The organism is Roseibium sp., assembly GCF_050301095.1.
GTDB lineage: Bacteria > Pseudomonadota > Alphaproteobacteria > Rhizobiales > Stappiaceae > Roseibium.
In genome coordinates, this window is sequence record NZ_JBNKYW010000170.1 from 1 (window position 1) to 57,671 (window position 57,671).

Here is a 57,671-nt window from a genome sequence, read left to right on the forward strand (position 1 = left end):
CAGGCGTGCCATGATGCCGTCTGACCGTTTGAACTGGTGTAGTGAAGCAGGTCCGGCCTGCCTGATTGCGGCTTTCCGTTCGCGGTGGTCGGTTATGTTATGATGCCTGTGGTGCCTTCGGTGAGGTGAACTTTTCATAACCTCGAGGAGATATGTCGTGCTGTCCATGTTTCGCCGACTTCTGGGCAAAAGCCCGCCTGTGAGACCGGACGAGCAAACGCACAACGCATCCGGTGGTTCGGCACCATCCTCTTCTTCGGAAGACACCCCCAAAGAACTTGATCTGGACGAAATGGTAAAGGCCGTCTTGCGGGCGGACGACGGGAATGTGTTCGAGACGGTGATGGACCAGTTCGCCACCTTTGCTCTTGCTCGGCGCGAGCTGCCTGGCGGCACGGTGGACGATGTGCTTGGCGCCATGATCTCGGCCATCGACGCGCGGCTCTGCGCACAATTGAACGAAATCCTTCACCACCCTGGTTTTCAGGCACTGGAAGGCGCCTGGCGCGGTCTGGAGTATCTAATCGCCAACGTCGAATGGGACGCAAAGCTGAAGCTTCGGGTGATGAATTTCAGCCGGGACGAGCTGCAATCCACGCTGAAAACTGCTTCCAGGGGGGCCTCGCCGCACGGGCCTCTATCAAATGCACTTTTTGAGGAGGTCTATCGAACTTCGGAAGGTGAACCCTATGGCGTCATGGTGCTGGACCAGGGGATCGCGAACAGCGCAGAAGATGCCGAGCTCCTGACCAATCTCGGACGGATCTGCGCGCGTGCCCAGACCGTGCTTCTCGCCGGGCTGTCACCGGCTCTCTATACATCCAGGGATATTGCCGGTGCGCAGGGGGCGAGCGGAGAAGGCGACCGGCCTGAGCTCGATCATCCTGCCTGGACTGAATTGCGTCAGAACTTGACCAGCCGGTACATTGGCATGTGCTTGCCGAGAATACTCGGACGGTCGCCCTATCGCGGCAACGCCGATCCGGGCGAAGGCTTTGTCTTCAATGAGGATGTATCCCCCGGGACGGCATCCGGCTTCCTGTGGATCAATTCGGCCTATGCCATGGCCGCAAACATTGGTCGCTCAGCCAGGACGTATGGTTGGGCCGTCCGAATTCGGGGTGTCGAAGGCGGCGGCGAAGTCGATGGCCTGCCGGAGGTTGTCGTGCCGTCCGCAGGCGGGAGTTCGGAGGTGATGCCGCCTGTCGAAATCGTGCTCGACGAGCGCCGCGAGGCAGAACTGGCAAAAGCCGGTCTGATACCGCTCCTCCATCGAAAACGCACCGCAAGAGCCGTGTTTTTCAGCGCGCAATCCCTGAACCTGCCACGTGCGGGGGAGGTTCTTGACCCTGAGCAGAAGGCCCGTGATGCCGTGCTTCGCCGGCTCCCCTATACGCTTTGCGCGAGCCGTTACGCGCACTGCATCATGCGAATGGCTGCTGATTGGCGCGAACCTTTGGGTGAAACGTTCGAGCGGCACGTTCAGGCCTGGCTCGACCGGTCAGTTCATCCTCGGCCCTGGGAGCTGAACCCGGAGCAAAGGGCTTTGTTCCCGCTCCAGGAGGCAAGGTTTACCTTGACCGGGGAGGGCTCCGGACAGGCGGCAGTGCTTGAAGTCATTCCGGGCTTTCAATTCGAAGGCCTTGGCGTTTCGATCAGGCTGCAGCTGACGCTGCCGGCTTGATTTTGGGGCAATGTCTTTGAAAGCCTGCTGGCAGCGTCCGGCTTGCCCAGGTCTCGTTCGGCAAGCGAACCGAGTGTTGGAGGATCAGGTGCCGCAGAAGGTCCGGTACGGGCCAAAAGAGTCCGGTGCCGGCTGGGCATAGGCCTCACGATCCTGCTGCTCCGTGAAGGGGTGTTTCAGGACTTCGAGCAGGGACACAGCGGGGGCATAGTCACCGGCTTCCGCCGCTGCAAGAGCTTCTTCCACCTTGTGGTTTCTGGGAATGTAAAGCGGGTTGGCCGTGTCCATCTGTTCTTTGGCAAGGCGGGGAGAAAGGTCTTCAGCGGACAAGCGGTCCTGCCAGCGGGTCAGCCAAGGATCTAGAGAGGTCGGGTCGACAAAGAGCCTGCGCGCCTTTTCCGGATCGCCGATTGCCGCGTCGCCGAGATGGCGGAAGAGCAGGGTGTAGTCGACCTTTTGCTGCTGCATCAGGGAAAGCAGGTCTTCAAAAAGGTCCTGATCGCCGTCAACTTCCCTCGTCAGGCCCAGTTTGCCACGCATGCCATGCAGCCAGTGCTGGCGGTACAGATCCGGGAAGCGGCCAAGTTCCGTGCTCGCCAGGTCCACGGCCTTGTCGAGATTGTCCGGCTCGAACAGGGCAAGGAGCGCTTCGGCGAGGCGGCCGAGGTTCCATTGCATGATTGAGGGCTGGCGCCCGAAGGCGTAGCGGCCGCCATGGTCGATGGAGCTGAAAACCGTCGCCGGGTCGTAGGCATCAAGGAAGGCGCAGGGGCCGTAATCGATGGTTTCGCCGGAAATCGTGGTGTTGTCGGTATTCATGACGCCATGGATAAAGCCGGCGAGCATCCAGCTGGCCATCAGCTCTGCCTGCCGTTCGATCACTCGGCTGAACAGACCGAGATAGCGGCCGTCCTGTCCGGAAAGATCAGGGTCGTGGCGGAAGATCGCATAGTCCGCGAGCTGCCGGACCTTGTCGGTCTGGCCCCTTGCGGCGAAGAACTGGAAAGTGCCGACACGCAGATGGCTGGCCGCGACGCGGGTCAGAACCGCACCCGGCTTCGGTCCCTCCCGGTGGACCATCTCGCCGGTGGTTACGGCGGCGAGCGCCCTTGTGGTCGGGATTTTCAGCGCATGCATGGCTTCGCCGAGAATATATTCGCGCAGGACCGGACCGAGAACGGCCTTGCCGTCGCCGCCACGGGAAAACGGGGTTGGGCCGGAGCCTTTCAGATGAATGTCCCGCCGTTTGCCGTTCCGGTCGATCACTTCACCGACGAGCAGTGCGCGGCCGTCACCAAGCTGCGGGGAAAAGCCGCCAAACTGATGGCCTGCATAAACCTGGGCGAGGGGAGAGGCTCCATCGGGTTGCACGGCGCCGGCAAAGACCGCAGCGCCTTCGGCTGTCTGAAGAGCGTCTGCCTCCAGTCCAAGCTCTTCCGCCAGTTCGCGGTTGAACAGCACGAGTTCAGGCGCCGGAACCTTCGCGCCTTCCCAGGCAACGTAGAACCCCTGCAGGTCGCGGGCATAGCTGTTGTCGAACTGAAAAAGAGGCGGTTTGGCGGTCATTGCGTGCTCGTGTTCGGTGCGCGGACAAGTGTCCCGTCGCTCCGGAATTGTGGGCCTTCATTCACAATATAGGTGTGTTTGCGGCCGTGTCCGCAGTTGTTTGGCGCTTAGGTCAGCGGAATCAGGCGCCATAGGCTGCCAGGAACACCTTCACGGCCGCATCGATGTTCATCTTGATTTCGGCTTCGTCAGGCGCCGGCCCGGCATTGAGTAGCATGCGGCGCAGAACGCCGGCAACGCAGAGGTCGAAGAACTGGCCCGCGGCAAGCTCCACGTCGCATGGTTTCAGGTCGCCTTTTTCGATGCGTTCCTGAATGAACTTGCCGAGTTCCCTCCGGCCCTGGCAGGGACCTGCCTGATAGACGAGATTGCCGAACTGGGGGAATTTCTCCGCCGCGCCGATCACCATGCGGAGCGTCGACATCTTTTCCGGACGGCCCATTTTTTCAAGGTAAATCCGGCCGATACGGCGCAGATCGGTCGCGATGTCGGACTGGCTGGTCAGAACGCCTGCCATCAGCTCGGCCTGACCAAGCCTTTCTTCCAGGATCAGAGCCTCGAAAAGCGCTTCCTTGCTGTTGAAATAGACATAAAGGGTTCCCTTCGACACACCGGCTTCGCGCGCGATGACCTCCATGCTGGCGCCGTCAAAGCCCTTTGCCCGGAAGACCTTGCGTGCGCCTTCCAGAATCTGGCGGCGTTTGGCGTTGTCGGACTTGTGGCCCGGATCTTCCGCCAGCTCCGATCTTTCACGGGTCAGTGTCTTCATTTCTTCCCTACTGAGTTCTTTTCCATTTTCACTAGGAGGTCACACGGCCTCTGTCAAACACCGGCCGGAAACCGCGCAAACAAATGAAGCGCGTACTTGTTCAACAATTCTGCACCCACCTCTTGCATCCACCAAGCCTGTAAACATATAAATGTCATTGACCGAACCGTTCAGTCAATGATTGGACGATCCATTTTGGGGCAAAGGAAATCGACGTGGCATTAAGGGAAGGCCGTACGGATGGCGGCGCAATCGGTGGTGGCCCGCAGGCTTCAGGCCCTTCCGATCCGGACTTGAGGGGCGCGCAAGCCGAAGACGCGGATTTGCCAGCGTCCGGAACGGCGGTTTCGCTGGACAATGGCGCTGAAGGGCACAGCGGCACAACACCGGCAATCCGGCCTCAAGCCGTTGAGACTGCTGAACCGCCGAAGAAAAAGGCAGGCAAGGCAAAACGTATCTTCACGCTCGTTCTGCTCGCGGGCCTCGGCTACGGAGGTTACCAGGGCTATCACTGGTGGACCGAAGGCCGGTTCTTTGCCAGCACGGATGATGCTTATGTAACCACGGACATCACGGTCATCCTGTCCAAGGTTTCGGGCTATGTTTCGTCCGTCGAGGTCGGTGACAACCAGCGTGTGAGCGCCGGGGAAGTGCTCTTCCGCATTGACGATGGCGACTACAGGCTCGCGGTTCGCTCGGCGCATGACGCGATCGAAAGCGCCCGGGCGACTGTGAACCGCATCACCACGCAGATTGCAGCTGCACGGGCATCTGTCCTTCAGGCCGAGGCGGCGGTTGATGCCGCCAGGGCGCAGCGGGACGAAGCCTACGCCAATTTCGACCGGCAGAAGAAGCTCGCGGACAACAAATTCGCCAGCCAGGCAACCCTCGACACGGCCGAAGCCGGCCGCAAGCGCACTCAGGCCAATGTTGAAAGCGCAGAGGCTTCCGTCAAGCTGGCCAAGGCCAATATCGACGTGCTGAACAGCCAGAAAATGGAAGCCGAACAGGCTGTCGCAGCGGCGAAAACCGCTCTTGCGAAGGCTGAGCGGGACATGAACTTCACGATCGTTCGCGCGCCTGTCGACGGCATTGTCGGCAACAGGGCGGCGCAGGTCGGGTCGCTATTGCAGCCCGGCAGCAGGATAGCGGCCATCGTGCCGCTGGCCGATGCCCATATCGATGCCAATTTCAAGGAAACCCAATTGGAGGGCATTCGTCCGGGGGCGGAGGTCCTGGTTTCCGTCGATGCCTATCCGGACCAGCCGATCAAGGGAACGGTCGAGAGCATTGCGCCTGCGACCGGTTCCGTCTTCAGTCTGCTGCCGGCCGAAAACGCCACGGGCAATTTCACCAAGGTTGTCCAGCGCGTGCCGGTCAGGATCCGGGTGCCTGCCGAAGAATTCGCCAGCGGTCATCTGCGCGCAGGCATGTCCGTCATCGTCGATGTCGACACCAGAACAGGCGGCAAACCTTCGCCAGTCAGCGTTTCGGCACTTCATTGACGGTCTCGGTCGCTCCTCCGGCCGCCACTCCGACTGATTGACTTCCATTCCATCCCCGCGGCCTCCAACCGCGATTTCCTGCCGGTGTCCGCCTTGGCGGGCACCGGTACAAAGGCAATTCGACATGAGTGAAGCGGTTCAGAACGCCTCCATCGACGGACGCAAGCTGTTCACCTTTCTGTTCATGGTGTTCGGCATGTTCATGGCGATCCTGGATATCCAGATCGTCTCTGCTTCCCTGTCGGAAATTCAGGCAGGTTTGAGCGCCTCCCAGGACGACATCCCCTGGGTTCAGACCAGCTATCTTATTGCTGAAGTCATCATGATCCCGCTGTCGGGATATCTGTCGCGCATGTTGTCGACCCGCTGGATGTTTGCTTTTTCCGCCGCCGGTTTCACCATAATGAGCCTGATGTGCGCGACGGCCACGTCCATTGAGGAGATGATCGTCTACCGGGCGCTCCAGGGGTTCCTGGGCGGAGGCATGATCCCGACCGTCTTCGCCACCGCCTACCTGATCTTCCCGCGCGAGAAATTCAGCATCATTTCCCCGATCATCGGTCTGGTGGCAACCCTGGCACCAACCATCGGCCCGACGCTTGGCGGTTATCTGACCGAATACGGGTCCTGGCACTGGCTGTTCATGATCAATGTGGTTCCCGGCATCGTGGTAACGCTGGCCGCCATCACCCTGATCGACTTCGACGAACCGGATCTTTCCCTGCTGGACCATTTCGACTGGTGGGGCTTTGCCGCCATGGCGGTTTTTTTAGGCTCGCTTGAGTTCGTGCTGGAAGAAGGATCAGGCGAAGACTGGTTCCAGAGCCATGAAATCCTCTTTTTCACCCTGCTGACCGCTGTCGGAGGGCTGGTGTTCTTTTGGCGGGCGTTTACCGCGAAGGAACCGATCGTGGATCTCAGGGCCTTTGCCGACAAGAACTTCGCCATGGGCAGCATATTCAGCTTCACCATGGGGGTCGGGCTCTACGGGCTGACCTATCTTTATCCGGTCTATCTGAGCGGTGTGCGTGACTACACTTCGCTGCAGATCGGCGAGACGATGTTCGTCAGTGGTCTGGCGATGTTCCTGACCGCGCCGCTGGCCGGCCGTCTGATGAACGTGCTGGATCCAAGGGTGATGATGGCGATCGGCTTTGCCGGTTTTGCGATCGGAACCTGGATGGTTACCGGGATCACCCATGACTGGGACTTCTGGGAGCTGTTCGTGCCGCAGATCCTGCGTGGCTGCTCGCTGATGATCTGCATGGTGCCGATCAACAATATTGCGCTCGGCATGCTGCCGCCGCAGATGATCAAGAACGCCTCCGGCCTGTTCAACCTGACGCGAAACCTCGGCGGCGCCGTCGGACTTGCCGTGATCAACACGCTTTTGACCAACCGGCAGGACTTTCATTACGAGCGTCTTTCGGAAACGGTGAACTGGTCGCGCCCTGTCGTCAACGAGACGCTGACGACTATGTCGCACGCGTTTAAATCGCTTGGAGAAAACGCGGAGAGCGCAGCGATCAAGACCCTTTCCGGCATTATCTCGCGGGAGGCGTTTCTGATGTCGTTCTCTGACATCTTCCTGATCCTGACGGGGTTGTTCCTGGCACTTGTGGCCGCGCTCTATTTCGTCGACAAGCCAAAGCCCGCCGGCTCCGCCGCTGGCGGTCATTGAGGACAGCGTCCCGGGTGAAGTTTCCGCAAGAAGCAGTCCACCGCCGCTTGCCTGGTGATCACTCTCCCGTCGCTTACCGGGGCATGACTACGGCACCTTGCCGGAATGCTTGCCGGCGCCGTAACCCGTTTTCCAGGCAGGGGGTGAAGACACGGCAGACAGGTTTCGCTTATCTTTGGATCCTGGGCGCAGCTGCTGAAGCCGCCGAACTGGAACGGGACAGGACAGGCGATCCATCGGTTGGAAACAGATCGGGCGGAAATCTCTTGCAGGAACTCATCAACCAGATCCGGGAAGCCTTCGATGCGGTCCCTCAGCCATCGGACGAGGAACTTCTGCATCCGGATTGCATGGACGATTGCGATATCCTGCAATTCTACGGCGGTGTGCGCTGGCAGGATATGAGCGATGAGATGATCGTCTATAACTACGCCGCGCTGACGGCCTTCAGCCCGAAAGCCTTTCGCTACTACCTGCCGGCCTATCTTCTGTGGACCTTGAGAAACGCCGACAGCATCGAATACGTGGGGGAGGCGGCCTTGCGGGCGCTCGATCCGGGAGCACCAAGCGAAATGCTGCATGACTTCCGGAAATCGCACTATTCAGATCTGGATGCGGGGCAGATCGAGGCGGTCAAGGTCTTCCTGACACTTCTCGGCAACCATCCGGATCTCGGAGAATACGCCGATGAGGCTCTGTTGAACCATTGGCTTGAGGCCTGATGCGATTTCGTCAGGCCGCGGCGGCTTCCTCGGCCTTCTGCAATCCTTCGCGCAAATGCTCAAGGTTGCTCTCTTCCGCGTAATGCATCGTGGAAAGGAAGGTTTCGATGGTGAATTCCGGATCGAGGCGGATCGCCCGGTCGAGATGCGCGCCGGCAGCCATCTTGTCGCCGAGCCAGCTGTAGGTGGCCGCCACAAAGGCGTGCTGGACGGCATCCATGGTCGACAGATGCATGAAGGCTTCGATGGCTTCCTTGTACTGCCGGCTGGCAAAATGGGCTTTGCCGAGATGGCTCCAGAACCGCTCGGGATGATGCGGGTTGAGCCGCATTGCCTTGCGGATCCACTCGATGCCTTCCTGTGGCCGTCCGAGCCAGGTCAGCAGTTCGCCCTGCTGAACAACGACGAGGTCGTAATTGGGATTGAGTGCCAAAGCCCGTTCCTGGTGGTAGCGCGCCCGGGTCAGGTCGTTCCGGATCACGCTGATGGACGCCAGGATCCGGTGCACGTCGGCATCGTTGTCGTCCAGCGTCTGCGCCTTTTCCAGCGAACTCACGCAGGTCTCGAAAGCCTTGTCAGGATCTTCGTTCCAGCCGTAGACCCAGGACTGTCCCAGGATACAGCCGCGCCAGGCATAGGCGTGGGCGTAGTCCGGGTCGAGCTCAAGCGCCCGTGCGATCAGTTTCTGCGCCTCGGCGTTTTCTTCCCGGTTGGAGCGGTGGTGACGAACCTTGGCGGCCAGAACGCACTCGTAGGCGGCAAGGCTGGAGGGCTTCTTGCGGGCCAGCTGATCCTGCTGCGCTGCCTCGACCCGGCCGGGAAGCGTTGCGACGATGGAGCTTGTGACTTCGTCCTGGATGGCGAAGATGTCGTCGAGCGTGCGGTCGTATTTCTCCGCCCAGATATGGGAGTCCGTGGCGGTATCGATCAACTGGACGGTAACCCGCAAGCGGTCGCCGGCTTTCCGGACGCTGCCTTCAACCAGATACTGGGCGCCGAGTTTCTGGGAGACATCCCGCAGGTTCACCGCCTGTCCCTTGTAGACGAAGGTGGAGTTGCGGGAAATGACGAACAGCTCGTGACGGCGGGAGAGTTCCGTCAGAATGTCCTCGGTCAGGCCATCGACAAAAAACTCCTGTTCCGGATCGCCGCTCATGTTGGCGAAGGGGAGGACAGCAATCGTCGGCTTGACCACCGCCTTGCGCTCGGCGGGAGCGCCGCCGGCCTCGGCAGTGCGTGCTTCGTCGGCAGGCAACGCCTGCCAGACGCGTATGGGCCGGGCAATATTCTTCAGGGTCCGTTCGCCAAGGTCCTCGAAGGCGATGTCGAGCCGCTCGGAGACCTGGTCGTAAACGGCCTGACTGACGCAGATGCCGCCGACTTCGGCAAGCTGTTCCAGCCTTGCGGCGACATTGACGCCGTCTCCATAAATGTCATCGTCCTCGAAAATGATGTCGCCGAGATTGATGCCGATGCGGAACTCGATCCGCCGGTCGGCGGCAACGTCTGCATTGCGCCGGTGCATCCTGAGCTGGACTTCCGCCGCGCAGCGTACCGCATCGCAGACGGACTGGAACTCGACCAGCATGCCGTCACCGGTGGTCTTGATGATGTTGCCCTGGTTCTTGGCGATCGCCGGGTCGATCAGTTCGATCCTGTGGCTGCGCAGGCGCGCAAGCGTACCTTCCTCATCGGCTTCCATCAGCCGGGAATATCCCGCCATGTCGGCGGCAAGGACAGCGGCAAGCTTGCGTTTCATGCGGGGCCTCCAACCTGATTGTGAATCTAGCAGGTTGGCGGCGAAAGGAAAGCGTGATGGAGACTGAGGGAGGACGAATACATGTCCGGACGGCAAATGGTCTTTCTTCGCTGAAGAGGCGTTTATTTTCATTCACATCCAAACCAACACGTATGACGGGAAAGGAACCTGCAGCCCTCTCAAAAAGGTGCAATCCGTCAGACATGGCCCGTGCGAACGGGAGACACCAGCAGAACTCCTGTCCTGCCGGGCAACCTTTGCAAGAACGCCTGAACTGCGGGTGTTACGTGGTCCTGGCTTTAATGGTTTTCCGGCCGCCTTATGCTATTCTGCCGGGATCCCGGATGATCTGTATTACCGTCTGCCTACAGGCCCCGTTTGGGTCCGAAACGAACCCTGCGTTCCAGACGTCCTCCACCGACACGAGTGAGTGCGGGCTTTGGAGGAGGCGGGGCATCGTCGGCAGCTGCCTGTGCGTTGACGGCGACACGGTCGCCGCTCAGTCCCGCGGCCAGCCTTTCGGCGATCCAGCGGGCTGCCTGGGGCGCGGCGACGCTCGAACCACCGAGGGCAACCCGTGACCCGCTGCGCGAGCCGGCGCTCAAAATGCCGCCGAGAACCGGCGTATCGTCGCTGACCGCTGCCGCGTCAGGACCGGTCCGTGTCGGATTGAGGGCTCCGAAGGCCGTCGTGATCGGACCTGCGGCGGAATAGTCCGCCAGCCTGTTGCTGGTTTCGACATATCCCGCCAGCACCGAGGGACGTTCGCCACAGGCAAATCCGCTGAGTGTCCCGCTGCGTGTCACGAGGCAGCCGGAGCCTGACGGGTCAATTGGCAGGGACGCGCCGTAACTGTCAAAGCGCTGGTAACAATCGTTGTCGAAATAGGATTGGCGGCCGAAGGCCGGAAAACCGGGCAACGTTTCGTCACGCCGGATCCACACCTCCAGCCGGTCGGTTTCCGTCAAGGACACGTTCAGGATCTCGATCTTCCAGACGCCGGAGGGCGCGAGGCCGCTGGTGACGTCGTGATGAAAGGTCGGATGGGCGCATATGGTGATGCAGCCACGGTGTGTGGGATCATGAGGCGGCGCGTATACGATCCGTCCGACTTCCTCACCCTGAGCAGAGTGCAGGATGGCGAAAGAGCCGGTTGTCGTCGTGACGGGGTCGCTTTGGGGGCCGCCGGGCGGCGTTACGCGCACGCTTGCCAGATTGGACGTGTCGGTAAGCGGTGGCATCCAGATCTCTACATAGCTCGCCGTGCGGTCGTCGGGCTGTATCCGCCAGTCGAGCAAGGCAGGGTCTCCGTTCGCCGTCGCTTCGGCCGTGAACGTGATTTCCGCATGGGTCCTGGCCAGGTTGCCGTTCCCGGCCGGTAGGGTGACCTGGATCTGGTGCTGAGCGGTCGCCGCGAGTTCCGTGTCGATCTTGGCTTCTATGATGCCGGTTCCGTCATGTGGCCCGGCGAAATTTCCGAAACTGAAATTGACCACAAGGGGAACGATCCTGGTGTGGTCGTTAGTCTGCCGGAAGCGTTGCGCGTGTTTCTTGATGAAATCGATCGCGCGTCCGAGAGAGGGAAGGATCTGCGTGCCGCTGACGTCCATAGTGATGTCGGTTGGCAGCTGAACGCAGATGATCGGGCGCCTGTCGTCCATCGTTCCCGGTTCGTAACCTGCCGCGAGGCCCATTACATGGGTGCCGTGCGAGATACGCAAGGATGCGGGCTTGAAGCCCGGTCGATCAAAGTCGATCAACCCGCATTGCCTGTAGAAGCGGTCCTCGTTCAGCAGCTTGCCGGAAATGTTGGCCGCCAGGAAACCGTCGATCTGGTCCTGTGTCAAAGCCCGTCCCTGCGGGACGACGGGGCCTCCGGATTTGGGCTCTGCATCCATAATCCAGGCAAATGCAATCCGCGATTTCTTCAGATCAGATTTTCTGAAGAACTCATGCCCGAAGGCAATGCCGTTGTCGATCACAGCAATGACGACCGCCTGATCGTTGACCAGGATCTGTGAAAGATCTTCCGACATCGTCACCGCGCTGGTTGCAAGCTGACTTTCGGGAACGATGGTTCCCATTAGGAGGCGCCTGACGTGGAACGATTTGGGTTTCTCGTTGATGGCGCGTAGAAAACGCTCCTTCGCATAGAGCGCGGGGTACTGGATATCGGGCCTGGCCGAGCGCTCTTTCTCCGTGTAGCTGTCCGGAACGATCAGCGACCCCTTGAGGCCTTCGCTGCGCTCGACCATGTCGAGCAGTTCGTTCAGCGCGACGCCCTCAAGTTCCAGAAGAACATCCCACCAGGGATCGTCACGCCCGGATGAAAACTTCCGGGTCACCGCGAGGCGCCATTCCAATACGGGATCGAACAAGCCGTTCTTGTAGATATCGTCTGATGTGGTCATGGGGCCGAACCTCCAATGAAACTGCAAGCCGGTTACACGCCACCGTTTTCCGAGGCGTCGTCGCTGTCGCTGCCGCCTGCCGGCACTTCGTCACCAATGCCTCCCGAAGGCATCGCGCCACTTGCCGAGCCGCAGATGTTCCGGATGTCGAGCCATTCCCGTTTCGCCTGCCTCCAGAGCCAGGCCAGGGGAGCGGATTGGAGAGCGTTTGCATCCAGCGCGGTAGTCGTCTCATCGGCCCAGGCGCCGGGATCGAGTTGCGCATGGGTTTCCGGGTTGTAGAGTTGCGTCCAGTCGAAATCCCGTTCATCCGGGTACTGTTCGCCGTCAAAGGTCCAGCCCTTCAGTTCCGTTGCACCCAGGCACCGGCCCGCGAAATAGGCGCCAAGCGTCAGTCCGAGGATTGCACCGGCCTCGCTGTCGACTGGAAAATGCACGCCCGCCACGGTCCGGTTAATAGCGATCCGCGCAGCCTGACGCATGAACATCCGGCCCCAGATCGCATCGTCATAGGGCACGACGCCAGCGTCTCTCAGCAAGAGCCAGAGCACCCTCGCAAGGGTGAAGGATTCGGTGGCGTGGCCGCTCGGTAACGTGCCATGCGTCGGGGTCAGTATCATCGGCTGAATCTGGGGCGAAAACTCAATCGGCCGCTTGCACGCCAGGGCATATTTGACCCTCATCTCGGCCAGGTTGGCCAATCCCTGCGCCATCGAAAGAAGTTCGATCGTATAGGGTGTCCGGGAGGGGTTGATGAAGGCAATGGAGCGCAGGAACTCGATCGGCGTGCTGAGCTGGGCAATGACTTCTGCTGCCCGGTCCGGCCGCAGGTCGGCGTAGTTGGCAACCAGATCAAGCTGTTTCTTGAAAATGGCCATGGTCGGCCGAACCAACGTTGCCAGCATCTTGTAGGCGGCCGCGGGCGGATCCCCCTCGCTGGAGGCGGGTGTCACTTCCAGATGCCAGACCCGGGCCTGTCCCGAGCATTCCCCTTCTCTTTGAAAGGTGAAGCCAAGTCGCGAGGCCAGTTCGAAAACGAAAATGCTTCGCCGGACTTCAGGTGACAGGCGTGCGAGATAGTGCTCCTCTTCGGGGCAGTTTTCCACGATATCGGCGGTGACCTGCTGCCAGGTCCCGGCAATGCCATCGCGGTTTGTGATCAGGGCATTGACCACCAGGGGAGCATCAAAAGAGGGGATGCCGCCGAACCCTCCAAACCCGCCGAACCCTCCAAAACCGCCGAAGCCCCCAAACCCTCCGAAACCGCCAAAGCCGCCAAAGCCTCCAAAACCGCCGAAGCCCCCAAAGCCGCCTTCCTGAAGTGATGTTTCCTGAAACGTCATGGCTCAATCTCCTTGTTTCATAACTCCCGGCCCACGAGTGGGCTATCATGGCGGCAGTCCTGCCAGACTCAGGGTTTCGGCAAAGTCTTTTCCGATCTGGAAGGGCGCGCTGGGCGAATTCTTCAGCCAGTCGCTCACCGTCAGACCAGGCTGGCGTTCAAGAAGTTCCCTGACCGTTTTTTGGGCTTCGGAACTCTTTCCCAGCCGCATTTCTGCAACAGCCTTTGCGCGGAGCGTGGAAGTGTGTGCCCGGTTCGACCGCAGCGACCGGTCTGCAAGTTCGAGCGCGCGTTCATAGTTTTCCGCCGCAATACAGGCGGAAGCGGCAAGCGAGAGATAGAAATAGCGATAGGGATCGATCGGAGACAGGTGGAGGGCCAGTTCCGTATCTCTCATCGCTTCGTCACCCTGTCCCCTGAAGGCATAAAGTGTTCCGCGCAACAGCCGTCCCATCGGGTAATTCGGATTGTATTCAAGCGCCATGTTGTAGCGCCGTTCCGCCTTGTCGAGCTGATGGGCAAGGTTCGTGAGGGCAAAGCCTTCGGAAACCAGCGCGGTGACATTCGTCGGGTCGAGGTCGAGCGCCGTTTGCGTGCAGTTGAGGGCAAGCGCGGTCTCCCGCCCGGGCGAGGCGGTCCAGCCCTGCTGCACCGCCAAAACGTGCCACTTGGCCTTCCAGGCGAGCGCCGTGGCGGGTTGGCTCGAAGATCGGCTTATCAGTTCATCGAGCATTTGCGCTGCGTATTCGAAATGGCGACGCGACAGCCTGTAGATCAGTCCTATCGCGCTCATGAGCAGCGAATAGGCGTCAAGTGTCTGCATCGGCCGGGACAATGCCCGTTGCACTTCGCTTCTGATAATGGCTGCCTGACAGTTCTTGGCGAACTGGTAAATGGCGGATGTGTCACTCAGGAGGGCCGGGACCTCTTCGCTCAACCGGTCGGACCAGATTACCCGTCCGCTCCTGGCATCAGCAAGTTCCACGTCCAGGATGACGCGTTTCTCGTCGCCGCTGTATGCACCCGAAAGAACAAAGTCGGCCTTCAATGTCCTGGAAATTTCAGGCAGGGACGTGTTGCGGTGGCGGAAACCTGTTGTCGACAGGCGGGAAATGACACTCAGTTCCGTCGACCGCGACAAGGCGACTATCAATTCCTCGGCGAGCACTTCTCCGAGCGCATAGTGGTCCCGGGACCGGCTGCGCGGAGTAAAGGGAATGACCGCGATTGTCGGGAACAGGTCCTCGCTTCGCAGCATCGGTACGATATTAGGATGGGTGCCGACCGGATGAACCCGGAAGGCGCGAACCAGTTCGGCGACGTTCTTCAGATGACAATCGCCCATGTCTTCGAACTCGGCGTCCAGTTCGCTCGCCAGGGCGTCCCTGACACCGGCCGACGCGACGATTTCCCCAGGACGCGCAAGTGCCATGAGGCGGGCTGCGATGTTGACGTGACTGCCATAGAGATCGTCATCGCCGGTGGTTATCACGTCGCCCGTATCGATACCGATGCGGACCAGAAGCCTGTGGTCGGGCGGAAGATGGCTGTTGACCTGTTCGAGTTCGGAAGAAAGTCTCATCGCGAACCGGACCGCTTCGGTTGCGTCCGCGATTTCCGCGAGGATGCCGTCTCCCATTGTCTTGACCAATCGGCCCTGATGATCGGGAAGAAGCCTTTCTTTCAGGTATTCGACAAAGGACAACCAGGCACGAATAACCTCATCGTCGTCAGTCTTGAACAGCCGGGCTGATCCGACGACGTCCGCAAATAATATAACCTTTTGCCGACTCTCCCATTTTTCGAAAAGCCGGACATGCTTCCGATGATCAGGGGCTGCCTGCATGCAAATTCTCGCAATGACTTAGCCATGCCCCCCGAAAATGGCTAGATATGAAATATAGCCGTCTTTGGGTTGTGCGGCGAGTCCGGTGAACCAAATACGTTCGATCGGAAGGGCAGGGAAGTCGACACCCGCTATCGGACGAACGCCTGGGTTCAGGTTGTTTGCGGAGGGTCGCCGAGACAGTCCGGCGTCTTTCGGACAGGGCGGCGGCCGGGAAGATCCTTTGATATCACCTGCCCAGCTTGTCCGGCCGCGGAAGTTCAGGAGGCCTGTTCCTTCGGCCTCTCGTTCTGTCTGGTCTGCCCGTCGTTTGCGACGGGCAGACTTCCATGTCGGGCAATTGTCGTCGGCTTGAAAACAGCCGCGCGTTTCTAGATGCGCATGCGCGGCACGTCGTTGGGGTCGAGTTTGAGTTCGATCAGGAGCGGACGGTCGCGTGACTCGATTGCCCTGATCGCGGTGTCCAGATCCTCGTCAGACTGGACGCAAATGCCCTTGCCGCCGAGCGCGGTCGCCACTTCGGCGAAGCTGGGCCAGTCGAACTGCGACAGGCCGGGGTCCATTTTCCGGTCCAGGAACTGGATGTGCTCAGCGCCATAGGCGGAATCATTGCAGATGATGACGATCAGGTCCTGCTTCAGGCGGACGGCCGTGTTGAATTCGTTGATGCCACCCATCATGAAGCCGCCATCCCCGGTGAAGAGCACGACCGAGCGGTCCGGCGCAGCCAGGCCCGCTCCGATTGCCTCCTGCAACCCGAGGCCTATGGAGCCGAAATTGGCGGTGACAAGAAAGCTCTTGGGGTCGGGCGCGGAGATCCGGCACCAGACTTCCGTCATGAATCGGCCGCCGTCGGTCGTCAGAATGCGGTCCTTGGGCAGAACCTGCTCCAGCCGGTCGAGGGCATAGACATAGTTGATGAAACCGGGCTTGCCCTGTCCGGCCTTGCCGGGCGGATGATAGGTGAGGGAAGCGATGTCGAGTTCCTTGGTGAAGCCGCTGGCGGGAATTTCCGCTTCATCGAGCCAGTAGACGATGTTGTCGGCGGTCAGGCCCGCATCGGCCACCAGAGCCGCGTCTGCATGAAAATTCTTGCTGACCTCGGTCACCGTGTCGTTGATCTGCACGACACGCTTTCCCTTCATCAGCGCGCCCCTGTCGGTGGTGAAGTGATGCAGGCTGGTGCCGAAACAGACCACGCAGTCGCAACTGGCGATGACGTCATAGGCGGCCGGTGTGCTGAGCGTGCCGAAAATGTCCATGTTGTATGGATGGCCGTTGAACAGCCCCTTGGCCTTGAGGGACGTCGCCAGGGGCGCCTCCAGCCGGTCGGCCAGGCGGATCAGGTTTTCCCGGGCCCCGACTGCGCCACCGCCCGCAAGAATGATCGGGCGTTTTGCCGAGGCGATCATCCCGATGGCCTCGTCCAGGTCGTTGCCTTCCGGAACATAGGCGGGGGCCGTGAAGGCCCGGAACACCGTCTTCTTGTGCGCGACTTCCTGCCACATGAAGTCGGCGGGCATGTTCACGACGATCGGGCGTTTTTCGACACGGGCACGGAAAAAGGCATGGGCGATGTCATAGGCTGCGGTCTCCGGAGACCGCATTTGCTCGAAACCGGCGCCGGTGACCTTGACCAGCTCGCATTGGTCGATGTTCTGCAGGTTCTGCGGGTTCATCACCGGCGTGTCGCCGGCCAGCAGGACCATCGGCAGATGGGCACGGGCGCCTTCCGTCAGTGCCGTGACGCAGTTGGACAGGGCCGGTCCGTGAGTGACTGTCGCCACCCCCGTCTTGCCGGACACGTGCGAATAGGCGAGCGCCATCAGAACCGCGCTGCCCTCGAAGGCGACCGGAACGAAGGTGCCGCCGCAGGAGCGGACATAGTGGTCGACCATGAAGAGGTTGGCGTCTCCCATGAGGCCGAACATGGTGTCTATGTCGTGGTCGAGGACGGATCTGGCAATCGATTGATATGTGTATTTCTTTTCGTCGGTCATAACCTGTGCCCGCGTTGAAGTGCCCAAGCGCCAGACCGGTTCTGCGGAGGTTGCCGTCTCGCGGTCCCCCAGACCCGGTTGCCGATTGGTTCGTTTTCAGAAATCGCCGCGGTTATCACCGTCCCACGGGCGGCAGCGTTTCACCATCAAGTGCATAGAGCAACACCACAAACAAGAAAAGCCGCCTCGGTATCAAAGGCAGGCTTTGCGGATAGGGCCAGGAGGTGCGCTGTGGCCGAAGGGGGGCAGATCAGGTTGCAGACCCATGAAATAAAATGTTCGGGCCGTTCGGGAATGGGCTGTATCCAAGGCCAGAAAGAGCGGAAATCCCGGCTGGTTGCCAGACTTTCTTATCGCGGGAGGCAGTCCATTCCCGAGCGCACCGAAAGACGTCGATTAGGTTTTGAGCAGCAGCGTCGGAGCCTTTGCAGTCATGACCCCGATTGACGCCTGTCCGTACGGATTCGTGTGACCGCCCCCTGTTCAAACGCCAAAAGTCTTGGCAATGAGAAGGGCATTGTCTCGGGTCTTTTCCGAAACCGTTATCAATTCAAGTCTGTCCTGAGTCGTCACCCGTTCATGCAACTCCTGCTCGCTGCGAATGCGATATTGCGGCATTTCGCTTGCGAATGGCAGTAGCGCCGTGATGTGGAAAGTATCTGACGGTGTGACGGTTCGCCCCGGATGACGGCTTTTCATTCTGACGATCTGTCCGATCGTGAAACGGTGCGCCGCGCCGGGCGAACGGATCTCGTTTTGCTTTTTGGGTAGATGGGGACTGTTGGTCATTTTCTTGTGGTCCTTGTTGAGTTGTCGTTTGATGTGTGAATCGGGATTTGGTTCGCGATGCGACTTCCCGGGGTTTGGAACGGCTGCCGTGGCATTCCGGGTGACGATGTTTTGCCACACCGGCAATTCACCGGCTTACCAGCCTTAGTTGCTTGTTACCCATGACAGGCCGAGAGCGGTCAAACGATTGGATCAATGCGGTGATTTTGCCTGCCGGGCTGTTAATCCGCAGATGCAATTCGCCAGAGGAGAAACCTGCTCCGGTTGCCGTCCGTGCCTTCGGCATCGAACTTGCCTGATTTCGGAAGCAGTATGGGTGTCAGGAAAAATCACCTGTCGAATACAGATATTTTCCGATTGAACTTTCTTTTATTTAAAAAAATAAAGTCAACAACCAAATACTCATTCAATATAGGGTCTGTATAAAAAATAATCAATTAGAAAATAAGTATTTTATAACGCGTGATGGAAAATATTATTTTGTAACAATACCCGGCTTCTCGTCTGAAGACGATGTATTGGTTAAAAGAAGAATCGATGGCGCCCAAACAGGGCGCTGTCGGCCGGTGACAAAAAACTTCGCCCAACAACAGAGGGAGACATGTCTTTCAGTTTTCAGGCCATACGCAGTGACCAGGGCTTCGGCGGATCGGGTTTGGGCAAAGCAGGCTTATCGACATTGTTTCTGAACTTCGCGTTGGTTCCATACATCACCATCGAAGGGGACTTTTGGTAACCAACAAGCGAGCGTTCCGGCATCAAATGATCCATCATGCAAGCAGAACGCGGTAACAGTTGCTGGCCGTTGCAACGGGCATTGGCCGCTCATACGAAATCGCGGGGATCGTAGGGCTCTATCCCGATCTGAACGTCAACGTCCATGCCATGATAGATGGTTCCGGGGCGTTGATCGTATGTTCCGCTGATGGGAATGGCCTGGTAGGGCGTTCGGGTAACGGCGACGCGGATCAGGTTCGGACTGCCGATGATGCGGTTTGTCGGATCGAACTCAACCCAGCCCTCATCCGGCAGATACGCTTCCGCCCAGGCATGGGTTGAACCGCCGCCTGTCTGATTTTGCCCGTCTTCGCCGGCGTCATTCAGATAACCGGTAACAAATCTGGCCGCAAAACCGAAGTGGCGCGCTGCTTCCATGAACAGAAATGCGAAATCGCGGCAACTGCCGGTTCCCAATTCGATCGTGGCGGCGGCGGTTTGCGTACCTGACCGTTCACGGCGAATGTAGGTCAGCCCGTCGTTTATCGTTTCGGACAGAGAGCGAAGAAAGGCGAGTGTCTCATCAGATGAAGTGCCGAGTTCCCTGCTTAGCCAGGCCTCCAGCACGGGCCGGTCGTCAGGATTCTCAAGTCCGATGAACGGGGCGAGGTCTATCAGATCTTCGTCCGCGTAAGTGAACGGATAGACGCTCCTGCTTCGGCTGGGTGAAGCCAGATAGTCTTCATGAGAGAATCTGCGTATCAGCAGTTCGCTCTGAAATGACAGGACATCGGAAGGAGCGGAAAACTCGGCCGTAGCGACGGAGTTGCCGAAGGTATCGAAATGCCATCTCAGCCGGGATTCAGGCCAGATTGCGATTGCCGAGGAAAGCAGTCGCATGTCATGGCCGTCTCTCGGGCGCAGAAGAAGCCGGTGAGCGCCAAACTTTACCGGTTGGCTGTAGCTATATCGTGTAGTGTGCAGGATGCGTATCGCGGTCGTCATGGGAACCTTGCCGCCGCCACATGCAGTTGTTGATTGTTCTTCGCTTGGGAGGCGCTTCAGCTTGGACGCATTTCCACACGCACACAAGGATGATCACCGTGCTTATTCGACTTGGATTCGAAATAACCGTCACGTGCCCCGCTCCAGTCCCCATGTTGCTCGCACTGTCCGTTCACAGTGATTTTCGGGGCAGAATGATCGGCTCCGATTACGTTCGCAACGCAAGGGGCCTCGACATGAGTGAATACACCGACGCATACGGTAACCGCATAACGCGCGTGACGGCGCCTGCCGGAGTGTCCACCTTCTGGTCAGACGCTATCGTGGAAGTGGACGGGTTGCCGGACGTGGTGCAGCCTCAGGTGGGCCAAACCGCCCTGCAGGCACTTCCGAACGATACACTTACCTTTCTCCTGGCCAGCCGGTATTGCGAATCCGACCTGATGGGGGAATTCGCCTGGAACCGGTTCGGACAGACGGCCGAGGGGTGGCCGAGGGTGCAGGCGATCTGCGATTTCGTTCATCACCACGTTACCTTCGGCTACAATTTCGGCCGGCCCGACAAGACGGCCGGAAACGTGCTTTCGGAGGCGACCGGTGTTTGCCGGGATTTTGCTCATCTGGCGATAAGCCTGTGCCGGGCGATGGGAATACCTGCGCGTTACGCCAGCGGGTATCTGGGTGATATCGGCGTTCCCGATGCTGGTTTCGATGACTTCTGCGCCTGGTTTGAAGTGTTTCTGGACGGCAACTGGTACACCTTCGATGCCCGTTACAACGTGCCGAGGATTGGCCGCGTGCTGATGGTCCGCGGGCACGATGCCTCGGATGTTGCCATGATGACATCCTTCGGCGTCTACGAACTCACGGGATTCCGTGTCTGGAGCCATGAACTTGCGGACGAGGACGATGATGCTCTTTTGCTCCAGACCCTGGAAAAGAGACCGGATCCCCTGCAACGCGGCCTTGGCGGGCAGGTACATGCGGCGGCCTGGGGGCTTAACGCCTGAGCAACCCGGTTCCGGAAGTGATCCCGTTTTGGCGGGGATCCGCGAACTTGTTTTGGGTGGCCGAGGAGGAACTGCACCGCCCTGACGTGTTTCCGGTCTTCTCTGAAATTCAGGCGGCCTTCGTCCGTTGCGCGGAATGGCTGCCGCGGTTGTTCGGCTCCGCGCTGATCAATTCAAGACAACGCTCAATGGCTCCGGAACAGCCGACACCGGAGGCTTCGTCCCGACTGAAAAACAAATACCAAAGTGCGTCCAGAATGCGGGCAGGGAACGGACTTTCGCCGCAGTATGAGCGCAAGGATCCCGGTTCGACCGGCGTACCGTCGCGCGGCATCGAAAAACCAGGCACTTGATTCCCTGTGGCGGTGGGAGAGTTTTTTCCTTTCCCTACACCGAAAGCCACATGACGAGTCCGCCGAAGTATCTGGATACATACGTCCAACAGGCAGACAAAAAATTGACCTTCAAGATGCCTGTCTGTGCAGCCCGTCGACCCGAGTTGTCGGAGTTTGTTTTCATCATGTGGTCCGCGGCGGCGGTGGCGCTCATTCCTTGCATCCTGTCACCGCCGATTGTAGCCGGAACGCCGGTGAAGACATGATAGATCGTCCAGGAACCGTCAGTTTCGATACGTCTCCCATATTCGCTGTGCATTGAATCCTGCCTGGGTGCGCCCCCTTCATCGTCCCAGTTTTCATGTGCCCCGGTCATGAAGTCTCGTCGACTTGCCGAGCCATTGCGCACCGGTTTCGGTCTTGCGGCGGGCGGCGGGCCATCTGGTACCGGCCAGCAGCTGCCGAGAGGAGCAGCATCGGCCTCCTTGCCCAACGGCTCGGTATCCGCAACGGCGCGAGATCTCGGCGGAACGGCTTTGTGGCTTGCCGGGACGGTGTGTTTTCCGAGCGCATGTGTGGGCAGACGCTTAACTTTTTTCGGCATGTCAGAGCCCTTGTTCTTGCGCCGCTGGAAGTAGGGGTCGTCTCGGATCAGAAGACGCACGCGACGCGGTGCAGGTTCTGGATGTCCAGGCTTCGTACGCAGTAAAGGCTCGAATATCGGAGAAGGAAACCTGTTGGCCCCGGTAACCCAGGTGCTGCCTGAGGCCGGCTGCCCCTTGCCGCTCCCTGCAGATATTATAGCGCCGCAATTACGGTTTATCAGTGGCTCACGTGCGCGCAGGTGTCTGTAAAAGGTCTTTGAGACCGAAGGCTCTCCGCAGCCTCCAGCGCCCGACTGCAAAATCGCTCTCTGGTTCGAGCATGGGGCCCTCAACTGGCAATAATGTTTCGGTCAAACCGGAACAAACTCATGCCTTCAAACACAAAACCCGCCCTTTGTCTCGAAGGGCGGGTTTTTGATGTCTGGGTGCCGGGAGCCGCGCTGTGGCCGGGGTTAGCCGGCCTGGGCGAACTCCCGGCTGAGCTTTTAGCTGCAGCCGCTGGTGCTGCCGCAGGTGTCGCACTTCAGGCAGGTGCCGTTGCGGACCATGGTGAAGTTGCCGCATTCGGCGCAGCTTTCACCTTCATAGCCCTTCATGCGGGCCTGGGCGATCTGCTGGGCGGCCGTCTTGACCTGCGGGGCAGGGGCGGCGGTGACTTCCGTTGCCGGGGCTTCGGAGCCGCGGGCAAAGGCGGTCGCAACTGCCGAGGTCTGGGCGGCAATCGTGGTGCCGAGTTCGACCTTCACCGTTTCGGTGATCTCGCCGGTCGGCTCATTGCCGGAGACGAGGCGGAAGCGCTCGGTCTGGCCGCGCACGAGGCCGTGGGAGACGACGCCACCTGAGCTGCCTTTGTCCATGGTCTTGACGGCACCCGCGGTAACCGGGCCGTTGCCGAAGGCTTCCGGCGGAACGTGGGCGAGGTCGTGGCGGCCGAGATAGGACACCGCCAGTTCGCGGAAGACATAGTCGAGGATCGACGTTGCGTTCTTGATCGCATCGTTGCCCTGGACCATGCCGGCCGGCTCGAACTTGGTGAAGGTGAAGGCGTCGACATATTCCTCCAGCGGCACGCCATACTGCAGACCGAGCGACACGGAGATGGCGAAGTTGTTGATGAACGCCCTGAGGGCAGACCCTTCCTTGTTCATGTCGAGGAAGATCTCGCCGAGACGTCCGTCGTCATATTCACCGGTACGCAGGAAGATGGTGTGGCCGCCGATCTTCGCCTTCTGGGTATAACCCTTGCGGCGTGTCGGCAGTTTTTCCTGTTCGCGCACGACCCGTTCGACGATGCGTTCGACAATCCGCTCCGCCACAACCTCGGCCTTGGCCGCCAGCGGCTTGGCTGCCAGTTCCTCGATCGCGTCCTCCTGGTCGTCCTCGTCGTCGGCCAGCAGCTGGGAATTGAGCGGCTGGGACAATTTGGAGCCGTCGCGGTAGAGCGCGTTCGCCTTGAGGGCCAGCTTCCAGGAGAGCATGTAAGCTTCCTTGCAGTCCTCGACGGTCGCATCGTTCGGCATGTTGATCGTCTTGGAGATCGCGCCGGAGATGAACGGCTGGGCGGCGGCCATCATGCGAATATGGCTTTCCACCGACAGGAAGCGCTTGCCGATGCGGCCGCACGGGTTGGCGCAGTCGAACACCGGATAATGCTCTTCTTTCAGGAAGGGGGCACCTTCCAGGGTCATCGCACCGCAGACGTGGGTGTTGGCGGCTTCGATCTCGGACTTGGAGTAGCCGAGGAAGGACAGCAGGTCGAAGTCCCCGTCTTCCAGCTGTTCGTCAGAGACGCCGAGCGCCTTCATCTGTTCGTCGCCGAGGGTCCAGCGGTTGAATACGAACTTGATGTCGAATGCCGACTTCATGCCGTCCTTCAGCTTGGTGAGGCTTTCGTCAGTAAAGCCCTTGGCCTTCAGCGCGGACGGGTTGATGCCCGGTGCCTGGTCGATCGAGCCGTGGCCAACCGCGTAGGCTTCGATCTCGCCGATCTCGCTTTCCGAATAGCCGAGCACGCGCAGCGCTTCGGGAACGGCGCGGTTGATGATCTTGAAGTAGCCGCCGCCGGCCAGTTTCTTGAACTTCACCAGGGCGAAGTCCGGTTCGATGCCGGTGGTGTCGCAGTCCATGACCAGGCCGATGGTGCCGGTCGGGGCGATCACGGTCGACTGGGCGTTGCGGTAGCCGTTCTTTTGCCCAAGTTCCAGCGCGCGGTCCCAGGCCTTCCTGGCGCGTTCCACCAGAACAGGGTCCGGGCAGGAAGCGTGGTCGAGGGCGACCGGTGCGGTGTTCAGGTCCTCATAACCTTCGCTCTCGCCATGGGCGGCGCGGCGGTGGTTGCGGATGACGCGCAGCATGTGCTTGGCGTTTTTCTTGTAGCCCGGGAAGGAACCGAGTTCGCCGGCCATTTCGGCGGAGGTTGCATAGGCAACGCCGGTCATGACCGCGGTCAGCGCGCCGCAGAGCGCACGGCCTTCATCGCTGTCGTAAGAGATGCCGGAGGTCATCAGCAGGCCGCCGATGTTGGCGTAGCCGAGGCCGAGGGTGCGGAACTTGGAGTAGAGTTCCGCGATTTCCTTGGACGGGAACTGCGCCATCAGCACCGAGATTTCCAGAACGATGGTCCACAGGCGGACGGCATGCTCGTAGTTGTCGATGTCGAAGGAGCGGTCTTCCTTGCGGAACTGCATCAGGTTCAGCGACGCCAGGTTACAGGCCGTGTCGTCCAGGAACATGTATTCAGAGCAGGGGTTGGATGCGCGGATCTCCCCGTCGGCAAGGCAGGTGTGCCAGTCGTTGATGGTGGTGTGGTACTGCAGACCCGGGTCGGCGGAGGCCCAGGCGGCATAGCCGATCTGTTCCCAGAGATCCTTTGCCTTCACGGTCTTCAGAACGTCGCCCGAACGGCGGGCGGTCAGGTCCCAGGTGCTGTCGTCGACAACGGCGTTCAGGAATCCGTCGGTGACGCGCACGGAGTTGTTGGAGTTCTGGCCGGCCACCGTCAGGTAGGCTTCCGAATCCCAGTCCGTGTTGAAGGTCGGGAACTCGATCTTGGTGAAGCCCTGGCGGGCGAACTGGATGACGCGCTGAATGTAGTTTTCCGGCACCATCATCTTCTTGGCGGCGCGGATTTCACGCTTCAGGGCCGGGTTCTTGTTCGGGTCGAAGCAATCGCCGTTGTCGGCCTCGCAGTTGACGCAAGCGCGCATGATCGCGGAAAGGTGCTTCTGGCAGATCCTGGAGCCGGTGACGAGGGCAGCCACCTTCTGCTCTTCCTTGACCTTCCAGTTGACGTATTCCTCGATGTCCGGATGGTCGACATCGACCACGACCATCTTGGCCGCGCGGCGCGTGGTGCCGCCGGACTTGATGGCGCCGGCAGCCCGGTCGCCGATCTTCAGGAAGCTCATCAGGCCGGAGGACTTGCCGCCGCCGGACAGCCGTTCGCCTTCTGCACGCACATGCGAGAAGTTGGAGCCGGTGCCGGAGCCATATTTGAACAGGCGCGCTTCACCGACCCACAGGTCCATGATGCCGCCTTCATTGACCAGGTCGTCGCCGACGGACTGGATGAAGCAGGCATGCGGTTGCGGATGTTCGTAGGCGCTCTTGGACTTCACCAGCTTGCCGGTCTGGAAGTCGACATAGAAGTGGCCCTGGCCCGGACCGTCGATGCCATAGGCCCAGTGCAGGCCGGTGTTGAACCACTGCGGGGAGTTCGGCGCCACCTTCTGGGTCGCCAGCATGTAGCGCAGTTCGTCGTAGAATGCCTGGGCATCGGCTTCCTGATCGAAGTAGCCGCCTTTCCAGCCCCAGTAGGTCCAGGTGCCGGCCAGACGGTCGAAGACCTGGCGGCCGTCGATTTCCGAGCCGTAGCGGTCCTCCTCGGCAAGGTCTGCGAGGGCATCCTCGTCGGCTTCATGGCGCCACAGCCAAGACGGAACGGTGTTTTCCTCGACCGGCTTCAGTTTGGCGGGGACGCCGGCCTTGCGGAAATACTTCTGCGCCAGGATGTCGGAAGCAACCTGGGAGAACTGGGCCGGAACCTGAATGTTTTCCAGCCGGAAGACAATGGAGCCGTCCGGATTGCGGATCTCACTGGTTGCCGTCCGAAATTCAATGTTGGCGTAAGGCGATTGACCTTCCCTGGTATAGCGCCGCTCGATCCGCATTTCCTAAGTCCCCTTGTATCCCGCCGGTTCGCCCCGAACCGGGCAAAATCCGCATCTCATTCGGCTTGGCGTTTCCGCCGGCCTCACTTGCCGAATGCCGCCCCTGCTAGTCACTGACGTAAGTCTGTATGTAGCGTATCTTGTATTTTGATCCACTATATATAGTGGTCATCAACAGGTTTGTCACGACATGCGCCCGCAAATCGGCACGAAAAATCCCGTCTTCCGGCTTTGGTCAGAAAGACCGGAAGCGGTACTCGGTTACTGATCGGATTGGATGACCGGAGCGCCTGGAGAGGGCTCCGGTTACGCACATCGCAATGATTAGGAAACTAATGTAAATCTTTTCTTAAGGTCAAGGCTGGAGTGACAACAGGTAGTGCTCACATTATGGGCAAACGCAAAATATTGTGTGCCTGTGTGGATAATGGGGAGTGGAGCGGGGAGAGCGCTTTCCTCAAGAAATTAGCGCTTGCTTTCCCGGCGAAGGGCTGTGCCGAGGCCCCGTTCACGTAGCTGTGGATGACAATAGGCGCGATTTTATGAAAGTTTGAAGAAAATCGCGCCTAACCGGTTCAACCGGGTTTAAAGCGGATCTGGTTAACTGCGGGCAGGATTGGGAAAGGGGCCCGCATACATGAAGCATCACGCAGCCTACGGACTGACAATGGAGGAAATCGACGCGGTTGTCGTGGAAGACAGCAAGCCGATGCAGACGATTCTGCGGTCGATCCTCCTGAGTTTCAAGGTTGCCCGCGTGCGTGTTTTTGATTCGGTTGATGACGCGCTTGAGGCCTGCCTCGCCGAACCGCCCAATGTGATTCTCACAGACTGGCGCATGACGCCGACAACGGGATTTCAGTTCCTGCGCCTCGTCCGGCACCGCCATATGGAGCCGCTCTGCTATGTGCCGATTCTTTTCATCACGGCCCACGGCACGCGTAACCTGGTCGACAAGGCCCTCAGGGCCGGCGCCCACCATGTCCTGGTCAAACCCGTTTCCCCGTCCACGCTGTTCAAACGCCTGCAATGGCTTGTGAACGACGATCGCCCGATGATTCTGGAACATTCCGGCTTCTACAACATCTATGGCATCCACAAGGCCATGAACGAGCAGGCGGAGAAATTGCAATCGCTTGACGGCGCACGTCTCCATCACCGCATAGCGATCCAGAAGCGCAACAAGGTTGAAGACGCAGTTGAGGTGGCGCTGGACGAAGACCAGGCTGCAGAGGAGCAGGCGGCCGACGGCGGCGATGAGGTGATCTTCAAGGAAACGCCTTCGGCCGCGGTGAAACACATCCGCAACACCGAATTCGCAACGATCAAGGATGTGAAACTGCACTGACGCGGCATGCGGCGTCAGACCGATCCGTCCGGCTTCGGAAAAACTGCTCAATCCCTTCAATTTCTTTACCTCTGCGACGGTGCGCCACTAGACAGACGCTGTCGTTGAGGCCATAGTCCGCCAAAATTCCGGGGGCTGTAAAACGCCCCGGGAAACGAAGCTATTGAATCGAAGGACCTTCTGAGGGCCATGAAAACTCTGCTGCTAGAACTCTTCACCTGGTGGAACGGCCAGACCATGGGCACCCGCTTCTTCACGTGGCGCAAGGGTGAATTCGTCGGGGAAGACGAGTTCGGCAACAAGTACTACAAGGAACGGGCCGGCAAGAAGCGCTGGGTCATCTACAACGGTCTTGCCGAAGCTTCCACCATCCCTCCGGGCTGGCACGGCTGGATGCATCACCGCGTGGACACGCCTCCTTCAGAAGAGACCTATCACGCCAAGCACTGGCAGCAGCCGCATCAGGCGAACCGCACCGGCACGCCGGGCGCCTACCGTCCGCACGGCTCCATCCTGACGCCGGAAGCGCGACCGGAAGTCAGCGGCGATTATGAGGCCTGGACGCCGGGCAGCTAAGTGCCACGGCAGGCTTGAGAGATTTGAGGAGCCCCGCATTTGCGGGGCTTTTTTTGTTCAGCCGGGTTTGTTGCCGCTGGCGAGTACATTCAGAACATCCTCACCCGAGGCCTGCGGCGACAGTGCGTAAAAATCCGTTTCCAGTTGCAGTGCCTTGGCGAGCAGCTTGTTGTAGTCGGCCTGCGAAACCTCGACAGTGCCGAACTTGCTCAGGTGTTCGGTGACGAATTGCGTATCAAGCAGGGAATAGCCGCCGGCAATCAGCCGGGCGACCAGATGCGCCAGGCAGACCTTGGAGGCGTCCGTCCGGAACGCGAACATGCTTTCGCCGAAAAACGCGCCATTGAGGCTGACGCCATAAAGGCCGCCGACAAGTGCTCCATCCTGCCAGGCTTCGACCGTGTGGCAATAGCCCATGTCGAAGAGTTCGCCGTAGAGGCGGCGGATTTCCCGGTTGATCCAGGTCTTCTGGCGGCCGGGCATCGGTTCCGCGCAGCCGTCGATGACACCCTGGAAGTCGGTGCTGACCCTGATCTCGAACACATCGCTGCGGATGGTCCGCTTCAGGCGTTTCGGAATGTGGAAACTGTCGAGCGGCAGGATGCCGCGATGTTCCGGCTCCAGCCAGAACAGGCCCGGATCATCCGCGGATTCGGCCATGGGGAACAGGCCGCAGGCATAGGCTTTCAGAAGCACCTGCGGCGTGATTTCCATTACGATGTCGTCTTTGTAACCAGCCATGTGGCCTCGCTGTCCAGACGGGAAGGGGCCCTATCATTCAGGATCGATCAGCTTTTGGGCTTTCAGCCGTTTCCGGTTGATTGCCCGCTGATCGAGACCCCTTCACCGGAGACCGGTCAGCTCGACTTGTCGGCCAGGTATTTCTCCAGCCAGTGAATGTCGTACTGACCGTTCGCTATATCCTGATTGTCCACCAAATCGCGGAAAAGCGGAATAGTCGACTTGATTTCGTCAACGACAAATTCGTCCAGGCAACGGCGCAGGCGCATCATGCATTCCACGCGGTTTCGGCCGTGAACGATCAGCTTGCCGATCAGGCTGTCGTAGTAGGGCGGGATCTTGTAGCCCTGATAGACACCGCTGTCGACGCGCACACCCAGACCGCCCGGCGGGTGATAGTAGGTGATCGTGCCCGGAGAGGGCGTGAAGGTGACCGGATCTTCCGCGTTGATGCGGCACTCGATGGCATGGCCCTCGAAGGTGATGTCATCCTGTGTCATATCGAGTGAACCGCCGGCGGCGATGCGAATCTGTTCGTTGACCAGATCGATGCCGGTGATCATTTCGGTGACCGGGTGCTCCACCTGCAGGCGGGTATTCATCTCGATGAAGTAGAATTCGCCGTTTTCATAGAGGAACTCGACCGTGCCGACGCCGCGATATTTGAGCTTGCGCATGGCACTGGCAACGACTTCGCCGATCTCGCTGCGCTGGCTGTTGTTGAGACAGGGAGACGGTGCTTCTTCCAGGACCTTCTGGTGACGGCGCTGCAGGGAGCAGTCGCGCTCGCCGAGATGAACCGCGTTGCCCTTGCCGTCGCCGAGAACCTGAATCTCGATGTGGCGCGGCTGTCCGAGGTATTTTTCCATATAGAGGGCGTCGTCGCCGAAGGCGGCTTTCGCCTCGGAACGGGCGGTGGAGAGAGCGGTGTCGAGTTCCGCCTCGCTGCGGGCGACCTTCATGCCGCGGCCGCCGCCGCCGGCAGCCGCCTTGACCAGAACCGGGTATCCGATCTGGCGGGCAATCGCATGAGCGTCGTCATGAACTGTCACTTCGCCGTCGGATCCCGGGACCACGGGAATGCCGAGATCCTTGGCCGTCTGCTTTGCCTGGATCTTGTCACCCATGATGCGGATATGTTCCGCGGTCGGGCCGATAAACTCGATGTTATGGGCCTCCAGGATCTCGGCGAAACGGGCGTTCTCGGACAGAAAGCCGTAGCCGGGATGAACCGCGTCAGCCCCGGTGATTTCGCAGGCCGCCAGGAGCTGCGGAATGTTCAGATAGCTGTCGCGGGCAGCAGGAGGTCCGATACACACGCTTTCGTCCGCCAGGCGCACATGCATGGCATCCGCATCCGCCGTGGAATGGACCGCAACCGTCGAAATGCCGAGCTCTTTGCAGGCGCGCAGGATGCGCAGGGCGATTTCGCCTCGGTTGGCAATAAGAATCTTGGAGAACATAGCCGTACCGGCTCCTTATTCGACGATAATGAGCGGTTCGCCGAATTCCACCGGCTGAGCGTCTTCCACCAGGATCTGTTTGACGGTACCGGCCTTGGTGGACGGAATGTGGTTCATGGTCTTCATCGCCTCGACGATCAGAATCGTCTGGCCTTCGGTAACCTTGTCGCCGACCTGAACGAAGGGCGCTGAGCCCGGTTCAGCGGCAAGATAGGCGGTGCCGACCATGGGCGAGGTAACGGTTCCAGGGTGGGAGGCCGCGTCAGCGGCGGGGGCCGCTGCGGCGGCCTGTTCGGCGGCAGGGGCCGCTGCGGGGGCGGCCGGCGCGGGCGCCGCTGCCTGGGTCGCCATGCTGACGGGTGCCGTGATCGACATCTGGCGCGCGACGCGGATGCGCGTGTCGCCCTGTTCCAGCTCGATCTCGGTGAGATTTGTCTCATCCAGCAGAACCGCAAGGTCCCGGATCAGGGCCGTGTCGAATTTCTTGTTATCATTACGCATATCGTTTTGCTTTCGTACTCGGTCCGCAAGATGCGCCATGCAGGATCAGCCCGGCAGACCGCACCATCCGGTCGATGGGGTCTCAACCGCTGAACCGGTGCCGCGGAGTTTTTCCGTCAGAAACCGGCCTGCATCACGCACTTTGCTCCGCCGAAAATAAGCGGACAAAGGTTTGTGGCCCGCAACCGGTCCGGACACGAGCCACGCCTCTTATAGGCATTCAATCCGGACAGGAAAACCCCGATTTTTCATTGTAAACGCGGAAGCGGGGTTTCCGGCAGCCGGGACTGCGGCCCATGCGGCCCTCAGGCCCGAACCGCAGATAGATACCAGAGCAGGGCGGATCTTCTTTAGCAGGTCGCCTCGCTGCAGTTGCGGACGGCTTCGAGCTTCTTGTTCAGTTCGTCATAGCCAACAGCACCCATGACGACTTCGGTTCCCACCACATAGGACGGAGTGCCGGTGAGCCCGAGCCGGTTGGCAATCGAGTAGACTTCCTCGATTGTCTGGCCGGCTTCGTCCGTTGCCATCGCTGCCATCAGGCTGTCTTCGTCGATGCCGATCTCCCTGGCGGCAGCAAGTGCGCTCGCCCGGTTCGCCTGTCCACGGCTCAAGAGCAGCTTTTCGTGAAAGTCGTAGTACTTCTCCGGGGCGACGGTGTTGACGGCAACGGCCACCTGGGCAGCTTCAACCGAACCTTGTCCCAGAACCGGGAACTCCTTCAGAACGAATCTCAGGTCGGGGTTCTCGTTGATCAGCTTGACCATGTCGCCGTGGGCGCGCTTGCAGTAGCCGCAATTGTAGTCGAAGAATTCGACCAGGGTCGTCGAGCCTGCCGGATTGCCGAGAACAACCTGCCGGGCCGAATTGAAAAGCACGTCCGCACTGTCGGTCAGCACCTGCAGGCGGGCGGCTTCGGCGGCCGCCTGTTCGCGGCGGTTGAGTTCATTCAGGGCATCGGCGACCACTTCCGGATGTTCCAGAAGGTATTCCCGCACGATCTTCTCGATTTCGGCGCGATCAACGTCCTGGGCGGCCGCGGTTCCGGTCAAAAGGGCAAGAACCAGGGCACAGGCGGACAGGATCCGCAGGAGCGCAGGTGGGCACAGTTGCCGGGAGAAAATGGCGGATTGGGTCATTCAGGTCTCCTTGAGCGGCAGGTCCTCCTGACCCGTTCCGCCTTGAGTGTCTAGGAATTCAGCGGCCTTTCGGCAGATCTGGTGGTTTGTACGCTACTATGTCGTCGGCTTGAAGCCATGCTGGCGTTCCGCGCTTCAAACTTTTTTGAGCACGGGCGGCATAACGTTTCGCTGACTGAAAGTCTCCGATCACCATCAACCCCTTCGCCGTGGCAAGATCGGCCTCGGCGCGTTCGCCCTGACGGCCATGTGCGATGGCAAGCTGACTGTAGGCGACCCCGGAATTCGGGTCCCTCTGGATCGCCTGTTTCAGGACACGTTCAGCTTCAGGCAGATAGGCATTGTTGTTGGACGCCACAAGGGAATAGCCCAGCCACACAAGAAACTGGGGTTCCTGGGGCTTGAACGACAGCGCCTTGCGAAACGGAGCAATCGCCGATTTCGGGTCACCGCCCTCCAGAAGAGCCTGCCCCTTGAGCTCATAATAATAGGGATTGTTGGGCTGGGTCCGGATCAGGGCGTCGATCTCCTTCACCGCGCCTTTGCCCCGGCTCTTCATGGCGGCGATCGCACGCGCGTATTGCGCGGCCGGGCTCTTGTCGCTGCGCGGGTAGGCCCGTAACGTCGACGAGGGGTGATTGGAAAAGGCAAACAGCTTGGCCCGCACCTGGTCGTGCCGGTACTGCAGCACGTAGTCGTCCTGCTTGTTGAAATACTTCGACTTCTGCGCGTCATTGACCAGTGAGTTGTAGCGGTCCTGGGCCATTGGGTGGCTCTGGGCGTAGGGGTCGGCGTATTTGCGCGCGAAGAATTGCTGTTCGGACATGCGCTCGAAGGTCTTGAGCATGCCGCGGGCGCTTTGTCCGGTGGCATTGAGATACTTGAGCGCGGCCCGGTCCGCGGATGCCTCCTCGCTGCGTTGATAGGAGAGCAGAGAACGTTGGCCGACCGCCCCGGAGCCCAGAACGGCGGCCGCGCCGCCCGAAGCTGCCTGACCCGAACCGGCGGCCGCTCCTGCTGCTGCGGCGCCGGCACCGAGAATCATGCCGATGACCGCAATGATCTGGGCATTGGCGGCAGCCGAGCGCAGCCGTACGAGATGCCGGCCTGAGATGTGTCCCGTTTCATGGGCGATGACGCCAATGACTTCACTCGGCGTTTCAGCCTCCAGCAGGACACCGATATTGATGAACATGCGCCGTGAATCGGGGACGAAGGCATTGAAGGACTTGTTGTTGACAAGAATGATCTCAGGCTCGGAATTGGAAATACCCGCTGCCTTGAAGATCGGCTTGGCATAATCGCGCAGCAGCGCTTCGGTTTCCGCGTCTCTTACGAGCGGCAGACTGCGGCCCTGCGCCTGGACGGGAGCGGAAACGAACGGCAGCAGGATGGCCGCGGAACAAGCCAGGGAAACAGCCTTTCTGACCAGGTGGCTTGCCCGCGCACGGGGCTGTGCGGGAACGGGCTCGAGTTGATGCAAGTCGCAGATCTCCGGTCCGGAACATTGGGAGCACGTCTCACGTGCATGACTATTCACACACATGATTGTGTGGCGAAGGTATGGAGACGCAAGAGCCGGGTCAAGAAAGCCAGGATGACAAAACGGTAAGGTTTCCCGGATGTGCCTGGGCCGATGGGGCGGCGCCCGGTGCTCGCACGTTGCATCGAGCCGCAAAATCCGCAATACGAAGGCCAGAGTTTCAACCTCCAGCCTACAGGTTCCCATGACGTCCGATGCCTTTCAGCCGTCCCGCCGCAGCGATGTCGCGCCCTTCATTGCCATGGACGTTCTGTCCGAGGCAGCTTCTCTTGAGGCAAGCGGACGGAACATCATTCACATGGAAGTCGGGCAACCGTCCGCGCCGGCTCCCAAGGCGGCTCTGCGTGCCGCTGAAGATGCTTTGAAACACGGCCGCCTCGGCTATACGGAGGCCCTTGGTATCAAGCCACTGCGGGCCGCCCTGGCATCTCACTACAAGAAAACTTACGGCGTCGATGTCCCGGCCGAGCGGATCATGGCAACCACCGGTTCGTCCGCGGGGTTCAACCTTGCCTTTCTCGCGGCATTCGATCCCGGCGACAGGATTGTGCTGACCGCGCCGGGTTACCCGGCCTATCGCAATATCCTCAAGGCGCTCGGCCTCGTTCCGGTCGAAATCGAGGTGGGGGCGGAAACCCGCTGGAGCCTGACGCCTGAACACCTGAGAGAGGCCAGCCAAGGAGGGCCGGTCAGGGGTGTCCTCGTGGCCAGTCCGGCCAACCCGACCGGCACCATGATGTCGGCCGAGGCGCTGGAGGCACTCATCCTCTACTGCGAAGATGAGGGGATCTGGTTCATTTCCGATGAGATCTACCATGGTCTTGATTACGCGGGAGAACAGAAGACCGCACTCGAGACGTCGCAGAACGTCATCATCATCAACAGCTTCTCCAAGTACTACTGCATGACGGGCTGGCGGATCGGTTGGATGGTGCTGCCGGAACAGCTGGTCCGGCCCGTGGAGCGTATCGCCCAGAGCCTCTATATCTCGCCCCCGGAGCTTTCGCAGATCGCGGCAACGGCAGCTCTCGACGCCGTGCAGGAGCTGGAGGCGGTCAAGGACGGATATGCGGCCAACCGGGCTTTGCTGCTGAAGGGATTGCCGGAAATAGGGCTGGACAGGCTTTTGCCGGTGGATGGTGCCTTTTACATTTATGCGAACATCAGCCGGTTCAGCTCCGACAGTCTCGAATTCGCGAAACGCATGCTGCATGAAGCCGGTGTCGCCGCGACGCCGGGCGTCGATTTCGACCCCGTGCATGGTCATGAGTTCCTCCGCTTTTCGTTTGCAGGCTCTCACGGAGACATGAAGGAAGCTCTGGCAAGGCTTTCCGGTTTCCTGAAGTAGTCAGTCGGAAAAGACGCCTTCGCAGGTCAAATGGTCTGGGCGCAAGTGCAAAAAAAGGCGGCCGAATTGGCCGCCTTTTTCATGTCTGTTTCAAAAACCTTCAGAAGAAGGAACGCCCGCGCTGCCACCAGCCGACGCGTTTGGGCTTGTCTTCCTTGCCCTCTCCGGAGGTTTCGCTCGTGACGACCGGTTCGGCGGGGGCGGAGGGAACTTCCTCGGCCTGTTCCTCAGCCGCCTCGTTCGCAACCGGTTGTTCGGATGTCGGCGTCTCCACGATGATGGTGTCTTCGGGAGCCGCTTCCTCGTCCGAACCTTCTAGTTTCTCTTCCGGTTCGACAACTTCTTCTTCGGCAACCGGAGCATCGGCCGTTGTGGCGTCCGCTGCTTCTGCCCCGGCCAGTTCGGCTGCCTCTACAGGTGCGCCGTCAATCGCTGATGCGGTTTCGGATGCATCCGTTTCAGGTGCGATCTCCGCATCGGAGGTTCCTTCCGCGGACAGCTCTTCCGGAGCCGAAACATCCTGTGCGGCTTCAGCGGTTTCATCAGGCTCGTCGTCGGACGCAGCTTCCGCCTCTGTCTGGGCTTCGTTGCCTTCCATGTCCTCGGCACCGCGGCGCCCTCTGCGTCCGCCCCGGCGACCGCGCCGGCGCTTGCGGCGGGGTTCGTCGCCATTCTCCTCGTCGTCGGAGCGTGCTTCCTGCGGCTCATCGTCGTCGCCTTCGGACGCTTCGTCTGCTTCAAGCGGCTGGTGATTGTCACCACCTTCCTGCTGCCCTTCGGCACCACCGCGCCGGCGCTTGCGACGGCGTCTGCGGCGGCGGTCGCCGCCTTCCTCGTCCTGGGCCTGTTCCTCGACGTCCGGTTGTTCAGTTGTCTCGTCGATAAGGTCGATCGTGTCAGGCTGAATGATTGGAGAGGGAACCGGAATGCGATCCCTGTCCGCCGGCGCGCCCCGTTCGAGCACGTAGAGCTGGCCATTGACCATGTCGTCCGCGTGGACTTCAAGCTCGATCCCGAAGCGGGCCTCCAGATCGACAAGGTTTGCGCGCTTCTGATTGAGAATGTAGAGCGCAACCTGGGTCGTGGTGCGGATGATCAGGTTGTGGGACGCCCCCTTCAACAGGTTGTCCTCGACAGAACGCAGGACGTGCAGCGCGACGGACTCCACAGACCGGATCATTCCCGTTCCCTGGCAATGCGGGCAGGGCGTCGTGGAGCTTTCCAGAACACCGGTGCGGATACGCTGGCGCGACATCTCCAGAAGGCCGAAATGGGAAATCCGGCCGACCTGGATACGTGCGCGGTCGTTCTTCAGGCAATCCTTCAGCTTGCGTTCGACAGACCGGTTGTTCTTCGACTCCTCCATATCGATGAAGTCGATGACGATCAGGCCGGCCAGATCGCGCAGGCGCAATTGCCGCGTGACCTCTTCGGCCGCTTCCAGGTTCGTCTGCAGGGCCGTGTCTTCAATATTGTGCTCGCGGGTCGATTTGCCCGAGTTCACGTCGATCGACACCAGTGCCTCTGTCTGGTTGATGACGATGTATCCGCCCGATTTCAGCGTCACCTGAGGCGAGAACATCGCATCGAGCTGGGGCTCGACACCGTACCGGATGAAGAGCGGCGAGGGATCGCGGTAGGGCTGGACGTTCTTGGCATGGCTCGGCATGAGCATGCGCATGAAGTCCTTGGCTTCGCGATAGCCTTCATCGCCCGACACAAGGACTTCATTGATATCCTTGTTGTATAGGTCCCGGATCGACCGCTTCACCAGACTGCCTTCCTCGTAAACGAGGCTTGGCGCACTGGACTTCAGCGTCAGTTCGCGGACGTTCTCCCAAAGCCGCATCAGATACTCGAAGTCGCGTTTGATTTCGGCCTTGGTGCGGCTGGCGCCGGCTGTGCGCAGAATGACGCCCATGCCCTCCGGCACATCCAGCTCGGAGGCAATCTTCTTCAGGCGCTTGCGGTCGGTTGGCTGTGTGATCTTGCGGGAAATTCCGCCGCCACGGGCGGTGTTCGGCATCAGGACCGAGTAGCGGCCGGCAAGCGACAGATAGGTCGTCAGGGCTGCGCCCTTGTTGCCGCGTTCTTCCTTGACCACCTGAACCAGGATGATCTGACGGCGCTTGATGGCTTCCTGGATCTTGTACTGCTTGCGCAACGGGGGGCGGCGCTCGGGAACTTCTTCCATGGCGTCTTCGGCACCGACGGATTCAACGGCATCCTCATCGGAATCCGCGTCGTCGTCGTCCTCGGACTTGCGGCGGGACCTGCGGCGGCCGCGTGAGCGGACCGGTGCTTCTTCTTCCTCATCGGCCGCTTCGACGCCAGCGGAGGATTCTTCGCCGTCGTCATTATCGTTGTCCGGTTCGTTCTGTTCCTCGTCGGAACCTTCTTCGCCTGCCGCTTCAACGCTGCCGTCTGCCTTCGCTTCAACAGCATCGGCATCCTTTTCTGCGGAGGCTCCGCCGGCGTCTGAGTTGTCGGCTGAATCGTTTTCCTCGTCCGCGTCCACCTTCTCGCTGGCAACGGTTTCAGTCGCCTCGTTCTTGGCGGCACGGGACCGGCGGCGCCGTTTCGGCTTTTCCTCAGTCTCGTTTTCGTCGCGCTGCCGGTCGGCCGCTTCAGCGGCCAGCAGCGCTTCCCGGTCGGCGACAGGGATCTGGTAGTAGTCCGGATGAATTTCGCTGAAGGCAAGGAACCCGTGGCGGTTGCCGCCATACTCGACAAATGCCGCCTGCAGGGAAGGTTCGACCCGCGTAACTTTCGCTAAATAGATATTTCCGCGCAGCTGTTTCCGGTTTGCTGCTTCAAAGTCGAATTCTTCAACCCGATTTCCACGCACGACGACTACCCGGGTCTCTTCCGGGTGGCCCGCGTCGATCAGCATCTTGTTTGCCATTATTGAACGTCTCCACGGCAGCGCCTGGCGCGTGTCGATAACGCGCATCGCCCGAAAGGAGGAAGGCGGCCGTACTTGTTTTGCTAAGTGGGGGAAGGGCGTCTGCGCCCGGCGCGGTCGTATGATCAACGCAAGCGGCCGCAAAAGCGGCGCCTTGCTTTATGTCGATCATCATGTGCATCGCGCGGGTCCTTCGGGGCAACGCAGGCCCTTGGAGTTAAGTCGTTGTACCTTGTGCCGGTATGCAGCCAGGCTTCGCCGTATCGGCTGCATCCGTGTCCGGAATGGGTTCGCTCTTTCAGGGGCCACTTTAGGACGTCGCCGGGAGAATAGCCGTTTTCATTCAGGCGTGCCGCAGCGAATCCGGGTGGTTTCGAAGAGGGCCGATACCTGTTTCTCCACGATCCAGCCACTTCCAGTGTCGGCAGAACGGCCTCTGTTCTGTCGATAAAAGGCCTCGATCTTGATGACGTTGTGGATAGACACCCAGTTTCGTCACCTGGGAAGGTATCGGTTTCGAACCGAAATCCGTAAGGTACTTTTACGATCCGCCGCGCCGCATTGCAAGCAATGTGAAACGGGCAAAGCATTTTCCTTCCACGGAAGATCGCGTAAGAAGGAGCCCGAGGGGCTCAGCGCAGACAGTTTGCGAACGAAATGACCGGATATATTGAGTTGAAAATCGGGGCAATACCGCAGGTTGGCTGGTTTAACCGCGCAACCGGAGCGTCGTTCCGGCTGTCCGCTCTCATCATCTTGTTGTGCTCACTTGTTTTTTTCGGGCAGGCGGAAATTGCGGGCGCAGAGACCGGGAAACCGGTCGTAAGCGGCGCAAGGGTTGCCGGTGACGATAGCCGCACGCGATTCGTCCTCGATTTGGACAGGCAGGTCACGCCTGCCATCTCTGGCCTGGCAAATCCGTACCGTCTGATTATCGACATGCCCGAGGTTTCCTTCAACCTTCCCGAAAGGTCAGGGGAAGCGGGCAGGGGACTGGTTGCGGATTGGCGGTATGGCCTGTTTGCGGTCGGCAAGTCCCGGATCGTGATGGATCTGACGGGGCCGGTCCTTGTCGACAAGACTTTTTTTCTGCCTGCCGTCGATGATCAGCCGGCACGGCTCGTCATCGATCTTGTAAGGTCCACTCCAGACGAGTTTGCGGGTTTCGTAACGGCGTCCAGAACCGTTCGGCCCCGGGCCGAAAAGCAAAAGGCTGCCTCCAAAAGCGACAAGCTGACGGCGCCGAAGAGCCGCCTGAAGCCGCTGATCGTTCTCGACCCAGGCCATGGCGGCATCGACAACGGGGCAACAGGGGTTGCCGGCACGCTTGAAAAGGCAATCGTGCTGGATTTCGCCATGCTGCTGAAGGAGAGGCTCGACGAAACCGGGTTATACGATGTCCGGTTGACCCGGGAGGACGACACTTTCATTCCCCTCGGACGAAGGGTTGAAATCGGTCATGAACTGGCTGCGGACCTGTTCATTTCCATTCACGCCGATTCTGTTCGACGCGGTCAGAAATATGCGCGCGGTTCGACCGTCTACACGCTCTCCGACAAAGCGTCGGACCAGCTTGCCGAGGATCTGGCGGAATCGGAAAACATGTCGGATGTGATTGCGGGTGTCGATCTGGAAGTCGAGGCTCTGGAAGTCACGGACATCCTGCTGGACCTGGCTCGCAGGGAAACACGCTCGTTTTCCGCCTATTTCGCCAAGACGCTTGTGAACGAACTGAAGAGCTCCGTCCGCCTGATCAACAATCCCCACAGGTCCGCGGGCTTTCGTGTCTTGAAGGCACCAGACGTACCTTCCGTCCTGATTGAGCTCGGTTATCTTTCTAACAAGCATGACGAGAAACTGCTGGTGTCCGACGAATGGCGCGGTCGGATGGCCGGGGCCGTGACGGAGGCGGTGAACAGCTTTTTCCGTCCTCGGCTCGCGCGGCAGCAGCAGCCCCCCTCGCAGTAAAAAGCTTTGATTGCTTTCCGAAAATCAGGGTCCAGGCTGGCAATTGCCTCAGCATCGCCATATTGGTGCACGAGGAAGGCTGATAACAATGTATAACCTCCGGCGCGCTGGTGTCGGACGACTGCATCCATGTTACAAAGCCGGAAGCGCTTGACGACGGGGAAAGACGAGCCCGCAGTATGAAATTTTTGGTGAAATTATTTGGCTATCTGTTCGGGATTGGAACCGTCATCGGTCTCCTGATCGCAGCCGGCGTATGGATCTACCTGCAGCATCTCAATGACGGTCTGCCCGACTATACCGCGCTGAAAAACTACGAGCCGCCGGTTATGACCCGGGTTCATGCCTCCGACGGCAGCCTGATGGCCGAATACGCCATCCAGCGTCGCATGTTTCTGCCGATCCAGGCCATTCCGGACCGGTTGCAACACGCTTTTGTGGCTGCGGAAGACAAGAATTTCTACACCCACATCGGTGTCGATCCGGAAGGTATCGCCCGCGCAGCCGTACGATTTCTTCAGAACTACGGTTCCGGGCGCCGTCCCGAGGGGGCGTCGACAATTACGCAGCAGGTCGCAAAGAACTTCCTGTTGTCGGATCTCGTAAGCGAGGAAAAGAATCGCCGGTCGGCGGCCTACGAGCGCAAGGTCAAGGAAGCTATTCTGTCGCTCCGGATCGAACAGGCCTACACCAAGAACGAAATCCTCGAGTTGTATCTCAATGAAATCTACTTCGGTTTCGGAGCCTATGGGGTTGCGGCGGCATCGCTGATCTATTTCGACAAATCGGTGCATGAACTCAATCTTGAGGAAGCTGCCTATCTGGCGGCACTTCCGAAGGGCCCGAGCAACTATCATCCCTACAAAAAGACGGAAGCTGCGATCGCCCGGCGCAATTACGTGCTCGAGCGCATGATCGAGGATGGCTACGTCACCCGGGAAGAGGGCGAGGAAGCCAAGAAGAAGCCGCTGACGGTCAAGCCCCGGGAATCCGGTTCCAGGTTGTTTGCCGCGGAATATTTCACCGAGGAAGTCCGCCGCGAGGTCGCGGACATCTTTGGCGACAAGCGGCTTTATGAGGGTGGGCTCTCCGTCCGGTCCACGCTGGATCCTGAACTCCAGAAAATGGCCCGAAAGTCCCTTATGGACGGATTGATCAAATTCGACCATGAGCGTGGAAGCTGGGGCGGCCCTGTTGACCGGATCACCATCGGTGCCGACTGGGGCGTAGATCTTTCGAAGGTCGAAGCCTTGAGCGACATTCCGGAATGGAAACTGGCAGTTGTTCTTGAAAGCGGAAGCGGCGAAGCACGCGTCGGCCTGCAGCCCGAACGGCAGGTCAGCGGCCAGTTGTCCAAGGAGCGCAAGACCGGTCCGCTGTTCCTTGACACAATGAAGTGGGCTCGGGTGAACAGGGCGGCACCGAAAGCGGTTTCCGATGTGCTTGCTCCCGGCGACGTCGTCTATGTCGAGGAAAGCAAGGTTGCTCCGGGCACCTTTGAGCTTCGCCAGATACCTAAGGTCTCAGGTGCGATCGTCGCCATGGACCCCTACACGGGCCGTGTTCTTGCCCTGGTCGGCGGCTTCAGTTTTGCCCAGAGCGAGTTCAATCGTGCGACACAGGCCTATCGGCAGCCGGGATCTTCCTTCAAGCCGTTCCTTTATGCCGCGGCTCTCGACAACGGCTATACGCCGTCGTCCGTGATCATGGATGCGCCGCTGGAAATCAGCCAGGGGCCGGGACTCGGAACCTGGCGCCCGCAGAACTACGGCGGCAAGTTCTACGGTCCGTCGACATTGCGTACGGGGGTCGAATTGTCCCGTAACGTCATGACGGTCCGTCTGGCGCAGGACATGGGCATGCCTCTGGTGGCCGAATATGCCAAGAGGTTCGGCATTTACGACAATATGCTGCCTGTTCTCTCCATGTCTCTGGGGGCGGGTGAGACCACGGTTCTGCGTTTGACGACCGCTTATGCGACCATCGCGAATGGCGGCAAGAAGGTGCGTCCGACACTGATCGACCGCATCCAGGACCGCTATGGCCGGACCATCTACAAACATGACAGCCGCATCTGCGACGGCTGCACGCAGGACGACTGGGAAGGTCAGGACGAGCCGACGCTGATCGATGACCGCGTGCAGGTGCTCGATCCGATGACTGCCTATCAGATCACTTCCATGATGGAAGGTGTTGTTCAGCGCGGTACGGCAACCTCCGTCCGGGCGGTGGGCCGTCCGGTTGCCGGCAAGACCGGCACGACCAACGACGAGAAAGACGCCTGGTTCATGGGTTTCACGCCGGATCTCGCCGTGGGCGTGTTCGTCGGTTATGACACGCCGAAGCCGATGGGCCGCGGGGCGACCGGTGGGCATGTGGCGGCACCGATCTTCACCGATTTCGTGAAAAAGGCGCTTGCCGACAAGCCGCCGGTGGAATTCCGCGTACCTCGTGGCCTTCAGCTCATCCCGATCAACCGCCGCACCGGCATGCGCACGGCAGCAGGAGCACCTGGTTCGATCCTGGAAGCTTTCAAGCCGGGCATGGCTCCGCCGGACAGTTATTCCGTCATTGGTTTCGAGGAAACCATGGGCGTGCCGCATTCGGTTTCTCCGGAAGCGGCGGGCGCCGTGCTCAGCGGAACTGGCGGGCTTTACTGACCGGTTGGTCCGCTACAGCTTCTGGCCGGCAGCAACTGTGCTTCCGTGGTTTACAGCGGCGGGCGGCCCGGCTAAATTCCCGCTCCAATCTTAGCTGGACGTGCTACCGGCCCGGACTTCTTCAAGAAGCCGGGCCGTTTCATCCACACCATCACGCGGTTTGAAACCGCTTTACCGGTATCTACATTCGGTGGAACCGTTCAACGTTAGCGAGGTACCCGATGCGCGCCGAAATGGAAGCGATCGTCGACGAAATCAAGCAGGCCATAAGCCTGCTGAGGAGGCATCTTTGACTGGGATCAGGCTATTGTCCGGCTGGACGAACTGAACGCCCTTTCCGAGGACCCGGAGCTGTGGAACGACCCGTCCAAGGCCCAGAAACTGATGCGCGAGCGCCAACAGCTTGACGACGGCATCAATGGCGTCAAGGGGCTGGAGCGGGATCTGAACGACAACATCGAGCTGATCGAGCTTGGTGAAATGGAAGGTGACGCCTCGGTGGTTGCCGATGCGGAAGACGCGTTGCGCGGCCTGAAGGACAAGGTCAACGACCTGCAGCTCAAGTCTCTGCTGTCGGGCGAGGCGGATGCCAACGACACGTACCTGGAAATCAATTCCGGTGCGGGGGGCACGGAGAGTCAGGATTGGGCATCCATGCTTCTGCGCATGTATCGCCGATGGGCCGAGAAGCACGGCTTCAAGGTCGAGATCCTGGAGTATCACGACGGTGAAGAGGCGGGTATCAAGTCAGCGACGCTGCTGATCAAGGGCGAGAACGCCTATGGCTGGCTGAAGACAGAGTCGGGCGTGCACCGCCTCGTCCGGATTTCGCCCTATGACAGCAATGCCCGCCGGCACACGAGCTTCTCCAGTGCCTGGGTTTATCCGGTGATCGACGATTCGATCGAGATCGACATCAACGAAAGCGATTGCCGGATCGACACCTACCGTGCCTCCGGTGCGGGTGGACAGCACGTAAACACGACGGATTCGGCCGTGCGTATCACGCACCAGCCGACAGGGATCGTGGTGCAGTGCCAGTCGGAACGCTCGCAGCACAAGAACCGGGCGACAGCCTGGGGCATGCTGAAGGCGCGGCTTTACGAAGCCGAGCTGAAAAAGCGGGAAGAAGCGGCCAACGCGGAAGCTGCCTCCAAGACGGATATCGGCTGGGGACACCAGATCCGTTCTTACGTGCTGCAACCCTACCAGCTTGTGAAGGATCTTCGCACCGGCGTTGAAAGCACGTCACCCGGAGATGTTCTGGACGGTGATCTCGACAAGTTCATGGAAGCGGCACTGGCCCAGCGGGTCTTTGGTGGTGATCCTGTCGAAGTCGAGGACATCGAATAGGTCTGCAACTGCAGCAACCGTTAGAATCGTTCAAGCGGGGCCTTCGGGCCCCGTTTTTCATAGAGCGAGAGCTGACAGCTTGTCGCCTGCGGTCAGGAACGGCAACGGATTGGTCGGCTTGTCCGCCTTCCGGATTTCATAGTGCAGATGTGCGCCGGTCGACCGGCCTGTGGAGCCGACATTGCCAATCAGGTCGCCGGCCAGCACATGATCGCCTTCCGACACGTGGATGCGGCTCATGTGCGCATAGCGCGTGGTGAAACCATTGGCATGGCGGATCTCGACCATCTTGCCGTAGCCGCCTTTCCGGCCGGCACTGATCACGGTTCCGGGGGCCGTGGAATAAACGCGCGCACCATAGGGGGCCTTGAAGTCCGTACCAGTGTGCATTGCAAGGCGGCCGAGGAAAGGGTCCACGCGGGGGCCGAAACTGCTGGAAACAGCGGCCGCGTTAAGGGGGCGCTTTACCGGTAGCCGCAGGGCGGCGAACTTGACCCGGTGAAGCGCGCTCAACGCCTTGTTTGCCCGATCCAGTCTTTCCGGAAAATTGTCGTCCGTAACCGGAAGGAACGGGCCGCCGACCGCTGTTTTTTTGCGCAGGACCGTATTCAGGTGCGGGGTGATTTTGCGCGTAATGCCGAGGATGTCCTCGATGCGGGATTCGGTCGCGATGGTGATGGCGTCAACCGCAACGGTGCTCTCTTCATCCATCTCGAGGACTTGCGCTTTTACTGCGTCGAGAGCGGCCTGTTTTTCAGAGTTTTTTTTTAACTCGGCGGAAGTGTTGCCTTCGGCCGCGACGGGCTGCTGAAGAATGGCGAGCGGGTCGAAGGTCTTGCTTGACCCGTCCCGGAGACCAAGGGCCTTGACGGGTTCGTCAATCAGTTCGCTTTCACCGCCGATCGCGGATCTGTCTTCTTGCTGGGCCGACGCCAGAGTTCCGGCGTCGATGTCCGGCTTTTGCTGCGGTACGGGCTGGTCGTTGTTGAGGTAGATACCGACGCTTTCGGCGCGTGCAACCAGATCGGCGACGATTGCGTGGCGCTGGTTGAGATCCTGCTGACGGCGCAGCACATCCATCACCTTGATCTCCACGCTCTCGCGGTCGACCATCTGGCGGCTTGTAAGGATTTCGATTTCCGCCCTGAGCCGGTCGATGTGATCCTGATATTCCAGAACCAGCTCCGTGCGTTCCGCACTGGCCTCGGCCAGCAGGTCGCTGCGCATGAGGGCATAGCCCGCTGATCCGGCAACGGCCAGGGTCGCGGTTACACACGCGATCGCGCCACACACCAGATGCACAGGACGCACACTGTATGTGGTCGATTTCACACCCGGTTTTGGTGTCGGGTGATGGCGCGCTGTTCGGGGCGCTTGATAGGTCCGCGTCGTTTCCTGGCGCTGTTGCATGATCACTCAGTCACTGCCTGCATTCTGCAAAAGAACTGAGCCTGATTAGAGTTTGGTAAGGTTAATAATTCGTCTTCATGGTTGTGAAATTTACCCTACGAGAGAGGCAAGCGGCTTGTAAAAACCGGGGGTTAGGCCAGCTTCCGAGCGAGCCCGGTCATTGAAAGGCGGTTTCAATGCTCCCCTGAAGTGCTGCCGGACAAAGGCGTGGAAGGCCGGCTCCGGTCTGATTCCCTGCCGGTCGCAAAGGAACCGGAACCATTTTGCGCCAAAGGCGACATGATTCTTTTCATCCCTGTAGATCACCTCCAGGCACCTAGCTGTCTCGTCGTCACCGGCGGAGCGTGCCTTTTCGATCATGGGCGGTGTGATATCGAGCCCGCGCGCTTCCAGAACCAGCGGAATGATGGCAAGCCGTGCCGCCAGGTCATGACCGGTGTCCTGGGCTGCCTGCCAGAGACCGTCATGGGCGGGCATGTCGCCATAGGACGCGTCGAGTTTCGCAAGCCGGTCCTGAAGCATCGAGAAATGCTTGGCTTCCTCCAGCCCGACCCGGACCCAATCGTCATAGTAGGACCGGGGCAGGCGGATGTGTGCAAAGCGGCCGATCAGGTCCCAGGTCAGGTCGACCGCATTGAGCTCGATATGAGCCAGGGAGTGAAGCAGTGCCAGGCGTCCGGCTTTTCCCTTGAGGCTGCGTTTGGGCATGTCACGGGGAGGCAGCAACTGCGGCCGGCCGGGGCGACCGGGCCGGTCCGGCATGCGCCCGTCCCGCGACGGCGAGCCCAAGGCAAGCTCCCGCTGAAACCAGGCCCTTGAAACCGCATAGGCCAGACTGACCTTTTCCGAAGTGTCCGGTGCTGAAACAATGGCGCGGGCGCCTGCCACCAGGGTGGCAGGTATCTGACGGGAACTCTCGGTCATTCTTCTGACTATGTCTTCTGTGTTTGGGCCTGGAGGCTAAAGCGCCCTGGCGGCTTCCAGGACCTCGTCGGCATGACCTTGCACTTTCACCTTGCGCCAGATCTGGGCAATTTTGCCCTCGGAGTCCACAAGAAAAGTGGAACGATCGATGCCCATGTATTTCTTGCCGTACATGGATTTTTCAACCCAGACACCATAGGCCTGCGCAGCTACCGTTTCCGTATCCGCAGCGAGGCGAACGGTCAGATTGTGTTTCGCGATGAAATTGTCGTGTTTGCGTGCCGAATCCGGCGACAGGCCGACAATCGTAACGCCCAGCTTTTCGAATTCTTCCATTCTTGCAGAAAAATCGATGGCTTCCGTGGTGCAGCCCGGGGTGTTGTCCTTGGGATAAAAATACACCACCAGGGGTTTTCCTAATAAAGCCTTCAGTGAAATCCTGCCGCTACCATCGCTCTCAAGATCGAAATCCGGTGCTGCATCGCCAATGGCCAAGTCGCCCATCGTGCCTTCCTTCTGTCATAGTTCACGCGTTAATGCCGGAGGCCCGCTGCCGGGACACTGGTGCCGGTCGCTTTTTGTACCGCAATCGCGGTATCATAGTCTGCCCAGCGACTCGTTCAATGCTGCGCAGGCATACCTGTGCGCCGTCTTGCGCGAAACGAAAGTGCCTGAGGATGCCTGCAGGCGAAACACGGACTGAATTAGTTGGATCAAACCGGCGGAGCATCAGGATCGGCAGCAGCCAAATCGCAAAAAGGCAAACGTAAGTTTCTGCGTTTTGCTGTCCTTGCGGTAATAGTGTTTGCTCTTGCCGGTGTCGCGGCCCTGTTCGCGTCCGGACCCGTGCGAGTCCCGTTGCTGGGCAGCCTGCTTGCGATGCAGGGTACGCGTGGTCCGGTGACCTTGTCCGTCGATCGTGCACTTATCGACCTTACGGCGCCAGATGGCGTGGAGGTCGTTCTGGAAGGGGCCCTTGCGGAAATCGCGGGTCCGTCGCCGGTCAGCCTCAAACTGCCCAGATTGACCGCTCCGCTGAATGTCGATGCGCTTTTGTCGGGCAAAATCCATTTTTCCTCGCTTGTCCTGGACAAGCCGCGTCTGAAGGTCATGTTGAAAGGCGGTCCGGCAAAGGTGCCGGAAATGGGGCCGCTCATGGAGGCTGTCGACCGGATCAGCGATGTTGTCGATGACCAGTTCGCCCGCCGCGGGCTGGAGTTCGTACAGATCCGAGGCGCTGCCATTGATCTAACCGGGGCGCTGCCTCGGCATTTCGACGATATCGATGCGGATATTTTCCGGAACGAGAACCGGCAGATCCGCGCCTTTGCCAAAGTGTCCGGCAATGTTTCCAACTGGCGGCTGGAACTTGCACGCAGCGCCCCGGAAGGTGGTGCGGAGAAAAACATCGGAGTTGTTGTCAATGGCATCACGCTGGCAGAGCTGCTGGGGCCGAACGCTCCCATCAAGCCGGGGAAGGGCCTTCGCCTTCCGGCTTCCGCCAAGATCGAGGCCAGTCTGACGGGAGACGGCAAGTTCATTTCTTCCAACGCGGTTGCTCGGGTCCGCAACGGCTGGTTCCAGCTTGGCAAGACGCTGGTGGCATTCGACGACGCGGCGGTCTCGTTGCTTTTCCGGGCTGACAGCAGCTCGGTTGAAATCACAAAGTCCCACGTCATTCGGGGCAATACCCGGATCTTCTTTACGGGATCCATCGCACCCGATCCGAAAGGATCGTCTGACTGGCAGATCCGCCTCGACTCCAAATACCCGCAGTTCGGTTCGGTCGATGTTGTCGAAGAGATCCAGATGCTGGATGGAATACAGGTCCGGGCCCGTTTCGATCCGCACGCCAGTCTGCTGACTTTCGACCGGATCATAGCGCGTTCGGGCAAGGCGGTGCTGCACGGCGTCGGGACGTTGCAGGTAACCCCCAAAGGTCCGTATCTGGCGCTCGCCATGGACGCGGAGAAGATACCTGTCGCTCTTGCCAAACAGGTCTGGCCGATCACGCTCGTGCCGCCCGTGCGGCGCTGGGTGAACGAGCGGATCAAGGCGGGAACGATCGAAAACGCCTCCTTTACCGGAGCTATTCGTCCTCCGGGCTTCGATCACCGCGATCCGGATCCGGGCTGGTCCGGCAACGATATGCGGATCGACATGACTTTTTCCGGTGGGGCGGTGACACCGGTCGGCGACGTGCCCGAGATCAGGGGGATCAACGGGACGTTGACCGTCAAGGATGAAACGCTGACCGTCGAAGCGACCGATGGTATCACCACCGCCTCCGACGGGGGAGACGTGACGCTACCGTCCGGGATATTCAAGATCTTCAACCTCACCTTACGGGATGGAAAGACGGCCCGGATCAAAGCCAGGATGGAGGGAAAGGCTGCCGATCTCGGCTCGCTCGTGAACAGTGCCCCTTTTCGGGTTCTTGACCGCGCCCAATTGAAAAACGGCGGCGTCAGCGGGGCCGGCGTGCTGGATATCGATGCGCGTTTTCCCATGGCCAAACAGATCGACCTTGCCGACGTCGTCTGGCAGGCGACCGGTGAATTAAGGGACTTTACAGATACCAATCCAATCCTGGGCCACACCGTCGAGAGTGCCGATCTGAGGCTGGACGCCGACCGTGAGCAGGTCGCGATTACCGGCAGGGGGGTCCTGGACGGGCTGAAGGCCGATATCGATTTGATCGTGCCGCTCGGCGGTTCCGGCGTCGAGGGCCGGCAGGATGTCATCGTTTCTGTGACTGCGGATCAGCTCAAGAAGAAGGGGATCGACCTCACGGACTTTCTTCAAGGGGACATGACCTTGAGCGTCGCCAAGGCAAGCGACGGGCAGGAGTTTGCCATCGACCTGCAAAAGACGCTTGTTCGCCTGCAGGCGCTCGGATGGCAGAAGGCAAAGGGCGTACCGGCAACGGCCTCCTTCAAGCTGGTGGAAACGGAGGGGGAACGGCGGATCCGGAACTTCCGATTGAAGTCGGAAGGGGCGGACGTACGCGGCAGCATGAACCTGTCGCTCGAGGGCGATCTGATCAATGCTTCCTTCGACACGTTCAAACTTCGCCCAGGCGACGATGTCGAAGTTGACATCCAGCGCGGAGCAGGCGGGCGCTACGATATCATCTTTGCCGGCGCATCCTTTGATGGCCGAGGCCTGATCCGCAGCATCCTCAGCCCGGGCGGAAGCAAGGGCGAGGGAAATTTTGAAAGCGGCTCCAGGATCGCCGCCACGATTGATCGTGTGACCGGCTTCAACAAGCAGACGCTCGACGGGTTTACCGGGAAGATCGAAACGACCAGCAAAGGGCTCGCGTCCACGGACTTGCGCGGGCTCGTCAACGGCAGGGCGGAATTCGAGTTTACCGTTACCGAGGAGGGAGGATCACAGGTCGCCAACGGCCGGTTCGCCAATACCGGTGCAACTCTTCGCTTCCTGGACCTTTACGAACGCATGCGGGGCGGCAAGGGAACGCTCAACGTCGCGATGGCGGATGAAGACAGCTGGGTCGGGGAATTCAACGTGCGCAGCCTGCGCATCACGGAAGATCCGGCAATCAAGCGCATACGGGCTCAGGACCGGTCGCGCAACAATTCGAACGCCGCCTCCACCGTACTGAAGGACGTGGAAGGGTCTGCCAACTTCGACACGCTTGATGTCAATTTCACGCGGGAAGGGGATGTTCTGGCGATTTCCCGCGGTGCACTTCAGGGCAAGGCGCTTGGCGGAACGGTCAGCGGCACAGTCGATCTGGCGGCGCAGACACTGAACCTGACCGGAACCTTCGTGCCGATTTACGCGCTCAACAACTTCTTCGCCAAGATCCCCTTGCTCGGCTTTGCCCTCGGCGGCAGCTCCGGTGAAGGACTCATTGGCGTTACCTACCGCCTTTCCGGCTCCGTGAGCGATCCGGTCCTGACGGTTAATCCGATCTCCGCCATCGCACCGGGCATCTTCCGGAAGATGTTCGAGTTTCAGTCGAACTGAATCAAAAAAGCCGGACTGATGCCCGGCTTCTTTCGGTGTCGAAGGCAGCTTCCGCTCAAACCGGCTTCAGGAGAACGTGCTTCTTCTTGCCGAGCGACAGCTTGATGACGCCGTCCTCGGTGATGTCATCGGCGGAGAGCTGACGTTTGTCGTCCTGCTCGCCCTTGTCGTTGATCCTGACGGCTCCACCCTTGATGTTCCGGCGGACTTCGCCGTTCGAGGCGCAAAGGCCGGCGGTGACGAAGGCCGCAAGCACGCCGATGCCGGCTTCAAGGTCTGCTTTGGCAACCTCGACCGTCGGAAGACCTTCGGCGGACTGACCTTCCTCGAAGGCCTTGCGGGCCGTTTCGGCGGCGGCGTCCGCCTTTTCGCGGCCATGGATCAGGGCAGTCGCTTCCGTTGCCAGGATCTTCTTCGCTTCGTTGATTTCCGAGCCTTCCAGCGCGGCCAGGCGGGCAATCTCGTCCATGGGCAATACGGTGAAGAGCTTCAGGAAGCGTTCAACGTCCGCATCCTCGGTGTTGCGCCAGTACTGCCAGTAATCATAGGAGGAGAGCTGTTCCTCGTTCAGCCAGACGGCGCCGGCGGCGGTCTTGCCCATCTTGGCGCCGGAGGAGGTCGTCAGGAGCGGCGAGGTGAGCGCGAAGGCCTCCGTATCCGTCAGGCGGCGGACGAGATCTGTGCCGGAAAGGATATTGCCCCACTGGTCGGAGCCGCCCATCTGCAGCCGGCAGCCGGTGCGCCGGTAAAGCTCCAGGTAGTCGTATCCCTGCAGCAGCATGTAGTTGAATTCCAGGAAGGACAGATGCTGCTCGCGCTCCAGACGCAGGCGGACACTGTCGCGCTGGATCATCTGGTTGACGGAGAAATGCCTGCCGATGTCTCGCAGAAAGTCGACATAGTTAAGTTTCAGGAGCCAGTCGGCGTTGTCCAGCATGATGGCGTCGGTCGGACCGTCGCCGAAAGTCAGCAGCTTTTCGAAGACCTTCCTGATGCCGGCCTTGTTTTCCTCGATCGTCTCTTCGGTGAGGATCTTGCGGGACTCATCCTTGCCGGAAGGATCGCCCACGCGGGTGGTTCCGCCGCCCATAAGCGCGATCGGCCGGTGCCCGGTCTTCTGGAACCAGTGCAGCATCATGATCGGCACGAGGGAACCGGCATGAAGGCTTGGCGCGGTGCAGTCAAAGCCGATATAGGCGGTGACGGTTTCCTTGGCGCAAAGTTCATCGAGCCCTTTCGGGTCGGAAATCTGGTGAATGAAACCGCGTTCCGAAAGAACGCCAAGAAAGTCCGATTTGAACTCGCTCATGCCTGCCTGTCCGTCCTACGTCTGTTGATGCCATCGGGCAAAACTTTGGACGTGCTCTACCGTGTGCGGCAGGACTTGTAAATTGCAGCTTCCTGGAAATCCGGCCGGACTATCCGTTTTTGACGGCATTGCGGTCAATTCGGCGCCGGGGTGCTGCCACGCACCTTGATACAAATATATTTCAGTTCACCTTCTTCCCAGGCAATGCGCATGGCATCTGTCAGCGTTCTTGGAACCGCGCCTTCGAGTGCGGATTGACAGGCCGCTTCGCTTTCGAAGGTGCCTTCTTCCGTCACGGCCCAGACATTGGGACCGGACAGCAACTGGATCGAGACCGCCACGATTGCCCACATTTCCCGTTTTCCTTTCAAAAGAACCAGTTGAGACGCCCGATACATAGCAGGGCACGTGAAGTGACGCTACGTGATGACGGTCACAGCGCGAACACGCGGTGCGAGCTAGGCTGGTTTCATCAGCGGTGAGGAAGCCGCCAGGAAATACCAGAGAGGAGACGTCATGTTTCGCAAGTTTGCCATTGCCGCCGTCGCCGTCGCTACCATTGCCACGGCCGCCGTCGCCGTCACCCCAAGCGAAGCCCAGGCCAAGAACCGCGCAGGCGCCATCGCCGCCGGTGCCATCATCGGGTTTGCCGCCGGTGCCATCATCGCCTCGCAGGCCCAGCCGCGCTACTACACACCGGTGCGTTGCCACAACCGGGCCGTCCGCCGCTGGAACCCCTATGCCGGCCGCTATGTCGTCGTCGGCTATCGCCAGGTCTGCTACTGATCCGGCGCCCCATAAATCGGAAACGGCCTCCTTCGGGAGGCTTTTTCGTGTTGAGATGCCGGTTTCCGTGCCTGTCTAATAGGCGCAGCGAATCTGACCAACGGTGCCTCATGTCTTCTGCGTCTCCATCTCCTTCACGGTCTAACGGTCTTGTCTGCGGCTCGATGGAGCCAGGTCCGGCAAACACCATCGCGGACGTTGCCGGCGTCACCGTTGGTCATGTCACACTGAACGAAGGGGACCTCAGAACCGGCTTCACGGCCCTGCTGCCGCATCAAGGCAATCTCTTTCGGGAAAAAGTGCCTGCGGCGGTCGAGGTCATCAACGGCTTCGGCAAGAGCGCCGGGCTCATTCAGGTTGATGAACTCGGCACGCTGGAGACGCCGGTCCTTCTGACCAACACATTCGGTGTCGGCACCGGCGCCAATGCACTGATCAAGCGCGCGATTGCGGATAATCCGGAAATCGGCCGCTCGACCGGGACCGTCAATCCGGTGGTGATGGAATGCAACGACGGTTATCTGAGCGATATCCAGGCCATGGCGCTGACGGAAGCGAATGCCATATCTGCGCTCGAGGCTGCTTCCCCGAAATTCGAACAAGGCAGCGTCGGTGCCGGGACCGGTATGAGCGCCTTCGGCTTCAAGGGCGGCATCGGCTCGGCTTCCCGCGTTTTCACTCTGGATGGGCGCACCTTCACGCTGGGAGCATTGGTGCTGGCGAACTTCGGCAAGCCGGGGGATCTGGTCCTGCCCGACGGCCGTCGGCCGCACCACAAGGACCTGAAAAAGGTGGAGGAGCGCGGCTCCGTCATCATCCTTCTGGCAACGGACGTGCCGCTGGAAAGCCGTCAGCTCAAGCGGGTTGCCAGGCGGGCAGGGGCCGGGCTTGCCCGGCTCGGAGCCTATTACGGTAATGGCAGCGGTGATATTGCGCTCGCCTTTTCAACCGCTTACCGACTCCCTCACTTTACTGAAAGCGATTTCATCGCACGCGATATTCTTCATGAGGATAAAATCGATCCCTTGTTTCAGGCTGCAGTCGAAACCACGCAGGAAGCGGTCCTGAACGCGATGATTGCGTCACCGGCCATGCGCGGGCGCGGTCGCAACAAGCGTCCGTCGCTGGCGGATTGGCTAACTGAGCAGGGTAAGTGACGGGAGAGCTTTCTCATTCGCCGTCAGCAAATGGCTTTACAAGCCGGGAGTCTGTTTTCCTGTCCGGCAACCAGCGGCGTTAGCGGGCGGCCGTGTGTGCCTCGTGAAAGTGCCTGGTTGCGAAAAATATCCCGCAAATCTTCTGGGGGCCAGAACAGGAACTGCCGGATTTGGCTGGACAGGGACAGGTTGCGAGGATAATAACTGACTAGTCAGTTATTATTAAGCGAGTTACCTTTGAAAATCGATTGGACACCACCTCCGCCGCGCGATGGCCTGGCCGGGAAGTGGGATGTTTTTGTAGGGCCTGGAGCAACCGGCGAAGAAGAATGGGTGCAGATTGTTTTCGGCGGGGTTTTGGCCTGCATCTGCTTCGGTCTGTTTCTTGCGGTTGTCGGCAAAGAGGCCACCTGGGTGCAAATCGCGGCCGCCGGGGTGCTTGCGCTTGATATCAGCGGCGGTGTTGTCACGAATGCCGCCAATTCTGCGAAGCGATGGTTTCATCGCGCCGGGGTAACGACGTCTGGGCATTTGCGGTTTGTAGCTGCTCATCTGTTGCATCTGGCGGTGGTTGCCTGGCTATTCAGTACGGTTCCGCTGACTTACTTCGGATTGACGGCGGCCTTCCTCCTGGCGTCCGCGGTTCTGGTGCTGGCTCTGCCGCTTTACTTGCGGCGGCCTTCCGCCTTCGGGCTGGTTGCAATCGGTATCTGTCTGGCGGGGCTGCCGCCCTTTGATATCGCCGGTTTGCAATGGTTTTTGCCGCTCCTGTTGCTCAAGCTGATTTTGGGGCATGCCTTGAAGGAAGCGCCATTTCGCCCCGAACCGGCTGGCGATCGTTGAAAAGGGGCGTCGACAGGTTATGAACGAGATTGCCGCAGAAGGGAGATCGACTTGCCGCGTCCCGACATGAGTGCAGAGCGAATTCCGCAAATTCTTCAAGCAGCCATGGAGGTTTTTGCGCGAGATGGCCTGGCAAGCGCAAGGATGGAAGACATCGCCAAACGGGCAGGTATCAGCAAGGCAACGGTCTATCTTTATTTCAAGACCAAGGAGGATCTTGTTTCCGCCTTGCTGGATGCTTTTCTGGAAGAAGCGCTGGCTGAGCTGCAGGCGTCGAGTGAGGCGGGTGGAAGTCCGGCATCGGCCCTTATGAACTGGAGTTCCAAAACGACAGCACGGCTCACAGCGACGAAGGCCTATGCAAATCTGGGCTTGGAATTCATGGCGCTTGCCGCACGCCATGCGGCGACCAAAGCTGCTCTTGCCACGTATTACGAGGCCTATACCGACGCTGTTGAGGACCTGATCGCCTCCGGGGTAGCTTCGGGGGAATTCCGGCAGGTCAATTCGGCGGAAGCAGCAAAAAGCCTGGTCGCGCTGCTGGAGGGGCTGCATCTGTTGTGGTTGGTGAGCGACGGAAAAGTCGATATCGAGACAGACACGCGCACCGCGTTGACCGGCTATCTTCAGTCCCTGTCGGCATGATGCGGCAAGCTCTTGCTGGCGCCGGATGGAGCGGGCCGGAACGATTTGGTTCCGAACGAAAAAGGCCGGGCAAACTGCCCGGCCTTTCCCGTTTGAAATCGCCTGAGGATTAGACGGAGTAGTACATGTCGAATTCGACCGGGTGCGGGGTCATTTCGTAACGCTCGACTTCTTCCATCTTCAGCTCGATGTAAGCGTCGATCTGGTCGTCGTCGAACACGCCGCCGGCCTTCAGGAATTCGCGGTCCGCATCGACGGCTTCCAGGGCTTCGCGCAGGGAGCCGCAGACGGTCGGGATCTCTGCGAGTTCTTCCGCCGGAAGGTCGTAGAGGTTCTTGTCCATTGCGTCGCCCGGATGGATCTTGTTCTTGATGCCGTCAAGGCCGGCCATCAGCAGGGAGGAGAAGCACAGGTACGGGTTCGCGGTCGGATCCGGGAAGCGGACTTCAACGCGCTTCGCCTTCGGAGAAGACGTGAACGGAATACGGCAGGAAGCCGAACGGTTGCGCGAGGAGTAGGCCAGCAGAACCGGAGCCTCATAGCCCGGCACCAGACGCTTGTAGGAGTTGGTGGACGGGTTGGTGAAGGCGTTCAGGGCCTTGGCATGCTTCAGAATACCGCCGATGAAGTACAGGCAGGATTCGGAAAGATCGGCGTACTGGTTGCCGGCGAAGGTCGGCTCGCCGTTGTTCCAGATCGACAGGTGGCAGTGCATGCCGGTGCCGTTGTCGCCGAAGACCGGCTTCGGCATGAACGTGGAGGTCTTGCCGTAAGCGTGGGCGACCTGATGAACGACGTACTTGTAGACCTGCATGTTGTCGGCGCAGCGGGTCAGGTGGTCGAACTTCATGCCGAGTTCGTGCTGGGCAGCTGCCACCTCGTGGTGGTGCTTTTCGGTCGGAACGCCCATTTCAGCCATGACGGACAGCATTTCGGAGCGGATGTCCTGCGCGCTGTCGACCGGCGGAACCGGGAAGTAGCCGCCCTTGGTGCGCGGACGGTGGCCGAGGTTGCCGGTTTCGTATTCGGAGCCCATGTTGGACGGCAGTTCGGAGCTGTCCAGGATGAAGCCGGTGTTGTACGGGTCGGCGTTGAAGCGCACGTCGTCGAACATGAAGAACTCTGCTTCCGGGCCGACGAAGACTGTGTCGCCGAAGCCGCCGGACTTGACGTAGGCTTCTGCCTTCTTCGCGGTCATGCGCGGGTCGCGGTTGTAGCCTTCACCTGTAACCGGATCGACGATATCGCAGAAGATCGCCATGGTGGACTGAGCGAAGAACGGGTCCATGTGAGCCGATTCCGGATCCAGGATCAGCATCATGTCGGACTCGTTGATGGCCTTCCAGCCTGCAATAGACGAGCCGTCGAAGGCAACGCCTTCAGCGAACATGTCTTCGTCAACGAGTGCAACGTCCATGGTGACGTGCTGCATTTTACCCTTGGGGTCGGTAAAGCGCAGGTCGACGAATTTCACGTCCTTTTCCTGAATTTCCTTCAGGACGTCAGCGGCAGTGGTCATAATGTCCATCCCTTTAGTTTTTCGTGTGAACGGTTGGGTTTTGTTCCGGCCGGGCAGCATGCCTGGAAATTCTGCAGCATTGCCTCAGCCCGGAATTGGGTTAGCCGGCGCATACCGGAATGTGGTGGCTCAGATGGCGTCGATACCGGACTCACCTGTCCGGATACGAACCGCCTCTTCGATGTTTGATACGAAAATCTTGCCGTCGCCAATGCGGCCAGTTTGCGCAGCGTTGCGGATCGCGTCGACGGCCTTTTCGACCATGTCGTCGCCAAGTACAATCTCGACTTTCACCTTCGGCAGAAAATCGACAACATATTCGGCGCCGCGATAAAGTTCCGTATGGCCTTTCTGGCGGCCGAAGCCCTTGGCCTCCGTCACGGTGATACCCTGGAGGCCGACCTCCTGAAGAGCTTCTTTGACCTCATCAAGTTTGAAGGGTTTGATGATCGCCTCGATCTTTTTCATCACCTTTTGTCTCTCTCCACTTATCAGGCCGAATGTGCGGCTGGTCTTTTGGTTCCGGTTGCTTGGGTCGAACGGACCCAGCGGGCCCGGAGGGACCGTTGCTGCTCATTAGCACGATGTGTGCCAACCCGGGGCGGGTCTGCAGATTTTTTTCATGTGCCGGGATTTCCGCCACCAAAAGCGGCACATGTATGCTGTCGGAAGTCGAGGTGGACCGTTTTGCGGTGCGTCATTGGTCAAAAAATGTGCAGATTGCACATGAATTGAGCAGAAGGCCGCTTCTTTTGAGTTCAAATCCGAGGCACTCGACAAAAATGCCGGGCTCAGGGCAGGGTGGGGTGAACGAAGTGGAGGTCTTGCCGAGAATGTGTGCAGACAAGTGGCGTTCAGGGAAAGCAGTGTTGTCTCCGGAGCAAATGGGGCGGGCGGACCGGCTCGCCATTGCCGGCGGGATGCCCGGTATCGATCTGATGGAGCGGGCGGGACAGGCTGTCGCCCGAGCTGCCGCTCGGATGATCCCGGGTGGTGGCAGGGTTCTGGTTCTTTGTGGGCCCGGAAACAATGGCGGGGACGGGTTCATTGCCGCCCGGTGTCTGGTGGCAATGGGCTTGTCCGTGGAGGTTCGGCTCCTGAAGGAAGCAGGGGAATTGAAGGGCGACGCGCTGGTGGCCTTTCAGCGAATGGGGCTTTCGCACGCATCCGTTTGCCAGGGCGCTCAAGTCGCGGGCGATTTGATCGCTGTGCTTGAAGAGGCGGATCTTGTTGTCGATGCCCTGTTCGGTGCAGGTCTGGACCGGCCACTGTCCGGTCCTGTCCGGACACTCGTAGAAGCGGTGAACCGCTTGCAGGTGCCGGTGCTCTCCGTCGATCTGCCGTCGGGCGTCAGCGGGCTGTCGGGCGAGATCCTCGGCGAGGCGATTAAGGCGCGGGCGACCGTTACGTTCTTTCTGGAAAAACCAGGCCATCTGCTCTTTCCGGGAAGAGAGTTCTGTGGCGAAATAACGGTTTCGGACATCGGAATTCCCCCAGACGTGCTCGACGAGATCGTGCCCGCCACATTTGAAAACACGCCGGAACTCTGGCTTTCGGACTGGCCCGGCCCGCAAGTCCGCGGACACAAGTATTCCAGAGGCCATGTGGTCGTCTTTGGCGGA

41 protein-coding genes (1 of these 41 running past the window's edge) are annotated in these 57,671 nt (G+C 59.8%); 17 read left to right on the top strand and 24 right to left on the bottom strand.

All coding sequences use genetic code 11. The annotated features are described in order from the left end of the window. The first annotated feature begins 166 nt into the window (after positions 1-166). On the top strand, positions 167-1,684 hold the full coding sequence (gene tssC, locus ACQY7U_RS15650; RefSeq protein WP_428646248.1) for a type VI secretion system contractile sheath large subunit: 1,518 nt from the start codon (positions 167-169) through the stop codon (positions 1,682-1,684). 84 nt (positions 1,685-1,768) lie between these two features. Here the strand turns inward: tssC and ACQY7U_RS15655 are convergent, their stop codons facing one another. Continuing rightward, complete coding sequence (locus tag ACQY7U_RS15655; RefSeq protein WP_428646095.1) at positions 1,769-3,250, bottom strand: protein adenylyltransferase SelO; 1,482 nt, start codon at positions 3,248-3,250, stop codon at positions 1,769-1,771. Between the two features lie 121 nt (positions 3,251-3,371). Then, complete coding sequence (locus ACQY7U_RS15660) at positions 3,372-4,019, bottom strand: TetR/AcrR family transcriptional regulator (RefSeq protein ID WP_428646098.1); 648 nt, start codon at positions 4,017-4,019, stop codon at positions 3,372-3,374. 215 nt (positions 4,020-4,234) lie between these two features. Here ACQY7U_RS15660 and ACQY7U_RS15665 point away from each other — a divergent pair, with 215 nt between their 5' ends. The 3 genes from ACQY7U_RS15665 to ACQY7U_RS15675 all read left to right on the top strand — a co-directional run bounded on the left by ACQY7U_RS15665 (position 4,235) and on the right by ACQY7U_RS15675 (position 7,927). Beyond that, a complete protein-coding gene (locus tag ACQY7U_RS15665; protein WP_428646101.1) occupies positions 4,235-5,524 on the top strand; it encodes an HlyD family secretion protein in 1,290 nt (429 codons plus the stop codon). 124 nt (positions 5,525-5,648) lie between these two features. Then, positions 5,649-7,205, top strand: coding sequence for a DHA2 family efflux MFS transporter permease subunit (locus ACQY7U_RS15670; RefSeq protein WP_428646103.1), 1,557 nt, complete (start codon positions 5,649-5,651; stop codon positions 7,203-7,205). A gap of 266 nt (positions 7,206-7,471) precedes the next feature. Continuing rightward, complete coding sequence (locus ACQY7U_RS15675) at positions 7,472-7,927, top strand: DUF6714 family protein (protein WP_428646106.1); 456 nt, start codon at positions 7,472-7,474, stop codon at positions 7,925-7,927. Between the two features lie 10 nt (positions 7,928-7,937). Here ACQY7U_RS15675 and ACQY7U_RS15680 read toward each other — a convergent pair whose 3' ends face one another. The 7 genes from ACQY7U_RS15680 to ACQY7U_RS15710 all read right to left on the bottom strand — a co-directional run bounded on the left by ACQY7U_RS15680 (position 7,938) and on the right by ACQY7U_RS15710 (position 19,796). Beyond that, the gene (locus ACQY7U_RS15680; RefSeq protein WP_428646109.1) at positions 7,938-9,686 is read right to left on the bottom strand and encodes an adenylate/guanylate cyclase domain-containing protein; all 1,749 of its coding nucleotides are present in this window, start codon (positions 9,684-9,686) and stop codon (positions 7,938-7,940) included. 365 nt (positions 9,687-10,051) lie between these two features. After that, on the bottom strand, positions 10,052-12,097 hold the full coding sequence (locus ACQY7U_RS15685; protein WP_428646112.1) for a hypothetical protein: 2,046 nt from the start codon (positions 12,095-12,097) through the stop codon (positions 10,052-10,054). Positions 12,098-12,129: 32 nt separating this feature from the next. Beyond that, positions 12,130-13,440: a phosphatase PAP2 family protein gene (locus ACQY7U_RS15690; protein WP_428646114.1), complete on the bottom strand. Its 1,311-nt coding sequence runs from the start codon at positions 13,438-13,440 to the stop codon at positions 12,130-12,132. 45 nt (positions 13,441-13,485) lie between these two features. Continuing rightward, positions 13,486-15,285 carry an adenylate/guanylate cyclase domain-containing protein gene (locus ACQY7U_RS15695; protein WP_428646117.1) on the bottom strand — a complete coding sequence of 600 codons (1,800 nt, stop codon included), beginning with the start codon at positions 15,283-15,285 and terminating at the stop codon, positions 13,486-13,488. A gap of 371 nt (positions 15,286-15,656) precedes the next feature. Further along, the gene (locus ACQY7U_RS15700; RefSeq protein WP_428646120.1) at positions 15,657-17,285 is read right to left on the bottom strand and encodes a thiamine pyrophosphate-binding protein; all 1,629 of its coding nucleotides are present in this window, start codon (positions 17,283-17,285) and stop codon (positions 15,657-15,659) included. Positions 17,286-17,768: 483 nt separating this feature from the next. After that, positions 17,769-18,194: a hypothetical protein gene (locus ACQY7U_RS15705; RefSeq protein WP_428646123.1), complete on the bottom strand. Its 426-nt coding sequence runs from the start codon at positions 18,192-18,194 to the stop codon at positions 17,769-17,771. A 705-nt stretch (positions 18,195-18,899) separates the two neighbouring features. Then, positions 18,900-19,796, bottom strand: coding sequence for a transglutaminase family protein (locus ACQY7U_RS15710; protein ID WP_428646126.1), 897 nt, complete (start codon positions 19,794-19,796; stop codon positions 18,900-18,902). A 98-nt stretch (positions 19,797-19,894) separates the two neighbouring features. On the opposite strand from ACQY7U_RS15710, the gene ACQY7U_RS15715 reads away from it, so the two are divergent. Continuing rightward, complete coding sequence (locus tag ACQY7U_RS15715; RefSeq protein WP_428646128.1) at positions 19,895-20,806, top strand: transglutaminase-like domain-containing protein; 912 nt, start codon at positions 19,895-19,897, stop codon at positions 20,804-20,806. 387 nt (positions 20,807-21,193) lie between these two features. Here the strand turns inward: ACQY7U_RS15715 and ACQY7U_RS15720 are convergent, their stop codons facing one another. Both ACQY7U_RS15720 and ACQY7U_RS15725 read right to left on the bottom strand, forming a co-directional pair. Continuing rightward, positions 21,194-21,805 (bottom strand): hypothetical protein, encoded by a 612-nt coding sequence (locus tag ACQY7U_RS15720; protein WP_428646131.1) that lies wholly within the window; start codon positions 21,803-21,805, stop codon positions 21,194-21,196. Between the two features lie 426 nt (positions 21,806-22,231). Then, entirely contained in the window at positions 22,232-25,915 is a 3,684-nt protein-coding gene (locus tag ACQY7U_RS15725) for a vitamin B12-dependent ribonucleotide reductase (RefSeq protein WP_428646133.1), read from the bottom strand. A gap of 637 nt (positions 25,916-26,552) precedes the next feature. Between ACQY7U_RS15725 and ACQY7U_RS15730 the strand changes: the two genes are divergently transcribed. Together ACQY7U_RS15730 and ACQY7U_RS15735 are read left to right on the top strand one after the other, a co-directional pair. Beyond that, positions 26,553-27,263: a response regulator gene (locus tag ACQY7U_RS15730; RefSeq protein ID WP_428646136.1), complete on the top strand. Its 711-nt coding sequence runs from the start codon at positions 26,553-26,555 to the stop codon at positions 27,261-27,263. A 189-nt stretch (positions 27,264-27,452) separates the two neighbouring features. Beyond that, the gene (locus ACQY7U_RS15735; RefSeq protein WP_428646138.1) at positions 27,453-27,839 is read left to right on the top strand and encodes an NADH:ubiquinone oxidoreductase subunit NDUFA12; all 387 of its coding nucleotides are present in this window, start codon (positions 27,453-27,455) and stop codon (positions 27,837-27,839) included. A gap of 57 nt (positions 27,840-27,896) precedes the next feature. On the opposite strand, the gene aat is transcribed toward ACQY7U_RS15735, so the two are convergent. From aat to ACQY7U_RS15760, 5 genes are all read right to left on the bottom strand, one after another. After that, the gene (gene aat / locus ACQY7U_RS15740; protein WP_428646141.1) at positions 27,897-28,580 is read right to left on the bottom strand and encodes a leucyl/phenylalanyl-tRNA--protein transferase; all 684 of its coding nucleotides are present in this window, start codon (positions 28,578-28,580) and stop codon (positions 27,897-27,899) included. Between the two features lie 116 nt (positions 28,581-28,696). Next, positions 28,697-30,043: an acetyl-CoA carboxylase biotin carboxylase subunit gene (accC, locus tag ACQY7U_RS15745; protein WP_428646143.1), complete on the bottom strand. Its 1,347-nt coding sequence runs from the start codon at positions 30,041-30,043 to the stop codon at positions 28,697-28,699. Between the two features lie 15 nt (positions 30,044-30,058). Then, the gene (accB, locus tag ACQY7U_RS15750; RefSeq protein ID WP_428646146.1) at positions 30,059-30,544 is read right to left on the bottom strand and encodes an acetyl-CoA carboxylase biotin carboxyl carrier protein; all 486 of its coding nucleotides are present in this window, start codon (positions 30,542-30,544) and stop codon (positions 30,059-30,061) included. Positions 30,545-30,894: 350 nt separating this feature from the next. After that, on the bottom strand, positions 30,895-31,683 hold the full coding sequence (locus ACQY7U_RS15755; protein ID WP_428646149.1) for a DsbA family protein: 789 nt from the start codon (positions 31,681-31,683) through the stop codon (positions 30,895-30,897). Positions 31,684-31,741: 58 nt separating this feature from the next. Then, a complete protein-coding gene (locus tag ACQY7U_RS15760) occupies positions 31,742-33,166 on the bottom strand; it encodes a M48 family metalloprotease (protein WP_428646152.1) in 1,425 nt (474 codons plus the stop codon). Between the two features lie 244 nt (positions 33,167-33,410). Here ACQY7U_RS15760 and ACQY7U_RS15765 point away from each other — a divergent pair, with 244 nt between their 5' ends. Then, a complete protein-coding gene (locus ACQY7U_RS15765; protein ID WP_428646154.1) occupies positions 33,411-34,574 on the top strand; it encodes a pyridoxal phosphate-dependent aminotransferase in 1,164 nt (387 codons plus the stop codon). 100 nt (positions 34,575-34,674) lie between these two features. Here ACQY7U_RS15765 and ACQY7U_RS15770 read toward each other — a convergent pair whose 3' ends face one another. Continuing rightward, positions 34,675-37,479: a ribonuclease E/G gene (locus tag ACQY7U_RS15770; protein ID WP_428646157.1), complete on the bottom strand. Its 2,805-nt coding sequence runs from the start codon at positions 37,477-37,479 to the stop codon at positions 34,675-34,677. A gap of 657 nt (positions 37,480-38,136) precedes the next feature. On the opposite strand from ACQY7U_RS15770, the gene ACQY7U_RS15775 reads away from it, so the two are divergent. From ACQY7U_RS15775 to prfB, 3 genes are all read left to right on the top strand, one after another. Then, a complete protein-coding gene (locus ACQY7U_RS15775) occupies positions 38,137-39,447 on the top strand; it encodes an N-acetylmuramoyl-L-alanine amidase (protein WP_428646158.1) in 1,311 nt (436 codons plus the stop codon). Positions 39,448-39,635: 188 nt separating this feature from the next. Beyond that, the gene (locus ACQY7U_RS15780) at positions 39,636-42,107 is read left to right on the top strand and encodes a penicillin-binding protein 1A (RefSeq protein WP_428646251.1); all 2,472 of its coding nucleotides are present in this window, start codon (positions 39,636-39,638) and stop codon (positions 42,105-42,107) included. 221 nt (positions 42,108-42,328) lie between these two features. Then, a protein-coding gene (prfB, locus tag ACQY7U_RS15785; protein WP_428646161.1) for a peptide chain release factor 2 occupies positions 42,329-43,460 on the top strand; the annotation gives its coding sequence in 2 pieces (ribosomal slippage) (positions 42,329-42,397 and positions 42,399-43,460; 1,131 coding nt in all). A 57-nt stretch (positions 43,461-43,517) separates the two neighbouring features. Here the strand turns inward: prfB and ACQY7U_RS15790 are convergent. From ACQY7U_RS15790 to bcp, 3 genes are all read right to left on the bottom strand, one after another. After that, positions 43,518-44,870, bottom strand: a complete 1,353-nt coding sequence (locus tag ACQY7U_RS15790) for a M23 family metallopeptidase (protein ID WP_428646163.1) — start codon at positions 44,868-44,870, stop codon at positions 43,518-43,520. Positions 44,871-44,960: 90 nt separating this feature from the next. Continuing rightward, a complete protein-coding gene (locus ACQY7U_RS15795) occupies positions 44,961-45,794 on the bottom strand; it encodes a ferritin-like domain-containing protein (RefSeq protein ID WP_428646165.1) in 834 nt (277 codons plus the stop codon). Positions 45,795-45,830: 36 nt separating this feature from the next. After that, positions 45,831-46,298, bottom strand: a complete 468-nt coding sequence (bcp, locus tag ACQY7U_RS15800) for a thioredoxin-dependent thiol peroxidase (RefSeq protein WP_428646168.1) — start codon at positions 46,296-46,298, stop codon at positions 45,831-45,833. A gap of 297 nt (positions 46,299-46,595) precedes the next feature. Here bcp and ACQY7U_RS15805 point away from each other — a divergent pair, with 297 nt between their 5' ends. Then, positions 46,596-49,790: an AsmA-like C-terminal domain-containing protein gene (locus tag ACQY7U_RS15805; protein ID WP_428646171.1), complete on the top strand. Its 3,195-nt coding sequence runs from the start codon at positions 46,596-46,598 to the stop codon at positions 49,788-49,790. A gap of 55 nt (positions 49,791-49,845) precedes the next feature. On the opposite strand, the gene tyrS is transcribed toward ACQY7U_RS15805, so the two are convergent. Then, the gene (tyrS, locus tag ACQY7U_RS15810) at positions 49,846-51,099 is read right to left on the bottom strand and encodes a tyrosine--tRNA ligase (RefSeq protein WP_428646173.1); all 1,254 of its coding nucleotides are present in this window, start codon (positions 51,097-51,099) and stop codon (positions 49,846-49,848) included. Positions 51,100-51,233: 134 nt separating this feature from the next. After that, complete coding sequence (locus ACQY7U_RS15815; protein WP_428646175.1) at positions 51,234-51,452, bottom strand: hypothetical protein; 219 nt, start codon at positions 51,450-51,452, stop codon at positions 51,234-51,236. 163 nt (positions 51,453-51,615) lie between these two features. On the opposite strand from ACQY7U_RS15815, the gene ACQY7U_RS15820 reads away from it, so the two are divergent. The 4 genes from ACQY7U_RS15820 to ACQY7U_RS15835 all read left to right on the top strand — a co-directional run bounded on the left by ACQY7U_RS15820 (position 51,616) and on the right by ACQY7U_RS15835 (position 54,530). Beyond that, positions 51,616-51,885, top strand: coding sequence for a tyrosyl-tRNA synthetase (locus tag ACQY7U_RS15820; RefSeq protein ID WP_428646178.1), 270 nt, complete (start codon positions 51,616-51,618; stop codon positions 51,883-51,885). Positions 51,886-51,995: 110 nt separating this feature from the next. Next, on the top strand, positions 51,996-53,042 hold the full coding sequence (locus ACQY7U_RS15825) for a P1 family peptidase (RefSeq protein WP_428646181.1): 1,047 nt from the start codon (positions 51,996-51,998) through the stop codon (positions 53,040-53,042). A gap of 237 nt (positions 53,043-53,279) precedes the next feature. Beyond that, the gene (locus ACQY7U_RS15830; RefSeq protein ID WP_428646184.1) at positions 53,280-53,885 is read left to right on the top strand and encodes a hypothetical protein; all 606 of its coding nucleotides are present in this window, start codon (positions 53,280-53,282) and stop codon (positions 53,883-53,885) included. Positions 53,886-53,936: 51 nt separating this feature from the next. Next, positions 53,937-54,530 carry a TetR/AcrR family transcriptional regulator gene (locus ACQY7U_RS15835; protein ID WP_428646186.1) on the top strand — a complete coding sequence of 198 codons (594 nt, stop codon included), beginning with the start codon at positions 53,937-53,939 and terminating at the stop codon, positions 54,528-54,530. Between the two features lie 109 nt (positions 54,531-54,639). Here ACQY7U_RS15835 and glnA read toward each other — a convergent pair whose 3' ends face one another. Next, entirely contained in the window at positions 54,640-56,049 is a 1,410-nt protein-coding gene (gene glnA / locus ACQY7U_RS15840; RefSeq protein ID WP_428646189.1) for a type I glutamate--ammonia ligase, read from the bottom strand. A gap of 129 nt (positions 56,050-56,178) precedes the next feature. Beyond that, positions 56,179-56,517 (bottom strand): P-II family nitrogen regulator, encoded by a 339-nt coding sequence (locus ACQY7U_RS15845; RefSeq protein ID WP_428646192.1) that lies wholly within the window; start codon positions 56,515-56,517, stop codon positions 56,179-56,181. Between the two features lie 365 nt (positions 56,518-56,882). On the opposite strand from ACQY7U_RS15845, the gene ACQY7U_RS15850 reads away from it, so the two are divergent. Continuing rightward, positions 56,883-57,671, top strand: partial view of an NAD(P)H-hydrate dehydratase gene (locus tag ACQY7U_RS15850; RefSeq protein WP_428646195.1) — the 5' portion only. Its footprint extends 747 nt past the window's final position; 789 of the gene's 1,536 nt are visible here — the first part of the coding sequence; it begins with the start codon at positions 56,883-56,885; its stop codon lies off the right edge, out of view.

Excerpts from the sequence above, each read along its gene's own strand:
- tssC (WP_428646248.1), top strand. The coding sequence starts at position 167 with ATGTTTCGCCGACTTCTGGGCAAAAGCCCGCCTGTGAGACCGGACGAG.
- ACQY7U_RS15655 (WP_428646095.1), bottom strand. The coding sequence starts at position 3,250 with ATGACCGCCAAACCGCCTCTTTTTCAGTTCGACAACAGCTATGCCCGC.
- ACQY7U_RS15660 (WP_428646098.1), bottom strand. The coding sequence starts at position 4,019 with ATGAAGACACTGACCCGTGAAAGATCGGAGCTGGCGGAAGATCCGGGC.
- ACQY7U_RS15670 (WP_428646103.1), top strand. The coding sequence starts at position 5,649 with ATGAGTGAAGCGGTTCAGAACGCCTCCATCGACGGACGCAAGCTGTTC.
- ACQY7U_RS15680 (WP_428646109.1), bottom strand. The coding sequence starts at position 9,686 with ATGAAACGCAAGCTTGCCGCTGTCCTTGCCGCCGACATGGCGGGATAT.
- ACQY7U_RS15685 (WP_428646112.1), bottom strand. The coding sequence starts at position 12,097 with ATGACCACATCAGACGATATCTACAAGAACGGCTTGTTCGATCCCGTA.
- ACQY7U_RS15690 (WP_428646114.1), bottom strand. The coding sequence starts at position 13,440 with ATGACGTTTCAGGAAACATCACTTCAGGAAGGCGGCTTTGGGGGCTTC.
- ACQY7U_RS15695 (WP_428646117.1), bottom strand. The coding sequence starts at position 15,285 with ATGCAGGCAGCCCCTGATCATCGGAAGCATGTCCGGCTTTTCGAAAAA.
- ACQY7U_RS15700 (WP_428646120.1), bottom strand. The coding sequence starts at position 17,285 with ATGACCGACGAAAAGAAATACACATATCAATCGATTGCCAGATCCGTC.
- ACQY7U_RS15710 (WP_428646126.1), bottom strand. The coding sequence starts at position 19,796 with ATGACGACCGCGATACGCATCCTGCACACTACACGATATAGCTACAGC.
- ACQY7U_RS15725 (WP_428646133.1), bottom strand. The coding sequence starts at position 25,915 with ATGCGGATCGAGCGGCGCTATACCAGGGAAGGTCAATCGCCTTACGCC.
- ACQY7U_RS15730 (WP_428646136.1), top strand. The coding sequence starts at position 26,553 with ATGAAGCATCACGCAGCCTACGGACTGACAATGGAGGAAATCGACGCG.
- ACQY7U_RS15735 (WP_428646138.1), top strand. The coding sequence starts at position 27,453 with ATGAAAACTCTGCTGCTAGAACTCTTCACCTGGTGGAACGGCCAGACC.
- aat (WP_428646141.1), bottom strand. The coding sequence starts at position 28,580 with ATGGCTGGTTACAAAGACGACATCGTAATGGAAATCACGCCGCAGGTG.
- accC (WP_428646143.1), bottom strand. The coding sequence starts at position 30,043 with ATGTTCTCCAAGATTCTTATTGCCAACCGAGGCGAAATCGCCCTGCGC.
- accB (WP_428646146.1), bottom strand. The coding sequence starts at position 30,544 with ATGCGTAATGATAACAAGAAATTCGACACGGCCCTGATCCGGGACCTT.
- ACQY7U_RS15755 (WP_428646149.1), bottom strand. The coding sequence starts at position 31,683 with ATGACCCAATCCGCCATTTTCTCCCGGCAACTGTGCCCACCTGCGCTC.
- ACQY7U_RS15765 (WP_428646154.1), top strand. The coding sequence starts at position 33,411 with ATGACGTCCGATGCCTTTCAGCCGTCCCGCCGCAGCGATGTCGCGCCC.
- ACQY7U_RS15770 (WP_428646157.1), bottom strand. The coding sequence starts at position 37,479 with ATGGCAAACAAGATGCTGATCGACGCGGGCCACCCGGAAGAGACCCGG.
- ACQY7U_RS15775 (WP_428646158.1), top strand. The coding sequence starts at position 38,137 with ATGACCGGATATATTGAGTTGAAAATCGGGGCAATACCGCAGGTTGGC.
- ACQY7U_RS15790 (WP_428646163.1), bottom strand. The coding sequence starts at position 44,870 with ATGCAACAGCGCCAGGAAACGACGCGGACCTATCAAGCGCCCCGAACA.
- ACQY7U_RS15795 (WP_428646165.1), bottom strand. The coding sequence starts at position 45,794 with ATGACCGAGAGTTCCCGTCAGATACCTGCCACCCTGGTGGCAGGCGCC.
- bcp (WP_428646168.1), bottom strand. The coding sequence starts at position 46,298 with ATGGGCGACTTGGCCATTGGCGATGCAGCACCGGATTTCGATCTTGAG.
- tyrS (WP_428646173.1), bottom strand. The coding sequence starts at position 51,099 with ATGAGCGAGTTCAAATCGGACTTTCTTGGCGTTCTTTCGGAACGCGGT.
- ACQY7U_RS15815 (WP_428646175.1), bottom strand. The coding sequence starts at position 51,452 with ATGTGGGCAATCGTGGCGGTCTCGATCCAGTTGCTGTCCGGTCCCAAT.
- ACQY7U_RS15820 (WP_428646178.1), top strand. The coding sequence starts at position 51,616 with ATGTTTCGCAAGTTTGCCATTGCCGCCGTCGCCGTCGCTACCATTGCC.
- ACQY7U_RS15825 (WP_428646181.1), top strand. The coding sequence starts at position 51,996 with ATGTCTTCTGCGTCTCCATCTCCTTCACGGTCTAACGGTCTTGTCTGC.
- glnA (WP_428646189.1), bottom strand. The coding sequence starts at position 56,049 with ATGACCACTGCCGCTGACGTCCTGAAGGAAATTCAGGAAAAGGACGTG.
- ACQY7U_RS15845 (WP_428646192.1), bottom strand. The coding sequence starts at position 56,517 with ATGAAAAAGATCGAGGCGATCATCAAACCCTTCAAACTTGATGAGGTC.